The following is a 56390-nucleotide window of genomic DNA, read 5'->3' on the forward strand; positions in this document are numbered from 1 at the left end:
CGATCGGCAGCACGTAGTTGGCGTTGATGTACTGCTTCTTCAGCACGTCTTCGACGTCGGAAGCGTACAGCGCACCTTTGAAGTGCTCGGTGAACTGGTAGCTGCCGCCCAACACGTTGATCGACTTCAGGCCGCCGCTGTCACGGCCTTCGGCGCTCTTGCGCGATTCGGCGGTGAAACGGCCGGCGTTTAGCTCCAGGCCTTTGATCTCCCTGGAGGTGATCAGGGTGCCGGTGTAGCTTTCCGGCAGCAGGCGCGAGTTGTCGTAGTTCAGCACCGGCAGGGCCGGCATCTGGTCACCGTAGGTCAGCACGGTGTTGGACAGACGGAACTTCACCGCCGCGCCGCCCTTGGACAGGTCGTCGGCCGCGTTGCCGCTGTCGCCTTGCTTGAAGAAGTCGATGCCGCCGGCGCCGCTGCGGCCCTTGCCGCCGTCCAGACGCAGCGCGTACAGACCGAAGGCGTCCACACCCACACCGATGGTGCCTTGGGTGAAGCCGGACGAGAACGTGCCGATGGCCGCTTGGCCCCACTCGGCCTTGTCTTTGTTGCCGTCTTTGTAGTCACGGTTGATGTAGGCATTGCGCAGCAGCACTTTGAGGCTGCTGTCTTCAACAAAACCCTTGGACTCGGCCTGGTCGTTAGCCATGGCCGAAGTGGCGCTCAACATCCCCAATGCGATCAGACTGATCCGCTTGTTCAACATTTTGTTTTCCTTATTACGGGTTGAAACGCGCTGTGTCGAACGGCTGAAACGGCGCTATCGCACTCTTTTTTCATCCCGGAACAAAAAGGCCCGCCCACGGCAAAGCCGTAGCGGGCCTTCTTATTGTTCTTGAGTCATGGCGGTTGGCCACAGGCGTTGGGCCGAATCGTAGCCGCGCCCTGAACAATGTGTCAATTTCAAGAATCGTCTGTAAATAGGCAAAAAACGTCTAAAAAACGTAATTTTTGCGATAGCGGCGTGCACGGAAATGACAGCGCTCAGGGATTCCCGCATGCGCTCAAGCGCAGCCGTCGAGCCCGCAGACCGGCAATGACTGTGACGCTGCCGCGCTCGGCAGGGACTCGCCCAGCCATTGGGCGAAGGCCTGCGGCTTGCCCAGCCACGGGCCGATGTCGATCAGGGTGAACTGCCCGTCCTGCTCCAGCGCGAAGGTCGGGAAGCCGTTGCCGTGCAGCGTCGCCAGCAGTGCGCGGCTTTCCTTTATATGGCGCTCGGCATCGGCGGACGCGAAAGCCGCCTGGAAAGCGGCCGGGTCGTAACCCAGCTCAGCCGCCAATTCCATCAGCACGGCTTCATCGGCGATCCGGCGGCCTTCCACGTAATGGGCGGTCTGCAGGCGGCCGAGCAACGTCAGGCCGCGCCCATCCATTTGTTCGGCGGCCATCACGGCGGCGATCGGCGGGGCGGAGTCGAAGACCGCCGTGTGATCGCGCAGCAGACCTTCGAAGTACGCCTCGCCGAACGGCTGACCGGTGTACTCGGCGATGCGCCGGTCGTGGGGCATGACGTAATTGCGCAGCTGCGGCGAAACATTCTGGCGATTGGCGCCGGTCATCATGCCGCCGCCGTGGGCCACCACCGGCAGCACCTGCTGCGCGGCCTGGACCAAGGGTTCGGCGCCGTAGCACCAGCCACAGAGCGGGTCGTAAATGTAGTGAAGAACCATCGGAAACTCCGGCATCAGAAGTGGGAAAAATCGATGGCGGCAGATTAGTGCCAACGCGGTCGCCGAAAAACGCCGGAATCGCGTTCAGTCTGTTGCCTGGATCGGTCGAATGGGCCGGGACGGGTTTGTATCGACGCTGAAATAAATTGAAACAATCAAACCAAGGAACTTATTAACGAATAATTAACAGAAGCAAATGCAAAGCATTACCATTCGCGCGCTCAGATTCCTTCACCCTTTCGGATGCGCTTTTCAATGCCTGCCCCGTTCCGTCTCACGCCCGTCACCCTCGGGCTTTCCGCCGTCCTGTCCTCCGGTTTCGCCTACTCCGCGACCGAACTGCCCGCCACGTCGATCAGCGCCGAATCGCAAGTCGACGACCCGCGCGTGAAAGTCAGCAGCACCGCCACCCGCACCGCTACGCCCGTGCGCTACGTGCCCCAGGCGATCGACTCGGTCAAGACCGCCAACGTCGCCGACTACGGCACCAATGACCTGGGCGACGCCCTGAGCGGCATCCCCAACGTCAGCAACGGCGGCGACACCCGGTTCGACAGCCTGCGCATCCGCGGCTTCGACGCCAGCAACGACTTCTACCTGGACGGCATCCGCGACGACAGCCAGTACAAGCGCGACCTGCACAACATCGAACGCGTCGAAGTGCTCAAGGGCCCGGCCGCCGTGCTCTATGGCCGCGGCAGCCAGGGCGGGATCGTCAACCGGGTGAGCAAGGCGCCGGAAGCCGGCCGCCGCTCGACCATCGAGGCCCAGGGCGGCAGCGAAGACCTGCGCAGCCTGTACGCCGACCTCAGCGCCGACCCGAGCGAAAACATCAGCCTGCGCCTGAACATGGGCAACATGGACGAAAACAGCTTCCGCGACGGCGTCAGCGGCAACCGCCAGCTGTTCGCCCCGTCGATGAGCTGGCAACTGACGCCGGACCTGAACTGGCTGGTGCAGTACGAATACAGCCGCTACAACCGCACGCCGGACCGCGGCATCCCGGGCATCAACGGGCGCCCGGCCGACGTCGGCCGGGACACCACCTACGGCAACGACCACGACTTCATCGACGACAAGACGCAATCTTTGCGCTCGCGCCTGAGCTACGAACTGAGCGACAACTGGCAACTGCGCCATACCCTCGGCGTGTTCAAGCTCGACAGCGACTTCGACAACACCTACCTCACCGGCTTCGACAAGAAGACCAACAAGGTCACCCGCCAGCACTGGCAGCAGGACCTGACCACCCGCAACATCTACAACAACCTTGAGCTGGAAGGCGGCTTCGAGACGTTCGGCCTCGAGCACCGCTTGCTGACCGGACTCGAGACCGGCAGCCAACGCCGCGACCCGACGCTGTACAACGCCGCCACCTCCGGGCGCGGCAGCTCGCCGGTGCCGGGCCTGGATCTGTACAACCCCGACCGCGACCTGCGCCACACCGGGCGCATGCAGGTCTCGAGCAGCAGCCACACCGAAGTCGAGAGCCGCGCGGTGTACGTGCAGGACCAGTTGCGCCTCAACGATCAATGGCAACTGCTGGCCGGCCTGCGCTACGACACCTTCGACATCGAGTCCACCAACAAGCTGCGCAACATTTCCGAAGACCGCGACAGCCACAGCACCAGCCCGCGTTTCGGCGTGGTCTGGACGCCTTTGCAGAACCACTCGTTCTACGCCTCGTGGACCAAGACCTTCTCGCCGGTCGGCGGCGGCCTGATCGGCATCACGCCCGGCGCGTCGGGCAACGGCAACGACCTGAGCCCGGAGCTGACCAAGCAGAAGGAAATCGGGGTCAAGAGCGACTGGCTCGACGATCGCCTGAGCACCACCCTGGCGGTCTACGAACTGGAACTCTACAACCGCCGCACCACCGACCCGAACGACCCGACCCTGACCGTGCTCAGCGGCCTGCAGCGCTCGCGCGGGATCGAGCTGACCGGCACCGGCAAGATCACCGGCAACTGGTACGTGCGCGGCGGCGTCGGCGTGCAGGACGCGACCATCGAAAAAGACAACAACGGCCTGGAAGGCAACCGCGTGAACAACGTGGCCAAGCGCAACGGCAGCCTGTTCCTGACCTGGAAACCGGAGCTGGGCTGGTACGCCGAAACCGGCCTGACCCTGGTCGGCCAGCGCTACGCCGACAACGCCAACACCACGGTGCTGCCGGGCTACGGCCGCTGGGACGCCCTGGCCGGCTACCGCCACAAGGACTGGGACGTGCGCGCCGCGCTGAACAACATCACCGACCGCGAGTACTACTCGTCGGCCACCAGTGCGTTCCAAATCCAGCCGGGCGCGCCGCGCAGCCTGGTGGTCACCGGCACCTACAGCTTCTGAGCATCGGATTGCCGGTGTGCCCTTCGGGGCATGTCCGGCTGACCCGCAGGCAAAAAAAAAGCGCCGCCCTCCCGGCAGCGCTTTCACCTGTCCTTAGTCGTTCTTCTTATCCTTCCATCACATCCCACAACGCTTCCAGTTCCGCCTCGCTGAACAGGCCAGCGGGGTAACGCTCGATCATCATCCGGCGCGGATCAGGTTCCCTGATCTGACGCGTTCCATTGGACTTCAACCAGTTCGCGACAATCTGGAGCGACTCAGTGTTCACAGCCATGGGATGCAACGTCCGCTCGCTGATTACGTTCACTTCGGCGTTCATTTCAGCGCTCTCTCCCCGTTCGTGAGCGGCTAAGTTATCCAAGGTTTATGACAGAACCGTTGAAGTTCTCCCCCCTCCCTAGTGCGCCATGAGCGATACAAGAGCTATGCCAAATTCGGAAAATCGCCGACCGGCGGCCATAAAGAAACCCGCGGTCCTGACGGGCTGCGGGTTTCTCCTGGATCGACCAGGCGGGATCCGGGCCTGAGCGATTCTCCAATCAACTCAAGCTGTTACATCCGCACTCACTCTTTGTGCGGCGCTGGCTGCTGCTGGGTAAGGCAGTGAATGTTACCGCCTCCCAGTAACAGTTCGCGGCCCGGCACCATCACCACTTCGTGCTGCGGGAACAGGTTCTGCAGGATCTCTTTGGCCGGGCCGTCCATCGGATCGTCGAAGCTCGGCGCGATGATGCCGCCATTGACGATCAGGAAGTTCACGTAGGAACCGGCCAGGCGCACGCTCGGGTTGCGCTCCTGGGTGCCGTCCACCGGGTCGACGCCGGCGCATTCCTCTTCGGTCGCGTACAGCGGCCCCGGAATCGGCATCTTGTGCACCGTGAACGGGCGGCCCTTGGCGTCGGTGCTGTTCTGCAGCACGTTCATCGCCGCCTGGCAGCGCGGGTAGTTCGGGTCCTGCGGATCGTCGGTCCACGCCAGCAGCACTTCGCCCGGACGCACGTAGCAGCAGAAGTTGTCCACATGGCCGTCAGTCTCGTCGTTGTACAGGCCGTCCGGCAACCAGATGACCTTGTCCACCGCCAGGTTGGCGCTGAGCACCGCTTCGATCTCTTCGCGGCCCAGGTGCGGGTTGCGGTTACGGTTGAGCAGGCACTCTTCGGTGGTGATCACGGTGCCTTCGCCGTCGACATGGATCGAACCGCCTTCCAGCACGAAGCCTTCGGTGCGGTAGCGCGGGCAGCGCTCGATCTCGAGGATCTTGCCGCCGACCTGGGCATCACGGTTCCACGGCGAGTACAGGCCGCCGTCGAAGCCGCCCCAGGCGTTGAAGTCCCAGTTCACGCCGCGCACTTCGCCGCTGCCGTTGATGACGAAGGTCGGGCCGCTGTCGCGCACCCAGGCGTCATCGCTGGACATCTCGACCAGGCGGATGTTCGGCACGTCGAGGCGGGCGCGGGCGTTCTCGTACTGGCCGGCGGACACCGCCACGGTCACCGGCTCGAAACGGGCGATGGCCCTGGCCACCGCCGCGTGGGCGGCCTGCGCGGGCTTGCCGCCCAGGCGCCAATTGTCCGGACGCTCCGGCCAGATCATCCAGGTCTGGGTTTGCGGCGCCCATTCGGCCGGCATGTGGAAACCGTCGGCGCGGGGTGTGCTTTTCAGTGTGGTCATGGTGGTCTGGACTCCGGGAAACCTTCGGGAGAAAACACGGGCACCGGATCTACGCCGGAGCATTGGCGACTTTATAACCGATAAAAATCGGCATTAAAAGCCAAATGAATGCTATGCACCTTAAAGCCATGAAATTTCATCGATATTAATCGGACTGAAAACCCTGTAGGAGCGAGCCTGCTCGCGATGGCGGCGGATCGATCAACATCGCGCTTGAATGATCGTCCGCTATCGCGAGCAGGCTCGCTCCTACAGGGGGCGGGACTTCACAGCCCCTCGTCGAACACCTTCGACAGCATGTCGACGAAGAAGTCCACGCTCTGGCGCGAGGTGACCATCGGCGGCTTGATCTTGAGGATGTTCAGATCGTCGCCGGTCGGCTGCATGAAGATCCCCAGTTCCCGCAGCCGGTCGCACAGGCGCATGGTTTCCTCGGTCGCCGGCTCCAGGGTCTCGCGGTCGCGCACCAGCTCCAGTCCCAGATAGAAGCCGGAACCGTGCACCGCACCCACCAGCGGATACTTGTCGATCAGCGCCTCCAGCCGGGCCTTGAAATGCCCGCCGACCACCTGGGCGTTTTCCCACAGTCCCTCTTCCTCCAGGACGTCCAGCACCGCCATGCCGATCTGGCAGCTCACCGGGCTGCCGCCGGCGGACGAGAAGAAATAACCTTCGTTCTCCAGCGCTTCCGCAATCTCGCGCCGGGTGATCACCGCGCCCAACGGCTGGCCGTTGCCCATGCCCTTGGCCATGGTGATGATGTCCGGCACCACGCCCTGCTCTTCGAAGCCCCAGAAGAAATGGCCCATGCGCCCGTAGCCGACCTGCACTTCGTCGGCGATGCACACGCCGCCCCGGGCGCGTACCAGCCCATAGACCTTTTCCAGGTAGCCCGGCGGCAACGAGATGCCCCCGGCGTTGCCGTAGACCGGTTCGCAGATGAACCCGGCCAGTTTCCGCCCTTCGATGTTCGCCAGTTGCCGTTCGACGCTGCGTACGTAGTCCGGCGCCGAATCCGGCCCGCGGAACTCGCCGCGGTAGGTGTTCGGCGCCGTCACCGGATGCACCCAGTCCGGGCGGCTTTCGAGGGCGCGCGGGTTGTCGGCGACGGACGTCGAGACCGCGTCCGCACCCACCGTCCAGCCGTGATAGGCCTCCAGCACGCTGATCAGATCGCGACCGCCGCTGTAGGCCCACGCCAGACGGATCGCCAGGTCGTTGGCCTCGCTGCCGCTGTTGACCAGGAACACCCGGTCCATGCCTTCCGGCGCCAGTTTCAGCAGCCGCTCGGAAAACTCGGCGACCGCCGCATAGTTGAACCGCGAGTTGGTGTTGAGCAACGACCACTGCCGGCGGGCGGTCTCTGCCATGCGCGGATGGCCGTGGCCGAGCACGGCGACGTTGTTGAGCATGTCGAGGTAGGAACGGCCCTGCATGTCGATCAGGTGGTTGCGCCAGCCGCGTTCGATGCGCGGCGGGTCGACGTAATAATGCTTCTGGGTGCGGGCGAAACTGGCGTCGCGGCGTTCGAGCAGGGTTTTCGCGTCCAGCTCCGGCTCGGCGTCGCAGGCCAGCCCCAGCAGCGCCGCCGGCGACGGGCACAAGGCCTGCCAGGCCGGCGCCCGCGAAGGCGTGCAGAACAGCGGCGCCTCCGGCTGTGCCTCCCGCAGCAGTTGCACGGTCAAGGCGCCGCCCACCGTTCCCAGCCCCTGGCCTTTGACCAGTGCCGCGCCGCTGTGCAGCGAAGTCGTCGCCCCCCATAGGCGCACGCTCGACTGCGCCCCGTCCAGGCGCAAAGAACCGTCCGCCGCCAAATGGAGCACACCGGCAAACGGTGCTTCCAGCGCCGAGCCTTCCGGCACCCGCAGCTCGACGTGCAGCGGGAAGGTGTCCGGCTCATTGGCGCAATCGGGCCGGGTGCGCGACAAGCGGTATTGCCCGTAACGGCTGGCCGCCAGCCCGTGCACGGCGGCGGCTTCATCCAGCAGGCGCTGATCGATGCCGGCCTGCTCCCAATTGCCGGCCTCGAAATGCGGGCTCAGCACGCCGAGGTCGATCAGCGCGAACTCGCGCCCGACCAGGCCCGGCAGCAGCGGCGCAAAGCCCTCGCTGCCGAGGGGCGGCAACGTCTGCCCGACCGCCGTCAGGATCGCCGCCTCCATCAGGGCGAACGGCACCGAGGTGGCGACCCGGAAAATCTCCCACTCATGGGCCAGGTTGTTGCGGCTGTAGGCGTTGCCGGGGTCGATGCTGACCTGCTGCTCGCCGCTGAGCACCAGCACCGCCGCCCGGGCCACGATCAGCGGCCACAGGGCCTGCAATTCTTCCGGCAGCAGCGGATTGACCGCATGGTACGCCCGCACCGCCGGCAGGATCACCAACGGATCGCCCTCGGCATGGTGCAGCAGCGCCGCGCAGGTCACCGACAGGTCGGTGATGCGCCAGGTGCGCACCAGGTCGCCGAAATCGATGACGCCCTGCAACTGCCAGCGCCGCCCGGCATCCCGCTGCCAGACGACGTTGTCGTCGGTGATGTCCATGTGGATCGCCTGCACCGGCAGCCTCGTCAGCAACGGCCGCAACCGCTGCTGGGCCTGCGCCGCCGCGTCGGCGACCAACGCACGCTGGCGGGCGTCCGCGATCACCGGCAACAAGTGTTCGGTCAGGGCCGCCGCGTGCCGGGCGTCCCATTGCAGCGTGCGTTCAAGGCCCGGATGGTCGAACCCGGCCAGGGCCAGATCCATCTCTCCGCAGAGCCGGCCGAACCCGGCCACCACCTCGTGGCCCAGATGGTCGAGCGCCGTCAGGGACTGGCCTTCGATGTAGTCCAGCAGCCGCACATGCACGGACTCGCCGCCGACGGTCAGCGTCAGCAGGTCTTCACCGTTGCGGGCCGCAATCACCCGCGGCACCGGCACGGCGCAGTGTTCGGCCAGGTATTTGAGGCCAGCGTGCTGGGCCTGCAGCTCCACCAGCGAATAGTCGCCGCGGCAGACCTTGAGCACGAACCGGCCGCGCTCGCTGTCGACGCGGAAGTTGAGGTCCTGCTGACTGCCCAAGGGGTGCAGCGCGCCGCTCAGCCCGTAATGCTCCTTCAGAAGGTGCAGGGCCTGCTCCGCAGAGACCTGCGGGGTGGGTAGGCTGACACGATGAATCAACGTGGCGAACGACATGGAGCGACCCCTATTGTTTTGTCAGGCGCCTATATCGCCACTGCTTCGGACGATCCGCAACCCCCCTGAACCGGTTGCGGGCTGGAGCGAGAACGGCGACGGCCAACCCCATCGAGCGGAACGATGGGATGTCGGCAAGGTCGATTGACCGTTGCATCCGCTTCGACACTCGCGCAGGCCGGCACTTTGCGCAAGAATACCGACCATTCACATTGGCCACCGAAAATCCCCATGAATGTAATCCCCACCGACCTGCCCGGTGTCCTGATCATCGAACCCAAGGTGTTTGGCGACGAGCGCGGCTTCTTTTACGAGAGCTTCAACGGCAAGGCGTTCCTGGAAGCCACCGGCCTCGATGTGCAGTTCGTCCAGGACAACCATTCCCGCTCGCAGAAAGGCGTGCTGCGCGGCTTGCACTACCAGTTGCAGAACACCCAGGGCAAGCTGGTTCGCGTCACGGCCGGCGAAGTGCTGGACATCGCCGTGGACATCCGCCGCAGCTCGCCGCACTTCGGCCAATGGGTCGCGGTGCGCCTGTCCGCCGACAACCACCGCCAGCTCTGGATCCCGGAAGGTTTCGCCCACGGTTTCGTGGTGCTGAGCGAGTTCGCCGAATTCCTCTACAAGACCACCGACTACTACACGCCTGCGGCGGAACGCACCATCCGCTGGGACGACCCGGACCTTGCCATCGACTGGCAGCTGGACGAAGCGCCTCAGTTGTCCGCCAAGGACCGGGCAGGCACCGCCTTCAAGGACGCCGACGTCTTTTCCTGATTCGCCGTGCGAATCTTCAGCGGCGCTGTGCCCCGCCAAGCGGTGCGCAGACTGCCGCCGCAAGGCTAGGCATAATGCGTCTGTCCCCACAGGCGCACGATGCTCATGACCCCGACCCTACCCCGCCGGCCCCGCTGGCGCAGCCTCGCCCTGCTGGCCCTGTGCCTGGCCCCGTTGCTGTGGCCGCTGGAGCATCTGGCCGAGCGCTACTACCGCAGCGAACTGGCCGGCCAGAACCGCCAGACGCTGGATCTGTACGTCGCCAACCTGCTGGGCACCCTGCACCGCTACGAAGTGCTGCCGCAGATCCTCGGCGACCTGCCGGCCCTGCGCGCCATGCTCGCGGCCCCCGACGACGGCGACACCCAGGCCAACGCCAACCGTCTGCTCAAGAACATCGCCGCCCAGACCGGCGCCGAGGTCATGTACCTGATGGACACCTCCGGCAAGACCCTGGCCGCGTCGAACTGGGACAAGCACGACAGTTTCGTCGGGCGCAATTTCTCCTTCCGGCCCTACTTCAGCGAAGCCATGGCCGGGCACCTCGGGCGCTTCTTCGGCCTGGGCACCACCTCGGCCAAGCGCGGCTACTTCTTCGCCGCCGCCGTGCGCGCGGGCGACAAGACCATCGGCGTGCTGGTGATCAAGGTCGACCTGGACCACACCGAAAGCCTGTGGGGCAAGACGCCCGAGCAACTGCTGGTGACCGACCACAACGGCGTGGTCATCCTCACGTCGCGCCCGGAATGGCGCTTCCGCTCGACGCGGCCCTTGAGCGACAGCGAGCGCACGGCGATCACCGCGATCCAGCCCTACCCGACCCGCGATCCGCGCCCGCTGAACCTCAGCCCCACGGCGTGGCTGACCCAGACCCGGGAAATCACCGAAACCGGCTGGAGCGTGAGCATCCTCGCCCCGCGCACCCTGATCGACCGCCCGGTGCGCACCGTGGTGGCGATCGGCGGCGCCACGCTGCTGGTGGTGATGCTGCTGCTCGGGCTGATGATGCAGCGGCGCCGGCACTACCTGGAACGGATCGCTTTCGAAGGCAAGGCCCGGCGTGAGCTGGAAGGCCGGGTCGCCGAGCGCACCAGCGACCTGGAAGGGCTCAACCGCCGGCTGAAGCAGGAAGTGCTGGAGCGCGAGCATGCCCAGCAGGAACTGGTGCGGGCCCAGGACGACCTGGTGCAGGCCGGCAAGCTCTCGGCGCTGGGCACCATGTCGGCGAGCATCAGCCACGAACTCAACCAGCCGCTGGCGGCGATCCGCAGCTACGCCGAGAACGCCGAGGTGCTGCTCGACCATCAGCGCACCGACGACGCCCGCGGCAACCTCAAACTGATCAGCGAGCTGACCGGGCGCATGGCCTCGATCATCGCCCACCTGCGCGCCTTCGCCCGCCGCGACCGCCACGCCCCTGAGAGCGTCGCCCTGCAACCGGCGCTGGACGACGCCCTGGCGCTGCTGGCCAAGCGCCGGCGGAGCATGGACGTCGAACTGATCCGCGACCTGCCCGCCGCCACCTTGTGGGTGGAGGCCGGCGAAACCCGCCTGCGCCAGGTGCTCGGCAACCTGCTGGCCAACGCCCTCGACGCCCTGACCGAGAAAGGCCCGCCGCGCAAACTGTGGCTGAGTGCCGAATCCACCGGCGACGGCGTCAACCTGTACATCCGCGACAACGGCCCCGGCTTCTGCATGGAGGCCCTCGGCCGCGCCAGCGAGCCCTTCTACACCACCAAGACCCGCACCCAGGGCCTTGGCTTGGGGCTGGCGATCTGCGACACCCTGATGCGCGCCTTCGGCGGCGAACTGTCGTTCGCCAACCACAAGCAAGGCGGCGCCCTGATCACCCTGCGGCTGCGCGCCGGAGCGCCCGGCGTCAGCCTGCAACCGTCCGAGGACCGAAGCGCATGACCATCGACAACCGCATCCAGGTGCTGCTGATCGACGACGATCCGCACCTGCGCCAAGCCCTCGGCCAGACCCTGGACCTGGCCGGCCTGAAGGTGCTGTCGCTGTCCCAGGCCAACGGCCTGGCCGGGCAACTGGAGCGCGACTGGCCGGGGGTGGTGGTCAGCGACATCCGCATGCCCGGCATGGACGGCCTGGAGCTTTTGACCGAACTGCACGCCCTCGATCCGGAACTGCCGGTGCTGCTGATCACCGGCCACGGCGACGTGCCGCTGGCGGTGCAGGCCATGCGCGCCGGCGCCTATGACTTTCTGGAAAAGCCCTTCGCCAGCGATGCCCTGCTCGACAGCGTGCGCCGCGCCCTGGCCTTGCGCCGGCTGGTGCTGGACAACCGCAGCCTGCGCCTGGCGCTGAGCGACCGCAACGAGCTGAGCGCCAGGCTGGTCGGGCACTCGGCGCCCATGCTGCGCCTGCGCGAACAGATCGGCGCACTGGCCGCGACCAAGGCCGACGTGCTGATCCTCGGCGAGACCGGCGCCGGCAAGGAAGTCGTCGCCCGCGCCCTGCACGACCTGTCGAGCCGGCGCAACGGCCCGTTCGTGGCGATCAACGCCGGCGCCCTGGCCGAGTCGGTGGTGGAAAGCGAACTGTTCGGCCATGAGCCCGGCGCCTTCACCGGTGCGCAGAAGCGCCGGATCGGCAAGTTCGAGTTCGCCAACGGCGGCACGCTGTTCCTCGACGAAATCGAAAGCATGAGCCTGGACGTGCAGGTCAAGCTGCTGCGCATGCTGCAGGAGCGGGTGGTCGAACGGCTGGGCGGCAATCAATTGATCCCGCTGGACATCCGCGTCATCGCCGCGACCAAAGAGGATCTGCGCCAGGCCGCCGATCAGGGGCGTTTTCGCGCCGACCTCTACTACCGCCTCAACGTCGCTCCGCTGCGCATCCCGCCGCTGCGCGAACGGGGCGAAGACGTGCTGGTGCTGTTCCAGCACTACGCCGACGAGGCCAGCGCCCGCCATGGCCTGCCCTCCCACGAACTGCAACCGGCCCAGCGCGCCCTGCTGCTGCGCCACCCGTGGCCGGGCAATGTGCGCGAACTGCAGAACGCGGCGGAGCGCTTCGCCCTCGGGCTGGAACTGGCGCTGGACAACAGCGAAAGCGGCGGCCAGGGCCAGACGGCCGCAGGCGCCGTGGGCGCCGGCCTCAGCGAGCAAGTGGAAAACTTCGAGAAGTCGCTGATCGCCGCCGAACTGGCGCGCTCCCACAGCTCGGTGCGCAGCCTCGCCGAAGCGCTGGGCATTCCGCGCAAGACCCTCCACGACAAACTGCGCAAGCACGGCCTGAACTTCGCCGACGGCGCCGGCCAGTCCGAGGAAAACGAATGATTCGCCCCTACGCAAACCCGTTGCCCCAAGAGGACCGGACATGAGCCGCGACAGCCTTTACCTGGAATCCGTCCTCCACCACGACATCCCGCTGACCCGGGACATGGGCCTCAAGGTGCTCGACTGGCAAGAACGGCAACTGCGCCTGCACCTGCCGCTGGAGGCCAACGTCAACCACAAGAGCACCATGTTCGGCGGCAGCCTGTATTGCGGCGCGGTGCTGGCCGGCTGGGGCTGGCTGCACCTGCGCCTGAAAGAAGAAGGCATCGCCGACGGCCACATCGTGATCCAGGAGGGGCAGATCCTGTATCCCCTGCCGGTGACCGGCGATGCCGTCGCCGTTTGCCCGGAGCCGAAGGCGGAGGTATGGAAGAAATTCCTGGCGATGTACCGGCGTTACGGGCGGGCGCGGCTGACGCTGCATACGCGGGTCGTCAACGCCGGGAGCGATGAGGACGCGGTGACCTTCACCGGCCAATACGTCCTGCACCGCTGACGGCGTCAGGCACGGGCCAGCTCCAGCAGTTTCGGGCGCCACGCCGCCTTCGCCGGCAACGCCAGGAAGAACCCGTTGAGCAACGACTCCCGCGCCGGGTAGCTGAACGCCTCGCCGTTCAGGTCCAGCACCTCGCCGCCGGCGCCTTCCAGCACGCCTTGCGCCGCCGCCGTGTCCCACTGCGAGGTCGGCGCCAGGCGCGGGTAGCAGTCCGCCGCCCCTTCGGCCAGCAGACAGAACTTCAGCGAACTGCCGATGTTCGCCAGTTGCAGCTCGCCGAGGCTGGCGCTCAAGCCGTTCAACAGCCGCTCCTGCTCAGGGCTGGAATGCCGGCGGCTGGCGACCACGGTGAACGCCTCGCCCGGCCCCGGCACATCACGCACGCGGATCGCCTGCGGCGTGCCGCCCGTGTCGCCGCGCCAGGCACCGAGCCTGGCGCCGCCGACGTAATAGCGCCCGCTGGTCGGCATCGACACCACACCGAACACCACTCGGCCGTTCTCGACCAGGGCGATGTTGACGGTGAACTCCTCGCTGCCGCTGATGAACTCCTTGGTGCCGTCCAGCGGATCCACCAGCCACCAGCGCTGCCACCCGGCACGCACGGCCTGGGGGATGTCGGCGTCCTCTTCGGACAGCACCGGAATGTCCGGCGCCAACGCCGCCAGGCCGGCCGCGATCACATGGTGCGCCGCCAGATCGGCGGCGGTCACCGGCGAATCGTCGGACTTGGCGGTGACTGCCACCCCGGCGCGCCAGAACGGCAGGATCGCCTCGCCTGCGCGCAAGGCCAGTTCAATCACCGGCGCCATCATCGGATGGGGAAAATTCATCGGGCTCTCACTCATGGCTTGAAGAACCCGCGCTGGGTCAGCAGATCACGGGTCAGGTACAGGGCCGCCAGCGCGCGGCCTTCGGAAAAGTTCGGGGTCTGCGCCAAGGCCGCCAGCTCGCGCAGGTTGACCTTGTCAACGCGCATCGGCTCAGGTTCGTCGCCTTCCAGGCGCTCCTCGTACAGATCGGTGGCCAGCACCACCTGAATCTTCTGGCTCATGTAGCCCGGAGACAGCGACAGTTCGGTCAGGTGTTCCAGCTGCCGCGCGCCGTAGCCGGCCTCTTCCTTGAGCTCACGCTCGGCCGCCGCCAGCACATCCTCGCCGGGCTCGATCAGGCCCTTGGGCAGCGACAGCTCGTATTCGTCGGTGCCGCCGCAGTATTCCTCGACCAGCACCGCGTGCTCGGCATCGAGCATCGCCACGATCATCACGGCACCGTACCCGGCCCCCTTGCCGACCAGGCGCTCGTAGGTGCGCTCCGCGCCGTTGGCAAAACGCAGCTTCAGCTCTTCGACGCAGAACAGCCGGCTGGTGGCGACAATCTCGCGGGCGAGGACGGTGGGTTTCTGGCGCATGCGAAGCTCCTTGGGTGAACGCGCTACTATAACGCGGCTTTTCCGATTGTTTGCGTCGGATATCTTTCTACCGCCCGAGACGTTGCCATGCCTTCATTACCGTGGTCCGACATCGATACCGTTCTGCTGGACATGGACGGCACGCTGCTGGATCTGCACTTCGACAACCATTTCTGGCTGGAGCACCTGCCCCGGCGCTACGCCGAACTGCACGGCATGAGCCTGGCCATGGCGCAGCTGGAACTGACGCCGCTGTTCGAACGCAACGCGGGCAAGCTGCAGTGGTACTGCCTGGACTTCTGGAGCGCCGAGCTGAAGCTGTCGGTGCGCGAACTGAAGCTTGAGACCGCCCACCTCATCGCCCTGCGCCCGGACGCCGGCACCTTCCTGGCGGCGATCAGGCAGGCCGGCAAGCGGGTGGTGATGATCACCAACGCACACCGCGATTCGCTGTCGCTGAAACTGGAGCGGGTCGAACTGGCGCCGTATTTCGAGCGGCTCATCAGTTCACATGACTACGGTTTCCCCAAGGAGAGCCCGCAGTTCTGGGACGCGTTGCGGGCGGACCTGCGGTTCGACCCGGCGCGCAGCCTGTTCATCGACGACACCTTGCCGATCCTGCGCAGCGCCCGGGATTTCGGCGTGGCGCATCTGCTGGCGGTGAAGGAGCCGGACAGCCGCAAAGGGCCGAAGGACACGGCGGAGTTTGCGGCGGTGGGGGATTACCGGGATCTGATTGCGGGCCTGTAGGAGGCCCGACTGGCGAGGGAGCACGCTCCCTCGCCACAAGGTCATTCGGGGATGCGCAGCACCTGGCCCGGATAGATCTTGTCCGGATGCGACAGCATCGGCTTGTTGGCCTCGAAGATCTTGTTGTATTTGTTGGCGTCGCCGTACTCGGCCTTGGAGATCGCGCTGAGGGTGTCGCCCTTCTTCACCGTGACGAAACGCGCGGCCGAGGCGACCGGCCCGGTCACGGTGATCTGGTCGTCCACGCTGCCGACCCCGGCGATGTTGCCCAGGGCCAACAGGATCTTTTCCTTCTCCTCCTGGCTCCCCACCTCACCGGTGACGGTGACCTTGTCGCCGTCCACGGTCGCCTGGACGTTCGGGTTGCCCAGGCCGACCTTGCTGATGTGATCCTTCAGCTGATCGCTGGCGTTGGCGTTGCCCGGCGTCAGCAGGTCGATCAGTTTCTCGCCCGCCTCTTTCACAAAACTGAAAATGCTCATCGTGTTCTCTCCATGGAATCAAGGGTCAGTCGACAAAGCCTAGACCACCGCGCGCGGAGCCGGTTCCGGCCCGACCAATGACCCTGCCCCCGCGCAGGCGTTAGAATCGCCCACCCCCAAAGCCGCGCCACGGAGCGAAGATGGACATCAAGCAGCTGAAATTCCTCATCGCCCTCGACGAGACCCGCCACTTCGGCCAGGCTGCGGCCCGTTGCCACGTCACCCAGCCGACGCTGTCGATGCGCCTGCGCAGCCTTGAGGACGAGCTGGACCTGCCGCTGGTCAACCGTGGCCAGCGCTTCGAAGGCTTCACGGCGCCGGGAGAGCGGGTGCTGGCCTGGGCGCGCACGGTGCTGGCGGCCTACGACGGCCTGCAGGCCGAAGCGGCGGCTTGCCGCGGCAACCTGATCGGCACATTGCGGCTGGGGGTCGTGCCGTTGTCGAGTTTCGACGCCGTGCCGTTGATGCGCCGCCTGCACGGGCAGCACCCGAACCTGCGCTTCGAGCTGTCGTCGCTCAGTTCCGAGCAGATCCTCGAACACCTGGCCAACAACCGCATCGACCTAGGCGTGTCCTACCTGGACCGCCTGGACAGCGAGCGCTTCGAGTCCCTCGAACTGAGCGAGACCCGCATGGGCCTGCTCTACGATCAGCGCTTCTTCACCTTCGGCGAGGCGCCGCTGAGCTGGGAGTCGCTGATCGAACTGCCGCTGGGCATGCTCACCAGCGGCATGCATTTTCGCCAGTCCATCGACCACAACTTCCACAGCCGCGGCCTGACCCCGCAGCCCTTGCTGCAGACCGACGCCGTCCATCAATTGCTGCAAGCCGTGCACGGCGGCCTGTGCTGCGCCGTGATGCCGCTGGACGGCGGCCTGGAAAACCTCACCGATCACCTGCGCCTGCAACCGATCGAAAACGCCCGCACCCTCGCGCCGCTAGGCCTGATCATGCGGCGTGGGGCACCCCGTTCGGCGTTGGCCGAGGCCTGTTTCGCGCTGTACCGGAAATCGCCGGCGGCCGCTTGATCGACGGCATCTATCGGAAGATCGACACTAGCGATTAGACGCGACAACTTGACGCGCCTAGGCTTAACGTTGATCAATCCGTCGGTGATGCCATGAACGCCAAGCGCCCTGCCTGCGCGGCGCCTGCTGTCGAAACGGGCGCGCCCGCCGCAAGCCGCACCTACAGCTACTGCGACCTTCCCCTGAGCGAATCGGCCGACACCGCCCTGGCCGAGGAAGTCGCCTTGGCGATCGCCTACAACGGCATCAGCCAGGCCGTGATGCTGGTGAGCCCGACCGACCTGGAAGACTTCATCGTCGGCTTCAGCCTGGGCAGCGGCATCATCGAAGACGCCGCCGACATCTATGACCTGCAACTGACCGGCTCCGGCCAGGCGCAGTACGCGCAGGTGACCATCGCCAACCGCGCCTTCTGGAACCTCAAGCAACAGCGTCGGCAACTGGCCGGCACCAGCGGCTGCGGGTTGTGCGGCGTGGAAGCGGTGGAACAGGCGCTGCCCGAACTCGCCGTGCTGCCCGGCGCGCCCTTGCCGCCGCCGCAATGGCTCGACGGCCTGCGCCAGCGCATCAGCGAGTTCCAGCCGCTGGGCCAGCACTGCGGCGCCGTGCATGCGGCGGTGTTCATGAACGCCAACGGCGAGTTGCTGCTGGGCCGTGAAGACATCGGCCGGCACAACGCCCTCGACAAACTGATCGGCGGCCTGGTGCGGCAAAAGATACCCACAGCCGGCGGCGCGGCGATCGTCACCAGCCGCTGCAGCCTCGAACTGATCCAGAAAGTCCTGCGGGCCGGCATCCAGACCCTCGTCAGCCTGTCGGCGCCCACCGGCCTTGCGGTGCAGTGGGCCCGCCGCCACAACCTCAATCTCATCCACCTGCCGCAGAAGAACGCGCCGCGGGTGTACAGCCCAGAAAGGGAGAAACACCTGTGAGCCAACATCATCAAGCCGACCAGAAACCCGTCCCGCGCTACAAGCCGTACAAAGGCCCGGCCGGCGGATGGGGCGCCCTGATCAGCGTGGCCCAGGCCTGGCTGACCAGCGACAACGCGCTGAAGAACCTGCGCATGATGCTCAAGACCAACCAGAACGGCGGCTTCGACTGCCCCGGCTGCGCCTGGGGCGATTCGCCGGAAAGCGGGATGGTGAAGTTCTGCGAGAACGGCGCCAAGGCCGTGAACTGGGAAGCGACCAAGCGCCGGGTGGACGCGAAGTTCTTCGCCAAGCACAGCGTCACCGCGCTGCTGGAGCAAAGCGACTATTGGCTGGAGTACCAGGGCCGCCTGACCGAGCCTCTGGTCTACGACGCCGAAACCGACCGCTACAAGGCCATCGCCTGGGACGACGCCTTCGCGCTGATCGGCAAGCACCTGCAAGCCCTGTCGAGCCCGGACCAGGCCGAGTTCTACACCTCCGGCCGGGCCAGCAACGAAGCGGCGTACCTCTATCAGCTGTTCGTGCGCGCCTACGGCACCAACAACTTCCCCGACTGCTCGAACATGTGCCACGAGGCCAGCGGCGTGGCGCTGGCGCAGAGTGTCGGCGTCGGCAAGGGCACCGTGACCTTCGATGACTTCGAGCACGCCGACGCGATTTTCGTCTGGGGCCAGAACCCCGGCACCAACCACCCGCGGATGCTCGAACCGCTGCGCGAGGCGGTCAAGCGCGGCGCCCAGGTGGTGTGCATCAACCCGTTGAAGGAACGCGGACTGGAGCGCTTCCAGCACCCGCAGCATCCGCTGGAAATGCTGACCAACGGCGACAAGCCCACCAACACTGCGTATTTCCGTCCGGCCCTGGGCGGGGACATGGCGGTGCTGCGCGGCATGGCCAAGTTCCTTCTGCAATGGGAGCGCGATGCGCAGAAGGCCGGCTCGCCCGCCGTGTTCGACCACGGCTTCCTCAATGAACACAGCGTCAACGTGCTGGACTACCTCGCCGTCGTCGACGACACGCCGTGGGAACAGATCGTTGCGCAATCGGGCCTGACCCTGGTGGAGATCGAACAGGCCGCGCGGATGTACGCCAAGGGCAAGAGCGTGATCATGTGCTGGGCGATGGGCATCACCCAGCACCGCCACTCGGTGCCGACCATCCAGGAAATCGCCAACCTGATGCTGCTGCGCGGCAACATCGGCAGGCCCGGCGCCGGCCTGTGCCCGGTGCGCGGCCACAGCAACGTGCAGGGCGACCGCACCATGGGCATCAACGAGCGTCCGCCGGCGGCGTTCCTCGACGCCCTGGAGCGACGCTTCCAGTTCAAGGTGCCGCGCCACAACGGTCACAACGTGGTCGAGGCGATTCACGCCATGGCCGAAGGGCGCGCCAAGGTGTTCATCGGTCTGGGCGGCAACTTCGCCCAGGCCACCCCGGACAGCCCGCGCACCTTCCAGGCCCTGCGCAACTGCGACCTGACCGTGCAGATCAGCACCAAGCTCAACCGCAGCCACCTGGCCCACGGCAAGGATGCGCTGATCCTGCCGTGCCTGGGCCGCACCGACATCGACCTGCAGGGCGAAGGCCCGCAAGCGGTCACCGTGGAAGACTCTTTCAGCATGGTGCACGCCTCCAACGGCCAGTTGCAGCCGCTGTCGAACCAGATGCGTTCGGAACCGTCGATCATCGCCGGCATCGCCGCCGCGACCCTGGGCAGCAAGCCTGTGGACTGGAACTGGCTGGTGGCCGACTACCGGCGCATCCGCGACCTGATCGCCGACACCATTCCGGCCTTCAAGGACTTCAACGAGAAGGTCAAGAACCCGGGCGGCTTCTACCTCGGCAACACCGCCGGCGCACGCAAGTGGAACACGGCCTCGGGCCGGGCCAACTTCAAGGCCAACGCCCTGCCCAAGGACCTGATCCACGAACGCACCCGCGCCACGGGGCAACTGCCGGACCTGATCCTGCAGTCGATGCGCTCCCACGATCAGTACAACACCACCATCTACGGCCTCGACGACCGCTACCGCGGCGTGAAGGGCCAGCGCGACGTGCTGTTCGCCAACGAAGCCGACATCATCCGCCTGGGCTTCAAGCCGGGCCAGAAGGCCGACATCGTGTCGCTGTGGGAGGATGGCCGCGAGCGTCGGGTGAAGGGCTTCACCCTGTTGGCGTTCGACATTCCCGCCGGGCAGGCGGCAGCCTACTATCCGGAAGTGAACCCGCTGGTGCCCCTGGAAAGCGTCGGCGACGGCAGCCATACGCCGACCTCGAAGTTCATCGCGATCCGCCTGGAGGCCGCGAGCGAAACCGGGCTGATCCTGTCCAAGTCTGCGTGACGGCGGCGAGGGAGCTCGCTTGCGCGGGAGTCCGAAGGGCTCCCGTTTGGGGGCCGCTGCGCGGTCCGGCGGGAGCAGGCTCCCTCGTCACGGCGCATTTTCGAACGCCCACAAAAAAGGCCGCTTCTGCATGAAAGCGGCCTCTTCGAAGTAGCTAAAGACCGGTGAAAATCGGTTAAGTTCCACCCAAAAAACAATAACTTAGCGAATTGTGCACAAGTCGTGCTACTCGTCGGATTTCGATTGTCACGCCTATTCCAGAGCCTCAGGATCGCGCCGTCATCCCTTTGAGGCTCCGCTATGAAGTTCTCCTCGATTCTCTTGTTGTCCCTTGGCCTGGTCAGTGGCATCGCCTCTGCCGGAGGCACCACTGAAGCAGGCGTGGGCGGCGCATTGGGCGGGGTGCTTGGTTCGGTCGTCGGCCAGTCCTTGGGCGGCAGCACCGGCTCCACCATCGGCGCGGCCTTGGGCGGCGCGGGCGGCAGTGCGGTCGGCGCAGACAAACGCAGCCGCGGCGAAGCCGCCATCGGCGGTGCGCTGGGCGCAGCCGGCGGCAACGTGGTCGGCCGCAGCATGGGCGGCACCACCGGCAGCCTGATCGGCGCAGCGGCAGGCGGCGGCGCCGGCGGCGCGCTGGGCAACTACATGGGCAACAAGAGCGATGACGAAGACCGTCGTTACGACCGCCGTCATGATGACCGTCGCTACTACCGCGACCATCACCCTGGCCGTGGCCACGCCTACGGCCACCGCAAGCATCACCGCTACTACCGCGACTGAGGCGTCAGCGCCCCGTTGCCCGGTGAACAGAGAAAACGCAGCCTGAAGGCTGCGTTTTTTTTTGCCTGTCACACCACCAGGAACTCCAGTGCCTGACGGAGCTGCGGCGGAACCGGCACTGGCCGGTTGCTGGCCCGGTCGACGAACACATGGACGAATCGCCCGGCGGCGCAGGCTTCGCTTTCGCCCGCCTTGAACACCGCCAGTTCGTACTGCACCGAACTGTTGCCCAGCTTGCCGACCCGCAGACCGACTTCGATCAGGTCCGGGAACGCGACCGAGGCGAAGTAGTCGCACGACGAACTGACCACGAACCCCACGACCTCCCCTTCATGGATATCCAGCCCGCCCACATGGATCAGATACGTGTTCACCGCCGTGTCGAAGAAGCTGTAGTAGGTGACGTTGTTGATGTGGCCGTAGGTGTCGTTGTCGTTCCAACGGGTGGTGATCGGCTGGAAGTGCGGGTAGTCGCTGCGTTGCGGCATCGGACTGGACATCGGTGTCGCCTCCTGAAGTCGGGTGGTGAGTTTAAGGACAAGTCCGTGTCGCTTCCAATCGCCGGCAGGCTCGCGCCTCAGTCATCGGCGAATCCCTTGCCCTGCGCCGCCAGCTCACCGATCAACCGCGCCGGCTTCCACTGATCCCCCTGCCGGGTCTCCAAGGCCAACAAGCGCTGATGGATGTCCGCCAGCCCTTGGGAATCTGCCCAGGCCATCGGCCCGCCCTTGTCCGCCGGGAAACCGTAGCCGTTCAGGTACACCAGATCGATGTCATGGGCGGAGCCGGCAATGCCTTCCTGAAGAATCTTCGCCCCCTCGTTGACCAGCGCCAGCAGGCACCGCTCCAGAATTTCCTCAGGCCCGATCACGCGACGATGGAAGCCCAGCCGTTCGCTGACCTCCAGCACCAGCGCATCCACCTCGGGATCATGTTCGGCCTGCCGGCTGCCCGGCTCATAACGGTAGTAGCCGCTACCGGATTTCTGGCCGAACCGCCCGAGTTCGCACAAGCGGTTGTCCACTTGGATCTCCGGGGCGTCCTGCCCCTTGCCGGCCAGTTCCCGGGCCCGCCATTCCAGGTCGATGCCGACCACGTCATACATGCGAAACGGCCCCATGGCGAAGCCGAAGCCCTGCAAGGCGGCGTCGACCTGCTGTGGATAAGCGCCCTCCAGCAGCATTTTGCGGGCTTCAAGCACATAAGGGTGCAGCATGCGGTTGCCGATGAAACCGTGGCAATTGCCCGAGACCACGCTCACCTTGCCCATGCGCGTGCCCAGCGCCAGCGCCGCCTCCAGCACCGCAGGCGAGGTCTGCGCGCCGCGCACGATCTCCAGCAGTTTCATGATGTGCGCCGGGCTGAAGAAATGCAGGCCCAGCACCTGGGCCGGCCGCCGCGTCGCGGCGGCGATCGCATCGATGTCCAGCGCCGAGGTGTTGCTGGCCAGCAGCGCCTCGGGCTTGAGCAGGCCGTCGAGCTCGCGGAAGAGCTTCTGCTTGAGCTCCAGGTTTTCGTACACCGCTTCGATCACCAGATCGACATTGCGGATCGCGATGCAGTCCGCCGCCGATGTGATGCGGGCGAGGCGCACGTCGGCCTCGGCCTGCTCGATGCGCCCTTGGCGCACGTTGTGGGCGTAGGTGTCGGCTACGGCGGCCAGCGCCTGCTCCAGCATCTGCGGATTGTTGTCGACCCACTGCACCGTCACGCCGGCATTGGCCAGGCACATGACGATGCCGCGCCCCATGGTGCCGGCGCCGACCACGGCGGCCTGGCGGATTTCGAAGGATGTCTGGCTCATCGTTGTTCTCTTGTTGGCGACCCGAAGACAGGTTTCACCCTAGTCAACCGATGGCCGTTTTAGAAGCCCGTTCCCGTGATGATCGACATTCAGCGGATGGATGCGGCCACGCCACATTCTCGGCTCCCACAGGAATCACGGGCGAATGCAGAACCTGCGATCACCGCAGCGTCGGATCCGCCGGCCAGGTGCCGCTCCACCCAGGCGCGCACCTCGGCATAGGGATAGGCTTCCAGCGTCCCATGGCCGGCAATCGTCCGCGCCTTGAGACGGGTGAACAACGGCGCGCCGATGCCGCAGAGGAACCGGGTCAGCCGTTGCGCCGAAGGTGGGTTGCCCGTGTGCTGTCCGTGCCTGTGGATAAAAGCCTCGCACAATGCCGCGAAGGACTTATCCACAAGCGCCGGCAACTCGGGCGGCGCGGGCAGCCGCGCGACCTCGCCGTCGCATACCGAACAGTGCCCGCACTGCACCGGCGCATCATGGTCGCCGAAGTGTTCGGCCAATCGGCGCCCCAGGCAGCGATCCGAGGCGAACAGGTCGAGCATGGCGTGTATCCGCGCCACCTCGGCACTCTCGTGGCGGGAGAAATGCCCATGCAACTCGCGGCTCAAGGCCTGGCTGTCGAAGCCGCTGTCCAGCACGCCGTAGACCTCGGTCATCTGCTTGCTTTCCAGCTCGATCCAGCACTTTTCCTGAAAGTGGTCCAGCGCCTTCACCACCCGGCCCCGCTCGGCGCCGTACTGTCGGGACAAGGCGTGGAAATCCACCGTGGCCCAGGTGCGCGCGCGGGGCGAGGCCTGGATGAGCGCTGCGACGAAGGCCCGGCGCTCGCCGTCGAAACGCTCCAGCAACGCCTCCGGCTCCAGCAGGTACTTGAAGCGGTACTCGGCGTAATAGGCGTAGCGCGGCGCAATCAGCCCCTTCAGTTCCAATTGCACCAACAGCGTCTTGAGCGGCAGCGCGCGGATGTTGCTCCGGTCCGCCAGCGGGCCTTGCATGAACTCCCACTGGCCTTGCCCGGCCGCCAGCACTTCGTCCAGCACGCAACGGATGCCGTCCTGTTCCGGCGTGTCGCCGTACACGAAGTTCTCCAGCACGTTCAGGCTGTCGCGGTTGGCCAGCACCAGGCACTCCGAGCGTTGCCCGTCACGCCCCGCGCGTCCGATTTCCTGGCTGTAGTTCTCGATGGATTTGGGCAGGTCGAAATGCACCACGTGGCGGATGTCCCGCTTGTCGATGCCCATGCCGAACGCGATGGTGGCGACGATGCAGTTGGTCTGCCCGGCCATGAAGCGCTTCTGCACCGCCTCCCGCCGGTCGCCCGGCAACCCGGCGTGATAGGCCTCGGCGGGAATGCCGTGACGCTCCAGGTGCTCGGCGATCTGCTCGGCGGTCTTTTGCAGGGTGACGTAGACGATGCCCGGCCGGCCCGCACGCTCGCCCAGCCACTCCACCAGCCTGCGGCGCTTGTCCTGGCCCTGCACCGGTTCCACCCGCAGGTCGAGGTTGGGCCGGTAGAAGCCGGTGGTCACCACATCCCCGGCGGCGATGGCGAACCGGGCCTGCATGTCGGCGATGACCTGCGGCGTCGCCGTGGCGGTCAGCAGCAAGGCCTGCGCAATGCCGAACCGGCGCTGGTAGTCCGGCAGCTTGAGGTAGTCGGGACGGAAGTTGTGGCCCCACTCCGAGATGCAATGGGCCTCGTCCACCACCAGCAACGAGATCGGCACCTGCTGGAGGAAATGGCGGAAACGCTCGTTCTTCAGGCGCTCCACGGAGACCATCAGGATCTTCAGTTCGCCGGAGCGGGCACGGGCCATCACGGCATTGGCCTCGTCGCGGCTTTGCGCCGAGTCGATGCTGCCTGCCGCAATGCCGAGGCGCGCAAGGAACGCCAACTGATCCTGCATCAGCGCCAGCAACGGAGAAATCACCAGGGTCAGGTGCGGCAGCAGCAACGCCGGCAACTGGTAGCACAGGGACTTGCCGGAGCCGGTGGGGAAGATCGCCGCCGCCGAGCGCCCGGCCAGCACCGCGCCGACCGTGGCCTCCTGGCCGGGACGAAACTGTGGATAACCGAAGACCCGCTTCAGGGTGTCGTGCATGGGCTGTCGCTCCTTGACCGCTGACGTGACCACAGCCTAGCGGACGACCGCAGCGCGTCGAGGGAAGGTCGGGGGCAAATCGATACGGAATGATACAGCCTCGCAGAGGGCCTCGGCGCGTGCATCAAAAGACACACTTTACCGGTCGCCGACGCGCCGGCCGGAGGCTAGGGTGGCCGTTCATTGACCTGCGTTTACCTGCATCGCGCCATGACGGCGGATGTGCGCACGTCATCCGCAAAGGAATCGCCCATGCTGCACAGACTGACCTTGACCCTCGCCTTGCTCCTCGCACCGCCGCTGCTGACCGGCTGCGTGCCGGTTCCCGAAGACTTCCAGCCCCAGGCCGGGATCGCGCAGCCCGGCACCGCCAGCATGGCGTAGAGCCCGCCGCACTTCAGGGCTGCAGAGAGGCCACCCGCAGTTGCTCGTTCACCGCCTGCTCATGCAGGCCTTGACTGCGGCTGGCCCACAGCGCGTGGGCGGGGCTGATATCGCCGGTGAACGCCGCCGCCAACTGGCGCAGGTCGGCGACGTTGCGCACCCGCGGGCAGAACGCTTGTCCGTCGCAGTTCTGGCTGGCGTTGCGGTAAGTGCCCAACAAACCTTCCCACAGGCCGTCTCGCACCCGGCGGATCGACTCCAGCCGCACCTGCGGCACCTCCAGGCGCCGCCTCAGCCCCTGCTCGTCCAGCGCTTCGCTGGCCAGCAGCGCCTTGGCGAACATCAGCACTTCGGCACGGGAGGCCGTATCGACGCTCGCCTGGCTGGTCAGCGCGTCCGGCCAGCCGCTGCGCTCAAGATTCGTCAGCACCAGCGCATTGCCCGCATCGGAAGCGATGCCCGGGCGGCAAGCGCCCACCCACAACAACAAGATCGAGGCCATTCTTAGCCACTGCATACCCAATTCCCTTCAAGCGTGTATCGGACGCACTGAAACGCCCTACGGATTCTGGCGCGCACCATACAGAGGTTTCACAAGAATCGCCTGAGAATCGGGTAGGAAAATTGACCGCTAAGGGTTTCGCCCTGAAAACACGGCGAAAGCGCGTAGGGCAAATCCCCAATCGCCGGTAAAACCCTTACAAAGCCTGTCCATTGCGGCTGTCTTGTCCCACCTTCACGTGCACTCCTATAGTGACCGGCGCAACTGCAGCGTGACTTCGTACAGGACACCTCCGAGCCATGAACACGTTCAACCCGATGCCCGACCGCTATCGTCCCCTCAAGACCAGTTACAACGACAGCCCGACACTGGTCATCGACACCGAAGCCCGTCACGGCGATCTGCTCGATGCGGCGCAACAGCGCATCCGCGCCGCCAGCGATCTGCTGGAAACCCTTTACTGCATGTGTTTCAAGCAGGCGGATGTCAAAGACATCCCCAACATCGTCAATGCCCTTTATTTGTTGACCCAAGACGGCTGTGAACTTCTTGAAGTCGCGAAACAGCAACTAAGTCACACCGGCTAAATTAATAAACTAAACAAATCCAGCAATAATCCATTGCTTCAGCTGCACAACGACGACAACTAGCCTGTTTGCTCTTACATTATTCAAGAGCAACATCATGACAACTTTGACCATTTTCTTCTGCGGCACCGGCTCGACCAAGTTCGACACGACCCATGCCAACTATTGGGACGGCGAACTGGTGTCTTCCCTCGCCGCCCGACACACCGGCCGCGAGTTCGCCGAGTGGATCGTGGTCGACGGCCCCGGCACCGGCAACCTGCAGGCCGACGAACTGTTTGTGCAGAACAAGGACTACGGGCTCAGCGGCACGCTGTTCGGCAAAGGCTGGGAGGAGAACGTCCAGCATGCGGTCAACATCATCAAGGGCAAATGCACCTGGCAGCGCCTGCGCCTGACAGAGGCCGAGTACACCCGCCTCAAGGCGGCGGGCATTCCTATCGAAGACGTGAAGGCCGAAGGATCCTGGTTCTGGCGAAAGTACAACTACGGCGAACGCAGCATCACCCAACAGGCCCTTCAGGAACAGATCATCAAGACCTTCCGCAAGGACGGCGTCATTCCCACCCAGGTCAATCTCGTGGGCTGGAGCCGGGGAGGCATCAGTTGCCATATGCTGGCCAATGCGATGTACAACGATGCGCAACTTGCCCACATTCCGGTGAACATCTTCGCCATTGATCCGGTGCCGGGGATCGGCAACTTCCAGGAACACCGGGTCAAGCTCAACCGCAACGTGAAAGAGTATGTCGGGTTCTATGCCCGGGACGAACGCTCCAAAGGCTTCAGTTGCGTGATCCCGCAAACCGCCGTCGGCACCCGCACCCATGTCTTTCCGATGCCCGGCCGCCACGCCACCCTGGTCGGCAACGCGTCCGCCGACGGCGTCAGCGGCCCCAAGGCGCTGGCCGAACCCGGCCGCATCGTGCGCCATTTCGTCGAGACCTGCCTGCAACGCTGGGGCACCCCGCTGGCCAAGACGCTCAAGCTGAACGACGCGGACATCAAGACCCATACCGACGCGATGCTGCGTGACGCCGCGAAATACAAGCTCATGGAGAAGTGCTCCTACACCTGGTTCACCGAACTGGACGAAGGCGAGCGCCAGGTCTCGCTCGGCAGCAACGGAGTCAGGTTCTCGGCGGTGAAGGGCGGGATCTATGCGCCGCAAAGCGGGCTGGCGACCAGCCTGCTGGATGTGGGGGCGTATCGGCACATTTATTGAGACCGGAAATGTCGCCGCGACGGTAGCGGTCTGCTGCATTCATACAACGGCACCCGCTCGGCTGGTTTGGCGAGATCCAATGGACGAACCACTCTCAGCCGATGCAGGACATCAGAAAGGACGACACCTTTTTCTGCACCGCAGAGCGGATTCTTCCAGAAGCCGAGAAGATTTTCCTCAGCCTGGAACGCTCGGCATGGCTTACGGGAACAGACAGGCATGAGTTGGTGGTGAAGGTTGATTCGCTCATCGCCTGAGCGACATCCTTCCGGAGCCCTGACGGCGCCCACAAAAAAGCCGCCCCGAGGGGCGGCTTTTTCATGCGCAGGACCTGGCCTTACAGCTTCGGCCCGGCAGCCTTGATCGCGTCGCTCACTTCGAACTTCTTGAAGTTCTCGATGAACAGAGCGGCCAACGCTTTGGCGGCTTCGTCGTAGGCAGCCTTGTCAGCCCAGGTGTTGCGCGGGTTGAGCAGATTGGTTTCGACGCCCGGCACGGCCAGCGGCACGTCCAGGTTGATGGTGTCCAGGTGCTCGGTTTCGGCACCGATCAGCGCGCCGCTCTGGATCGCTGCGATCACCGCGCGGGTGGTCGGGATGTTGAAGCGTTTGCCGACGCCGTAGCCACCGCCGGTCCAGCCGGTGTTGACCAGGTAGACCTTGGAGTTGAAGCCCTTGATGCGCTTGATCAGCAGCTCGGCGTACTCACCGGCCGGGCGCGGGAAGAACGGCGCGCCGAAGCAGGTGGAGAAGGTCGACTTGATGCCGCTGCCCGAACCCATTTCGGTCGAACCCACCAGTGCGGTGTAGCCGGACAGGAAGTGGTAGGCCGCTTGCTCGTTGTTCAGGATCGACACGGGCGGCAGAACGCCGGTCAGGTCGCAGGTCAGGAAGATCACGGCGTTCGGCTCGCCGCCCAGGTTCTTCTCCGAACGCTTGGCGACGTGCTCCAGCGGGTAGGCTGCGCGGCTGTTCTGGGTCAGGCTGACATCGGCGTAGTCGGCGTGCTTGGCGTCGTCGATGACGACGTTCTCCAGCACCGCGCCGTGCTTGATGGCTTTCCAGATCACCGGCTCGTTCTTCTCGGACAGGTCGATGCACTTGGCATAGCAACCGCCTTCGATGTTGAACACCACGCCTTCGCCCCAACCGTGTTCGTCGTCACCGATCAGGTAACGGCTTTCGTCGGCGGACAGGGTGGTCTTGCCGGTGCCGGACAGACCGAAGAACAGGGTCACGTCGCCTTCTTCGCCGATGTTGGCGGCGCAGTGCATCGGCAGCACGTCGGCGGCCGGCAGCAGGAAGTTCTGCACGGAGAACATGGCTTTCTTCATTTCACCGGCGTAACGCATGCCGGCGATCAGCACTTTCTTCTGGGCGAAGTTGATGATCACGCAACCGTCGGAGTTGGTGCCGTCACGCTCCGGCACGCACTCGAAGTTGGCGACGTTGAGCACTTGCCACTCTTCGCGGCCGGCCGGGTTGTACTGCGCAGGGTTGATGAACAGGCAACGGCCGAACAGGTTCTGCCAGGCGGTCTGGGTGGTCATCTTCACGGCCAGGTAGTGCTCGGCCGCCGCGCCTACATGCACGTGGGAAACGAAGTGCTCTTGCGCATTGTTGAAGGCTTCGACCCGGGCCCACAGCGCGTCGAACTTGTCGGCCGGGAACTTGCGGTTGATCGGGCCCCAGGCGATGGCGGCCTGGGTGGAAGGCTCTTCAACGATGAAACGGTCGACTGGCGAGCGGCCGGTGCGGTGACCGGTGCGGACAACCAGGGCGCCGGTATCGGCAAGCTCGCCCTCACCGCGGTTCAGGGCTTCTTTTACCAGATCATCAACACTCAGATCGGTGTACACGGCGTTATTGGCTTGCGTCATGAGTTTCCCCGTCGGCCAGTGGCCGAGTGTGCTCCAAACGTTTTGTAGTAGAAAGTCGTGCACTACTACCGCGAAAAAAGTGCGCCGGATTATGCCAGAAAAGCCCAAAAAGAGTAGGGCCCTCCCGTCGTAACGGCGTTAATCCGTCGCCGGGCAGTGAATTTACCTGCGCTGAACCGTTTTAGTGCCGGGTATCTGACGGTGTCTCGACACCCGCGCCGGCGAACAATTGAGCGATATCCGCTGCGTCGAACAGGTACCGCTCGTTGCAGAACTGGCAATCGATCTCGACCTGGCCGCCGTGTTCGGCCACCAGCTGCTGCGCGTCCTCCAGGCCCAGGCTGACCAACGCATTGCCCGAACGCTCCCGGGAGCAACTGCAGCGGAAACGCAGTTTCTGCACGTCGAACAGGCGCACCTGCTCTTCATGGTAGAGGCGGTGGAGCACGGTTTCGTTGTCCAGGCTCAGCAGTTCGTCGGCGGTCAGGGTGCTGGCCAGCGCGGTGATGTGCTGCCAGCTCGCGGCGCGTTCCTCTTCGTCCTTCAGGCGGTCGGCCGGCAGTTGCTGCAGCAGCAGGCCCCGGGCGCGGCGGCCGTCGGCGTACAGCTTGAAGCGGGTGCCCACCTGCTGGGACATGACGAAGTAGTTGGTGAAGCAGTCGGACAGGGTCTCGCCGTCGAGGTCGACGATGCCCTGGTAGCGCTGGCCGGCGGTCGGGTCGACGGTCAGGGCCAGCACGCCGTTGGGCATCAGGTCGGCCAGGGAGGCGTTCGGCGCGATCTGATCGGCGTGGTAGCGGGCCAGGCCACGGATCTCGCGCTCGCTGGAGCACTCGATCATCAGCAGCGGCACCGGGCCTTCGGAGCGGGCCTGAAGGATCAGCAGACCGTCGAACTTCAGGGTGCCCACCAGCAGCGAGGCGGCCGCCATGAGCTCGCCCAGCAACTGCGCCACCGGCTCCGGATAGGGGTGCTTGGCGAGGACTTCGGCGTAGCTGCGCTCCAGCGCCACCAGTTCGCCGCGGGTGTCGCTGTCATCGAAGATGAAGCGTTGGGTGTAGTCGGTATCCGGGAAATCGGTCATGGGCTCGGTATCTGAATAAGATGACAAAATGGTTACAAGAGATGAAAATTTGCGCTTCTTGGCACCCTTTTTGGTGCGCTCGTTCTGCCACGGGAGGCATTTTATGAACAATCCGGGTTTGTTCCAATCAAGGTGGAACCTCGGCCGGCTGGTTCTGTGCAACGCGGTGCCGTTGGCACTGCTGGCTTTCTGGTTATGGCCTACGGGCCAGATGCTGTGTTCGGTTTTCGACGAGTGGCTGTTCCGCTCACTCAACGCGCCATTGGCCAGCAACCCCATATGGCTCCACATCTGGGCAATTGCAAGTCTGCGCCCTTTCGACATCGTGGTCGGCCTGATCCTTCTGACGCTGCTGATCAAGGGCGACTGGGTCTTCAAGGCCACCGACGTGCGCCGCGCCTTCTTCGGTTTCTTCTCGATCCTGCTGCTGATGGTGGTCATCCGCGCCCTGTTCTCCAAGTTCGCCGACCACATGGGCTGGCAGCACAGCAGCCCGTCGATGGTGCTGGAGGGTGCGGTGCACATCAGCGACTTCTTCCCGCACCTGGAAAAGACCTGGGAGCTGAAGGACCGCTCGAGCCAGAGCTTCCCCGGTGACCACGCTTCGGTGCTGCTGATCTGGGCGCTGTTCATGGGCGTGTTCAGCCGCACCGCCGGCCAGCGTCTGACGGTCTGGGGCCTGGCGCTGCTGTTCATGCTGCCGCGGCTTGTGGCCGGCGCGCATTGGGGCCAGGACGACTACATCGGCGGCCTGCTGCTGGCCGTGTGGGCGTTGGGCTGGGGCTACTGCACACCGTTTGCGCACCACGCCGCGAACTTCTGGCTGAAGGTGACGGCACCGGTCTTCGCCCTGCTGGGCAAGTTGCCCGTGGTGTCGCGGATGAGTGTGGTGCGCGGCGTCTGATACCGCCTCGGTTGCGGGCAGGCTCGCTCCCCCACTGATCGACCGGGCCTGCCCTGAAGCCAACGAAACAGCGGCGTCATTCGCCGCTGCTGCTCCCACGAAACTTGAACAGGTCCCGCCGCTGTTTCTTGCTCGGCTTGCCGTCGGTGCTCACCCCCAGCGCGCCGGCCTTGCGCATCGCCGCTGCCGCTTCGCGCTTGGCGACGCTGGCGTCGGTCTCGGCATACAGCGTCTGCGCCTCGGGCGCGCCGCGGCGCACGATCGACAACGCCTGAACCACCACCGTGCGCTCATCGAAGCCGGTGCGGATCTCGAATTCATCGCCGATGCGTGGCTCTTTGCCAGGCTTGCAACGCTCCCCCCGACAATGCACCTTGCCGCTCTCGATGGCCGCCTTGGCCAACGCACGGGTTTTGTAGAACCGCGCCGCCCACAGCCATTTGTCGAGACGGACCTTGTCGTCCTCTTCGCTTTTTTGTGCCATGGATTTTCCTCATTCTGAAATATTGGTGAACTGTACTACCGTTTCTGTCGTGCCATGAACGGCGCCGTCCCGGATTACAATCCGGCCCGCAGATATCTGTCGCCTTTTAACCCTTATTCTGCGTGAATACCGCCATTGCGGCCCCCGGGCCGGACGGTCTCACCGGCTGAGCATTTTTTTGAAGACATTTGACCATTTGACCGTCGTCGGTCTGCGCGAGTGGGTGGCGCTCCCGGATCTGGGAGTGGCGGGCCTGCGGGCGAAGATCGACACCGGCGCCAGCACCTCCAGCCTCCACGCCACCGACATCGAGCCGTTCGAGCGCGACGGCGAGAAATGGGTGCGATTCACCGCGCACCTGGGCACGGTGGTGCAACTGCGCCACCGGCGCTGCGAAGCGCCGCTGGTCACCCGCAAGACCATCAAGAGCTCCAACGGCCAGGCCCAGGTGCGCTACGTGATCAGCACCACCCTGGCCCTGGGCGACCGGGTCTGGCCGGTCGAGTTCACGCTCGCCTGCCGCAAGTCCATGCGCTATCGCCTGCTGCTCGGTTCCAAAGCCCTGATCGACGGCCAGCTGGTGGTCAGTCCGGGCGTCAAGTATGTACAAGACAAGCCGGTGTTCCCGGTATCTACCTCCTCCACAGGTGTTGCATGAAGATCGCTGTGCTGTCGCGGAACCCGCGTCTGTATTCCACCCGCCGTCTGGTCGAAGCCGGAACCGAGCGCGGGCATGAAATGGTGGTGATCGACACCTTGCGCGCCTACATGAACATCGCCAGCCACAAGCCGCAGATCCACTACCGCGGCAAGCCGCTGGAAGGCTTCGACGCGGTGATCCCGCGGATCGGCGCGTCGGTGACGTTCTACGGCTGCGCGGTGTTGCGCCAGTTCGAGATGATGGGGGTGTTTCCGCTCAACGAATCGGTGGCCATCGCCCGTTCGCGGGACAAGCTGCGTTCGCTGCAACTGCTGTCGCGCCGGGGCATCGGCCTGCCCGTGACCGGCTTCGCCCACTCGCCGGACGACATTCCCGACCTGATCGACATGGTCAACGGCGCCCCGCTGGTGATCAAGGTGCTGGAAGGCACCCAGGGCATCGGCGTGGTGCTGTGCGAAACCGCGACCGCCGCCGAATCCGTGATCGAGGCGTTCATGGGCCTGAAGCAGAACATCATGGTGCAGGAGTACATCAAGGAAGCCGGCGGCGCGGACATCCGCTGCTTCGTGGTCGGCGACAAGGTGATCGCGGCGATGAAGCGCCAGGCCAAGCCGGGGGAATTCCGCTCCAACCTGCACCGCGGCGGCAGCGCCAGCCTGATCAAGATCACCCCCGAGGAACGCATGACCGCCCTGCGGGCCGCCAAGGTGATGGGCCTGACCGTGGCTGGCGTGGACATCCTGCGCTCCAATCACGGGCCGCTGGTGATGGAGGTGAACTCCTCGCCCGGCCTGGAAGGGATCGAGACCACCACCGGCAAGAACGTGGCCGGGATCATCATCGAACACCTCGAGAAGAATGCCGGGCCGAACATGACCCGCACCAAAGGCAAGGGGTGAGGGGCAGCTGCAAGCCGCAAGCCGCAAGCCGCAAGCTGCAAGCTGCAAGCTGCAAGCCGCAAGCCGCAAGCCGCAAGCCGCAAGCCTCAAGCTTGAAGCTTGAAGCTTGAAGCTTGAAGCTTGAAGCTTGAAGCCCCCTAAACCGCATCCCGCGGCAGCATCAACCCCAACGGCAACCGCACCCGCGCCTCCAGCCCGCCGCCGGAGCGGTTGCGCAACTCGACGTTGCCGCCGTGCATCGAAGCGATCCGCTTGACGATCGCCAGGCCCAGCCCTGTGCCCTTGCCGCCCCGTGCGCGGTCGCCACGGGTGAACGGGTTGAAGATCGCCTCCAGCTCCGCCGGGTCGATCCCCGCCCCGCGGTCCATCACGCTCAGCACCACATACGGGGCGCTGGTGTCGCCGGACACGTAGGCCGCCACTTCCACGCCGCTGCCCGCATGGTTCAGCGCGTTGCCGATCAGGTTGTTGAGCAAGCGTTTCATCGACACCCGACGCAGCGGGAACGGCTGGATCGGCTCCAGGCGCAGGCGCACCTTTTCCTCGTTCTGGTTGTACGGCGCCGCCACCTCGCGCACCAGGTCGCTCAGGTCCACCTCCTCCACCGTCTCGTCCCGTCCGTCACGGATGAAGGCCAGGAACTGGTCGAGGATCGCGTCCATGTCTTCGATGTCGCGCACCATGTCGTTGGTCAGGTCGGTGCGGTCGCCCATCAGCTCCAGCGACAGGCGCAGCCGGGTGAGCGGCGTGCGCAGGTCGTGGGAAACCCCGGCCAGCATCAGCTCGCGCTCGCGGCCGGCCTGCTCCACGTCTTCGGCCATCTGGTTGAAGGCGCGGTACACCTCGGTCATCTCGCTGGGGGTGTCGCTGATCGGCAGCCGCACGCTGCGGCCCTGGCCGAGTTGCCGGGCGGCATAGACCAGGCGCTTGAGCGGCTGGTTGAGCTGGCTGACGAAGATCCACGCCGACGCAGTGGACAACAGCCCGATGGCCAGGAACCAGCCGAGCACGTTCCAGATCTTCTGCCCGCGCAACGGGTGCGGGTACAGCGGCACCTTCAGCCAGCCGTCGCCCAGGCTCGGCGCCCGCACCCACAAGGCCGGCGGCGAATGCATGCGCAGGCGCACTTCGGTGTCGGCGCCGAGTTCGGCCTGCATCTGCCGCTGGTAGATCTCGCTGTACGGCCAATGCTGCTCGCCTTCCGGCACCCCGGCGCCCACCACCCGGATCAGGGTCGCGGCATCGGCGATCTTCGCGCGGTTCTCTTCGTCGGCCGCCCAATAGGCGCGCAGCGTCAGGGCGACGCCGTGGCTGTACTGGCGGTCCACCAGCACGTCCTCGTTCATCAGCAGGTACACCAGGGTCAGGGCCTTGGAGAACAGCACGACGATGAGCACCAGCCACAGGGTGCGGGAGAAGAAACTTTGGGGGAACCAGACGGGGGTCTTCATGAATAGCCGCTACACGCTTGCAGGAGCGAGCCATGCTCGCACATTGCGGAGGGCGAGTCTGCCGGCGAACATCCGCCAGACCCGCTACTGCAGATCACCGGTCACTTGGTGGAGTTGCCGTCCGGCACGAACACATAACCCACGCCCCAGACGGTCTGGATGTAGCGCGGTTTGGACGGATCGGGTTCGATCATCCGGCGCAGACGGGAAATCTGCACGTCGATGGAGCGCTCCAGCGCATCCCATTCCCGGCCACGGGCCAGGTTCATCAGCTTGTCGCGGGTCAGCGGCTGGCGGGCGTTCATCACCAGTGCCTTGAGCACCGCGAATTCGCCGGTGGTCAGCATGTGCACTTCGTCACCGCGCTTGAGTTCGCGGGTGGCCAGGGACAGCACGTAATCGCCGAAGGTGACGTTTTCGTCTTCGCTGCCCGGTGCGCCCGGCACGGCCGGGGCCTGACGGCGCAGCACCGCCTTGACGCGGGCCATCAGCTCGTCGGGGTTGAACGGCTTGGCCAGGTAATCGTCGGCGCCCAGTTCCAGGCCCTTGATGCGGCTCAACTCGTCGCCCTTGGCGGTGAGCATGATGATCGGAATCTGATTGTTCGCGGCCCGCAGGCGGCGGCATGCGGTCAGGCCGTCTTCGCCGGGCAGCATCAGGTCGAGGACGACCAGGTTGAACACTTCGCGGGACAGCAGGCGGTCCATCTGCTCGGTGTTCGGTACGGCGCGGGCACGGTAGCCCTTGCTGACGAAGAAGCGTTCCAGCAGGCTGCTCAGCCCCGGATCGTCGTCAACGATGAGAATTTTTTCGCCTTCAGCAGTTTGTGCAGTGCTGCTCATTGGATGCTCCTTTTAGCTCGGCGCGCATTATGGCGTAGCTGCCGTTATACGCACCGTGTGCATTGTTAGCAGATTTTTCCTTCACTGCCAGAAAACCGGGGCTTGTGCCTACAAGGCTCAACGCCCCCGAATGACAGAACGCCGGTTATAATGCGCGGCCTTTTGTGCCAGGCAACGTCTGAATCGTTACCGTTGGTGGCCACTCCCTATTTTTCATGTCCACCGCAGTAATCGTTCGGTTTCACGGGTCAATGGTCTGCTCCCTTGGCCCAGGCAGCGGCAAGCGCCAGGCCGCACAACCAGGTTCCGGGCCTTCATCCTTCGCGCCTGCGGACCTGCTTTCACAATTTGTCAGGTGGTTTTATGGACAGCATCAACAGCCGCATCGCCGAGGAACTCGGCGTACGCCCGCAACAGGTCGAAGCGGCCGTCGCGCTACTCGATGAAGGCTCTACCGTTCCCTTCATCGCCCGTTACCGGAAAGAAGTGACCGGCAGCCTCGATGACACCCAGCTGCGTCATCTGGAAGAGCGCCTGCGCTACCTGCGCGAACTCGACGAACGGCGCATCAGCATCCTCGCCAGCATCCAGGAGCAGGGCAAGCTCACGCCCGCCCTCGAGCGCGACATCAAGCTCGCCGACACCAAGACCCGCCTCGAAGACCTGTACCTGCCGTACAAGCAGAAGCGCCGCACCAAGGGCCAGATCGCCCTGGAAGCCGGCCTCGGCGAGCTGGCCGACGGCCTGTTCAACGACCCGTCGCTGACGCCGGAAGCCGAAGCCGCGCGCTTCATCGACGCCGACAAGGGCGTGGCCGACGCCAAGGCCGCCCTCGAGGGCGCCAAGTACATCCTCATGGAGCGCTTCGCCGAAGACGCCGGCCTGCTGGAGAAACTGCGCACCTTCCTCAAGCAGGAAGCCACGATCAGCGCCCGCGTGATCGCCGGCAAGGAAGAGGAAGGCGCCAAGTTCCGCGACTACTTCGAACACGACGAACCGCTCAAGAGCATGCCGTCGCACCGCGCCCTGGCGATCTTCCGCGGCCGCAACGAAGGCATCCTCAGTTCGGCCCTGAAGGTCGGCGAGGAACTGCCGGGCACCCTGCACCCGTGCGAAGGCATGATCGGCCAGCACGTCGGCATCCAGAACCAGAACCGCCCCGCCGACAAGTGGCTGGGCGAGGTGGTGCGCTGGACCTGGAAGGTCAAGCTCTACACCCACCTGGAGACCGACCTGCTCGGCGAACTGCGCGACGGCGCCGAAACTGAAGCGATCAACGTGTTCGCCCACAACCTGCACGACCTGCTGCTGGCCGCCCCGGCCGGCCCGCGCGCGACCCTGGGCCTGGACCCGGGCCTGCGCACCGGCTGCAAGGTCGCGGTGGTGGACGCCACCGGCAAGCTGCTGGACCACGCCACGGTCTACCCGCACGTGCCGCACAACAAGTGGGACCAGACCCTGGCCATCCTGGCGGCCCTGTGCGCCAAGCATTCGGTCGACCTGATCGCCATCGGCAACGGCACCGCCAGCCGCGAGACCGACAAGCTGGCCATCGAGCTGATCAAGAAATACCCGGCCATGAAAATGACCAAGGTCATGGTGTCCGAGGCCGGCGCGTCGGTGTACTCGGCCTCGGAACTGGCCGCCAAGGAATTCCCGGACCTGGACGTGTCGATCCGCGGCGCGGTGTCCATCGCCCGCCGCCTCCAGGATCCGCTGGCGGAGCTGGTGAAGATCGATCCGAAATCCATCGGCGTCGGCCAGTACCAGCACGACGTGTCGCAGCTGAAGCTGGCGCGCAGCCTGGACGCCGTGGTCGAGGACTGCGTGAACGCCGTGGGCGTGGACGTGAACACCGCGTCCGTGGCCCTGCTGGCGCGCATCTCCGGCCTCAACGCCACCCTGGCGCAGAACATCGTCGCCCACCGTGACGAGCACGGCGCGTTCAAGACCCGCGCCGCGCTGAAGAAAGTCGCGCGCCTGGGCGAGAAGACCTTCGAGCAGGCCGCCGGCTTCCTGCGCGTGATGAACGGCGACAACCCGCTGGACGCTTCGGCCGTGCACCCGGAAGCCTATCCGCTGGTCAAGCGCATCGCCGCCGAGACCGACCGCGACATCCGCTCGCTGATCGGCGACACCGGGTTCCTCAAGCGCCTGGATCCGAAGAAGTTCACCGACGAGACCTTCGGCCTGCCGACCGTCACCGACATCCTCCAGGAACTGGACAAGCCGGGCCGCGACCCGCGTCCGGAATTCAAGACCGCCGAGTTCCAGGAAGGCGTCGAAGACCTCAAGGACCTGCAGCCGGGGATGATCCTCGAAGGCGTGGTGACCAACGTCACGGCGTTCGGTGCGTTCGTCGACATCGGCGTGCACCAGGACGGTCTGGTGCACATCTCGGCGCTGTCGGAGAAGTTCATCAAGGATCCGCGCGAGGCGGTGAAGGCCGGCGACGTGGTGAAGGTCAAGGTCATGGAAGTCGACATCCCGCGCAAACGCGTCGGCCTGTCGATGCGCATGAGCGACACGCCGGGCGAGAAGATCGACGGCGCCCGCGGCTCGCGTCCGGGCTCGGCGCCGCGCCAGGGCTCGAACAACGCGCCGCGCAAGGAAACCGCCACCGCCGCACCGGCCAACAACGCCATGGCGTCCCTGTTCGCCAACGCCAAGCAGTTGAAGAAGAAGTGACGGACATTCCCGTCGGGCTCGTCGAGAGCGCGTTCTTCAAGCTGTTGGGCTGCCGCCTGCACAGCCTGGAGACCGGGGTGGCGCAAGTCGCCCTGGCGCTGGAGCCGCAGCTGCGCAACCGCGGCGGCAAGCTGCACGGCGGCGCGCTGTTCAGCCTGGTCGACATCGCCATGGGGCTGGCCTGCTCCAGCGCCCATGGCTTCGACCAGCAGAGCGCGACCATCGAGTGCAAGATCAACTACATCCGCGCCGTGTCCGACGGCGAGGTGCTGTGCACGGCCCGGGTGATCCACCCGGGCCGGCGCACGCTGGTGGTCGAGGCCGACGTGATGCAGGGCGACAAGCTGGTCGCAAAAGCGCAAGGCACGTTCGCTGTCCTGTAGCTTGCCGTCACCGATTTGGGTTAATTTCGGCGCAACGAAACCTGTGGGAGCGAGCCTGCTCGCGAAGAGGGTGCATCAGTTGGCTGACACACCGCCTTCGCGAGCAGGCTCGCTCCCACAGGGATTGTGCAGTTCTTGACTGACCGGCAAACGGCCTGCCGCTCCAAAACCAGGCGAAAACGCCAGTTTCAACTTCACCCTTGTAGACCGTCCTGCCCACCCCCATATTGGGGCGACTGACGCGTGAAGGAATCCAAATTGAGCGAACTTCTCAACCGCCGCCTGGCCCTGCTCGGCGAGCGCGCCAACCTCTCCCTGCTCGAGCAGTGCCTGCACGGCATCGAACGTGAATGCCTGCGCGTGACCGGCGAGGGCCGCCTGGCGCAGACGCCGCACCCCGAGGCCCTGGGTTCCGCGCTGACCAACGAACAGATCACCACCGACTACTCCGAGTCGCTGCTGGAGTTCATCACGCCTGCCCTGCCCGACCCGTCCGACACCCTGGCCAGCCTGGAGCGCATCCACCGCTTCGCCTACAGCAAGCTCGGCAACGAGTACCTGTGGAGCCCGTCGATGCCGTGCCCGCTGCCGGCCGAGGAAGACATCCCGATCGCGTACTACGGCACCTCCAACATCGGTCGGCTCAAGTACGTCTACCGTCAGGGCCTGGCGCTGCGCTACGGCAAGACCATGCAGTGCATCGCCGGGATCCACTACAACTTCTCCCTGCCGGAAAAGCTCTGGCCGCTGCTCAAGCAGGCCGAGGGCACCGGCGGCAGCGACCGCGACTTCCAGTCCGCGTCCTACATCGCCCTGATCCGCAACTTCCGCCGCTACAGCTGGCTGCTGATGTACCTGTTCGGCGCTTCGCCGGCGCTGGACGCAGGCTTCCTGCGCGGCCGCCCGCACCAGCTCGAACAGCTGGATCCGGACACCCTGTACCTGCCCTACGCCACCAGCCTGCGCATGAGCGACCTGGGTTACCAGAGCAACGCCCAGGCCGGCCTGACGCCGTGCTACAACGACCTGTCCAGCTACACCGACAGCCTGCGCAAGGCCGTCGCCACGCCGTATGCGCCGTACGTCGAGATCGGCACGCACCAGGACGGCGAGTGGGTGCAGTTGAACACCAACATCCTGCAGATCGAAAACGAGTACTACTCCAACATCCGCCCCAAACGCGTGACCTACACCGGCGAACGGCCGATCCAGGCGCTGATGGCCCGCGGCATCCAGTACGTCGAAGTGCGCTGCCTGGACATCAACCCGTTCCTGCCGATGGGCATCGACGTCACCGAGGCGCGTTTCCTCGACGCGTTCCTGCTGTATTGCGCGCTCAACGACAGCCCGCTGCTGACCGGCACCAGTTGCGGCAACGCCACGTCGAACTTCCTCAGCGTGGTCAAGGAAGGCCGCCGTCCCGGCCTGCAGCTGCAGCGTGACGGCCAGCCGGTGGACATGAAGCAATGGGCGGGCGAACTGCTGGAGCACATCGCGCCGCTGGCGGCCCTGCTGGATCGCAGCCAGGGCGGCGATGCCCACGGCAAGGCGCTCGACGCGCAGCGGGCCAAGGTCAGCGACCCGTCGCTGACGCCATCGGCCCAGGTGCTGGCGGCGATGGCCGCGCACAAGGAAAGCTTCGCGCAGTTTTCCCTGCGCCAGAGCCAGGCCCATGCCGATTTCTTCCGCAGCGAGCCCCTGGCCGCCGAGGAGCAAACCCGTTTCGAAGCGCTGGCGCGCTCGTCGCTGGAGCAGCAGGCGGAGCTGGAGCAGAACGAGGTCGGCGATTTCGACGTATTCGTGGGGGCCTACCAGGCGAGCATCCTGGCGATCAGCAACTGACCGCCCCTGGGGCCAGGGGATTGCTCCCGCCGGGTCGCGGAGCGGGCCCAAACTTCCGGCTGCTGCGCAGCCGGGCGGGAGCATGCTCCCTCGCCACAAGGCTTTAGATTTTTCCGCTCATAAGTTAATTCTAAAAAGTTATTTATTTTTAGATTCTTAGATCATTTAGTCTCCTTTCACGCCGACGACCGGTGGCCTGACAAGGAGCTCCCCCATGAAACTGAATGTCCCGCTTCGCCTGCTGGCGGTGGCCACCCTGGCCGCCGCAAGCTTCCTGGCCCAGGCCGCCGACCTCACCGTCGCCTACCAGACCACCGTCGACCCGGCGAAAGTCGCCCAGGCCGACGGCGCCTACGAGAAAGCCACCAAGGCCGACATCAGCTGGCGCAAGTTCGACAACGGCGCCGACATCATCGCCGCCATCGCCTCCGGCGACGTGCAGATCGGCTACCTCGGCTCCAGCCCGCTGACCGCGGCGGTCACCCGCAAGGTGCCGGTGGAGACCTTCCTCATCGCCACCCAGATCGGCGCCGCCGAAGCGCTGGTCGCCCGCGACGGCGCCGGCATCAAGACACCGCAGGATCTGGTCGGCAAGAAAATCGCCGTGCCGTTCGTGTCCACCGGCCACTACAGCCTGCTGGCCGCCCTGAAGCACTGGAACATCGACCCGTCGAAAGTCACCGTGCTCAACCTCGCGCCGCCGGCGATCATCGCCGCGTGGAAACGCGGTGACATCGACGCCACCTACGTCTGGGATCCGGCCCTGGGCGTGGCCAAGGAAAACGGCAAGGTGCTGATCACCTCCGGCGAGCTGGCCAAGTTCGGCGCGCCGACCTTCGATGCGTGGATCGTGCGCAAGGACTTCGCGCAGAAGCATCCGGAGATCGTCACCGCGTTCGCCAAGGTCACCCTCGACGCCTACGCCGACTACCGCAAGGACCCGAAAGCCTGGCTCGCCGAGCCGAGCAACGTCGACAAGCTGGTGAAGCTGTCCGGCGCCAAGGCCAGCGACATTCCGCTGCTGCTGCAAGGCAACGTCTACCCGCTGGCGGCGGACCAGGTCAACGACCTCGGCGCGCCGACCACCAAGGCCATCACCGACACCGCCGTGTTCCTCAAGGAGCAAGGCAAGGTCGAGGCCGTGCTGCCGGACTACGCGCCGTACGTCAGCGCCAAGTACATCACCAACTGATCGGGAGTCGACCGCGATGGCCTTGCTTTCGCTGGAGCGCATCAGCGCACAGTACCCCGGCAGCCCGGAACCGGTGTTGTCGGATGTTTCCCTGACCCTCGGCCCCCGGCAACTGCTGGTGGCCCTCGGCCCGTCCGGCAGCGGCAAGACTTCGCTGTTGAACCTGATCGCCGGTTTCGTCGCCCCCAGCGCCGGGCGCATCACCCTCGACGGCGTGCCGGTCAAAGGGCCTGGCGCCGAACGCGGCGTGGTGTTCCAGGACGACGCCCTGCTGCCCTGGCAGGACGTGCTGGCCAATGTCGCCTTCGGGCTCGAACTGGCCGGCGTGCCCCGGGACAAGCGCGAGCGGCGCGCCCGGGAGATGCTCGCCCTGGTGGACCTGGCCGGTTTCGAGAGCCGCCGCGTCTGGCAGCTCTCCGGCGGCCAGAAGCAGCGTGTCGGCCTGGCCCGTGCCCTGGCCGCCGATCCGCGCGTGCTGCTGATGGACGAACCGTTCGGCGCCCTCGACGCCTTCACCCGCGAACAGATGCAGGAGCTGTTGCTGCAGGTCTGGCAACGCACCGCCAAACCGGTGTTCCTGATCACCCACGACATCGAGGAGGCGGTGTTCCTCGCCACCGACCTGATCCTGCTGGCGCCCAACCCCGGGCAGATCGTCGAACGCCTGCACCTGGGCTTCGGCCAGCGCTACGCCGCCGGCGAACCGGCGCGGTCGATCAAGTCCGACCCGCGCTTCATCGAAACCCGCGAACACGTGCTCGGCAAAGTGTTCTCCCAACGCAACGCCGTCCGGCTCCAGGAGCGCGCATGAGCAGCTACGACGTTTCCGCCGCCACGGTGAAACCTTCCAAACCCTCGACCGCCATTGCGGCGCGGCGCAGCCTGAGCACCCGCTGGATCAGCGTGCTGACCCTGTTCGCCCTGCTGCTGGCCTGGTGGGCGGTGACCGCCACCGGCCTGATCGAACCGCTGTTCCTGCCGCCGCCCGCCGCCGTGCTGCAAAAGGGCTGGTTGCTGGCCACCAGCGGCTACATGGACTCGACCCTGTGGCAGCACCTGGGCGCCAGCTTGAGCCGCATCGGCCTGGGCCTGGGCTTCGCCATCCTGACCGCCGTGCCGGTGGGCATCGCCATCGGCGCCAACCGCATCGCCCGCGGCGTGCTCGATCCGCTGATCGAGTTCTACCGGCCGATCCCGCCGCTCGCCTACCTGCCGCTGATCGTGATCTGGTGCGGCATCGGCGAGGTGTCGAAAGTGCTGCTGATTTACCTGGCGATCTTCGCCCCGATCGCGATCGCCACCGCCACCGGCGTGCGCACGGTCGACCCGGCCAAGCTGCGGGCGGCCCAGTCGCTGGGCGCCACCCGCGGGCAGCTGATCCGCCATGTGATCCTGCCCAGCGCCCTGCCGGACATCCTCACCGGCATCCGCATCGGCCTCGGCGTGGGCTGGTCGACCCTGGTCGCCGCCGAACTGATCGCCGCCACCAGCGGGCTGGGCTTCATGGTGCAGTCGGCGGCGCAGTTTCTGGTGACCGACGTGGTGGTGCTGGGGATCCTGGTCATCGCCCTGATCGCCTTCGCCATGGAAATGGGCCTGCGCGCCCTGCAACGCAGACTGGTGCCGTGGCACGGCCAGGCCCACTGACTGTTCCCCTCGTGGGAGCCCGCCTGCTGGCGATGGCGCCCGCCCAGGCGCCGCAGACAGTCGCTCCCACCGCTTGAACCGCCCCCACCCCGAACATTGATGAGAACCCCATGAGCAGCCTGAACATCGTCCCCTTAAGCCCGGCCCTCGGCGCGCAGATCAGCGGCGTCGACATCAGCCAGCCATTGAGCCAGGAACAGCGCGACGCCATCGGCCAGGCGCTGCTCAAGCACCAGGTGCTGTTCTTCCGCGACCAGCCCGTCGAGCCTGCGCAGCAGGCGCGCTTCGCGGCGTACTTCGGCGACCTGCACATCCATCCGATCTACCCCAACGTGCCGGAACAACCCGAGGTGCTGATCCTCGACACCGCCGTCACCGACGTGCGCGACAACGCGATCTGGCACACCGACGTGACCTTCCTGCCGACCCCGGCGATGGGCGCGGTGCTCAGCGCCAAGCTCTTGCCGGAGTACGGCGGCGACACTCTGTGGGCCAGCGGCATCGCGGCCTATGAAGCGCTGTCGGCGCCGATGAAGGCCCTGCTCGAAGGGCTGACCGCCACCCACGATTTCACCCGCTCGTTTCCGCTGGAGCGCTACGGCAACACGCCCGAAGCGCTGGCGCAGTGGGAAGAGGCGCGGCGCAAGAACCCGCCGCTGTCGCACCCCGTGATCCGCACCCACCCGGTGAGCGGACGCCGCTCGCTGTTCGTCAACGAAGGCTTCACCTCGAAAATCAATGAACTGTCGGAGACCGAGAGCGAGGCGATCCTCAAGTTCCTGTTCGCCCACGCCACCCGGCCGGAGTTCACCATCCGCTGGCGCTGGCAGAAGGATGACATCGCGTTCTGGGACAACCGCGTGACCCAGCATTACGCGGTGGACGACTACCGCCCGGCGCGGCGGGTGATGCAGCGGGCGACGGTGCTGGGGGATGTGCCGTTCTTTCGCTGACGGCTGCATCGCCGGCGACGGCCCTATCGCCAGCAGGCTGGCTCCCACAAGAGGCATGCACTTCCCTGTGGGAGCCGGCTTGCCGGCGATGACTGTGTGACAGGCGCCGCAGGATCCGGCGCCTGACGCTTACTCGGCCGTCGACGGTTTCTCCCACAGATTGATCCCGCCCTCCTGGGCGAACCGGTCGATTTCCGCTAGCTCTTCGGCGCTGAAGCTCAGGTTCTTCAGTGCCCCGACGTTCTCGATGATCTGCTCCGGCCGGCTCGCGCCGATCAGCGCCGAGGTCACCCGCGGATCGCGCAGCGTCCAGGCCAGCGCCAATTGCGCCAGGCTCTGGCCACGACGCCGGGCGATCTCGTTCAAGGCCCGCACATGGGCGATGTTGGCCTCGGACAGGTGCGACGCCTGCAGCGAACCGCCGCCCGGACGGTTGACCCGCGCATCCGCCGGCACGCCGTTGAGGTACTTGTCGGTCAGCAGGCCCTGCGCCAGCGGAGTGAAAGCGATCACCCCAGTGCCGAGTTCGTCGGTGGTGTCGAGCAGGTCCTTCTCCACCCAGCGGTTGAGCAGGTTGTAGGCCGGCTGGTGGATCAGCAGCGGCACTTTCCATTCCTTGAGCAGCGCGGCGATCTCGCGGGTCTTCACCCCGGAGTACGACGAGATGCCGACGTACAGCGCCTTGCCCTGCTGCACGGCGGTGGCGAGGGCGCCGGCGGTCTCCTCCAGCGGGGTGTCCGGGTCGAAGCGGTGGGAATAGAAGATGTCCACGTAGTCCACGCCCAGCCGTTGCAGGCTCTGGTCGAGGCTGGCCAGCACGTACTTGCGCGAACCGCCGCCCTGGCCGTAAGGGCCCGGCCACATGTCCCAGCCGGCCTTGCTGGAGATGATCAGCTCGTCGCGGTAGCCCTTGAAGTCTTCGCGCAGCAGTCGGCCGAAGTTGATCTCGGCGCTGCCGTAGGGCGGGCCGTAGTTGTTGGCCAGGTCGAAGTGGTTGATCCCCAGGTCGAACGCCGTGCGCAGCAAGGCGCGCTGGGTGTCGATCGGCGTACTGTCGCCGAAGTTGTGCCACAGGCCCAGGGACAGCGCCGGCAGCACCAGGCCGCTGCGGCCCACGCGGCGGTAAGGGATGGCGTCGTAGCGGTTTTCGGCAGCGGTGTAGGTCATCGGATCCTCTCTTGCATGGGTTTCAGCCATCGGCGGCCGGACGTTTCCTGTGGCGAGGGCGCTCGCTCCCGCTCGGTTGCGCAGCGACCGTCGGTGCCACGGTGCTTCGACCAACCTGAGCTGCTCAGCATACGCCCAAGCGGGGCCATGCCCACCTCGGATTCGACCTATGGCTGAATCGTTTCACATTGGCAAGGGACAAACCGCCTGCACCCGTCACCACAGATCCTTGCGGGAGCCGGCCTGCTGGCGAGAACGTCGGCCGGAACACCTCAAACCTCGGCCTGACGCGGAACCTGCGCAAAGACCTCGCTCAACCAATCCACAAACACCCGCACCCGTGGCGACAGGTGCCGGTTGTGCGGGTACAGCACCGACACCGGCATCGGTGGCGGCGGCATGTCGGGCAGGACTTCCCGTATCAGGCCTTGGTCGATCTGGCGCTGCATGCGGTAGTGCGGGCACTGGATCAGGCCCAGACCGGCGATGGCCGAGGCCGCGTAGATCTCGGCGCCGGACACCGAGACCGCGCCGTCGATGGCGACCTCCGTGCGTTCGCCGTCGACCATGAACTCGAAGGGAAACACCCGGGTGGCATTGCGCGAGACGTAGTTCACCGCACGGTGGTCTTTCAGCTCGGCCAGGCTGCGGGGCTCGCCGAACCTGCGCAGGTAAGCGGGGCTGGCGCAGGTGATCTGCCGCAGGCTGGCCACGCGCTTGCCGATCAGGGTCGAGTCGCCGAGGGTGCCGGCGCGCAGCACGCAATCGACGCCTTCGGCGATCAGGTCGACGAAGCGGTCGGCCTCGCTGATCGACAGTTCGATGTCCGGGTAGCGCGCCATGAACTGCGGCAACGCCGGGATCACGAAATGCCGCGCCAACGTCCCTTGCAGGTCGACCCGCAGCCGCCCCTTCGGCGCCACACTGCGAAACGCCAGTTCGGCGTCCTCCAGCTCCGCGAGCAGTTGCACGCAACGCCGGTAGTAAGCCTCGCCGTCCAGGGTCGGGCGCACCTTGCGTGTGCTGCGCTCCAGCAGGCGCGTGCCGAGCCAGGCCTCGAACTGGTTGAGGGTGTGGGTCAGCGTGGCCCGGGGCAGGTTCAGGTCGGCGGCGGCCAGGGTGAAGCTGCTGCGTTCGTAGATCCGCACGAACGCCTTCATCGCTTTGACTTGATCCACGGCGGGCTCCCGGCCTTCGATTGTTGGCGGATATTGAACAGTCAAGGCAACTTTGCGGCATTTATCCAGCGCAGGCAAACAGGTGAAATGGCCCCCACTTCCCCCGCACACAGGAACACAGCCATGACCCAGCACACCCCGAAAGTCGCCCTCGTGACCGGCGCCTCCCGCGGCATCGGCGCGGTGATCGCCAAGCAATTGGCCGAGGACGGTTTCGCCGTCGCCGTCAATTACGCCCACAGCGCCGACGAGGCCTCCCGGCTCGTCGTCGAACTGCGCCAGGCCGGCCACCGAGCCATGGCCATCCAGGGCGACGTGGCCGACGCCGCCGACGTGCGGCGCCTGTTCGACGAAACCGAAGCGCACCTGGGCAAGGTCGACGCGCTGGTGAACAACGCCGGCATCCTCAAGGTGCTGCCGCTGGCGCAGCACAGCGACGAGCTGTTCGAGCAGACTTTCAACATCCACGCCCGCGGCACCTTCAACACGATGCGCGAGGCGGCGGCGCGGCTGAACGACGGCGGACGGATCATCAACTTCTCCAGCAGCACCGTCGGCCTCAACCTGCCGGGCTACGCGGTGTACATCGCCAGCAAGGCGGCAGTGGAATCGTTGACCCAGGTGTTCGCCAAGGAAATGCGCGGGCGCAATGTCACGGTCAACGCCGTGGCGCCGGGACCGGTGGCCACCGAGCTGTTCCTGCACGGCAAGAGCGAAGAGCAGATCCAGGCCTACGCGAAGATGCCGCCGCTGGAGCGCCTGGGGCAGCCGGAGGACATTGCCCGGGTGGTGTCGTTCCTGGCGAGCCCGGCGGCGGACTGGGTCAACGGACAGGTCCTGCGGGCCAACGGCGGGCTGGTTTGACTATGCTTTGAACAAGCCCGCAGCGGCCCCGTCGCCGGCAGGCTGACGCCCACAGAAGAACGCGTTGCGATGTGGGGGCCAGCCTGCCGGCGATGGCGCCCGCCCAGGCGAAACGACACCGACAGGCAGCCCCTTCATGCACACCACCATCATCATCACCTTCGGCCTGATCCTGCTGGCGCTGATGCTGTACATCGGCGAACGCATCGGCTTTTCCCGCCAGACCCTGGCCTACGGCTTCGCCGCCCTGTGGCTGGCGCTGACGGTGATCAACGGCGCGGTCGGCATGGTGCACGGCAAGCAGACGCTGAGCACCGAACTGATGGTCGGCAGCGCCGTGTTCGGCGTGCCGGTGGCGGCGATGGTGCTGTTCATGGTGCTGAGCGCCGAGGCCTGAAGCCGCCCCGGCGCCCGCCGGGCTCAACGCACCAGGTGCAGGAACTGCATGTGCCGTTCGTACTGGTCGAGGATGTCGTTGATGATCTGCTCCTTGGTGTAGCCGACCAGATCGTAGTCCTGGCTGCCCTCGCTCAAATGCACTTCGGCGCGGTAGTAGCGGCGGTTGTTGAGCTGCTTGGAGCCCATGCCGCCCCGGGCGAACGACGGCGTGAAATAGCCGCGCATCTGCACCTGGTAGATGAACGGGTGCAGTTCGCCATGGCCGATCTCCAGGCTGACGCTGTCGTGGGCCGGGTCCGGCTGCGTGACCACGTGCAGACCCTTCTCGACGAACACCGCCGTCACCTCTTCGATGGCCGGCTTCACGGTGCTGTCCATGAACCGGTACACCTCGTCCCGGGACGGGAAATGCACCGCCTGGCTCAAGCGCTGCCGCCAGCCGCCCTTGCCGCGCCGCGAGCCGGACACCGGCGCCAGCGAATGCAATTGCGCGATCTGCTTCTGCGACTCCAGGTAGAACGCCTTGTGCAGCCCCCACATCATCAGCAGCAGGATCAGCGAGAACGGCAGCGAGGTCAGCACCACCGCCGACTTCAGCGCATCGATGCTGCCGGAGAACAGCAGCGCGCTGGTGATCAGCGCCGTCATCGCGCCCCAGAACACCCGCAGCCATTTCGGCCCGTCCTCGTCCGGGCCGCCGCCCTTGGCCGACAGGGTCGAGAGCACCACGGTGCCGGAGTCGGCGGAGGTGACGAAGAACACGAAGCTGATGAACACCGTCACCGCGATGACGGTCTTGCTCCACGGGTAGGTCTCCAGCAGCAGGTAGAGGGTCATCGACGGGTCGTCGATGGCCGACAGGCCGAGGGCCGTCATGCCGTGGTTGAGCACCTGGTCGATGGCGCTGTTGCCGAAGATCGACATCCACGCCAGGGTGAAGCCCAGCGGAATCAGCAGCACGCCGAAGACGAATTCGCGGATGGTGCGGCCCCGGGAGATCCGCGCGATGAACAGGCCCACGAACGGCGACCAGGCGATCCACCAGGCCCAGTAGAACACCGTCCAGCCGCCGAGCCAGTCGCTGGGCTTGTCGTAGGCGTAGAGGTCGAAGCTCTTGGTCGGCAACGCGCCGAGGTAATCGCCCAGGTTCTGGATCAGGGTGTTGAGCAGGTGCTGGGTGGGCCCGGCGAACAGCACGAACAGCAGCAGCGCGCAGGCCAGCAGCATGTTGATGTCGGACATCACCCGCACGCCCTTGTCGACCCCGGACACGGCGACGGTGATCGCCGCGCCCATCATCAGGACGATCAGGCCGACCTGGATCCACTGGGTGTGGGCGATGCCGAACAGATAGTCCAGGCCGGAGTTGAGGTGCAGCACGCCGAAGCCCATGTCCGCGCCGAGGCCGAACACCGTGGCGATGATGCCGAAGCCGTCCACCGCGTAGCCGATGGGGCCGTTGATGCGTTTGCCGATCAGCGGATAGAGCGCCGAGCGCAGGGCCAGCGGCAAGTTGTGGCGGTAGGCGCAGTACGCCAATGCCATGCCGACGAAGGCGAACACGCCCCAGCCGTGCAGGCCCCAGTGCAGGAACAGGATCTGCATCGCCTGGCGCGCGGCGTCCGCCGTGCCGGCCTCGCCCTGGGGCGGCTGGAGCATGTGGGTCAGGGGTTCCGACACGCAGAAGAAAAACAGGGTGATGCTGATCCCGGCGGCGAACAGCATGCCGGCCCAGGACAGGTAACTGAATTCGGGCTCGTCGTGGTCGGCACCGAGCTTGATCTTGCCGTAGCCAGACAGCGCGGTGACCACCACGAAGACCAGATACAGGGTCATCGCCAGCATGTAGTACCAGCCGACCGTGTTGGCCGCCCAGTCCTGGGCCTTCAGCAGCCAGGCGCCGGCCGCCTCCGGCAGGGAAATCACGACGAGGCCGAACAGCAGGATGACTGTCGCGGCGAACCAGAACACCGGTGGGTTCATGCGCACCTGGGCGCTGGCGGGGGTGGACGATGCACTCATGGACGGTGCACCTCGAAGGGGTGGAACATGGCTGAAATGATCGGACTCAGCAAAGGCAAGCCTCCTGTTGTGAGCGGGCAGCGGACGGCCGGTTTAACTTGAATGAACGTTCAAGTTAAACATGGATAGCACGCTAAGGACTAATCGCAAGGCCGAGCGGTCGCTTGGCCTTGCGGGCTCAAGGAGGGTTATGACGCAGGTTCGGAGGGATTCGTTCAGTGGAAAGTTGGCCGCGTGCCACTATCCGCACCGGCCTGAATCCATTCGACTGGCGCCGCAGGACCATCAACCGGAGTGCGCCGTCACTTCTGCGTCCCGTCGTCATGCTGCAGGTTGGCCTGGGTCAGGTTGCTGCCCGCCGGCACGCTGCGGGTCAGCCACACGTTGCCGCCGATGGTCGAGCCCTGGCCGATGGTGATGCGCCCCAGGATGGTCGCCCCGGCGTAGATCACCACGTCGTCCTCGACGATCGGGTGTCGCGGGTGGCCCTTCTGCAACTGGCCGTCCTCGTCCGCCGGGAAACGCTTGGCGCCCAGGGTCACCGCCTGGTAGATCCGCACCCGCTCGCCGATGATCGCGGTTTCGCCGATCACCACGCCGGTGCCGTGGTCGATGAAGAAGCTCGGGCCGATCTGCGCGCCGGGGTGGATGTCGATGCCGGTGGCCGAGTGGGCGATCTCCGAGCTGATCCGCGCCAGCAGCGGCAGGCCCGCACGGTACAGGTGATGGGCCAGGCGATGGTGGATCACCGCCAGGATGCCCGGGTAGCACAGCAGCACCTCGTCGACGCTGCGCGCCGCCGGATCGCCGTGGTAGGCCGCCAGCACGTCGGTGTCGAGCAGACTGCGCAGGCCCGGCAGGGCCAGGGCGAAGTCCTGGACGATCCGGATCGCCCGGGACTCGACCTCGGTGTCGGCCTGGGCGCTGTGGCGGGCGACGTAGCGCAGTTCGAGCCGCGCCTGGACGAGCAACGCATTCAGGGCGACGTCGAGGGTATGGCCGACATAGAAGTCCTCGCTTTCCTCACGCAGGTCCACCGGCCCCAGGCGCATCGGAAACAACGCCCCGCACAGGGCCTCGAGGATCTCCGCCATCGCCGCCCGGGATGGCAGTTCGCGCCCGCCCTGTTCGCCGGTGGCCCGGCCGTTCCGGGTACGCCACAGGTCCCGCGCGGTACGCAGTTGGCTGACGATGGTCTGCAGTTGCCAATGGCTGGAACGCTCGCTCACGGTAAAGACTCCTCACCGGCGGCCGGACTGTCGGGCCGCCTCAACGGCGACTACTTTACGGCATGGCCCCGAGCGCGAATTAAGAACCGATAGTGCTGGCCTAAGCACGTTTGGCTATAAGCGATTGGCGGTTGCCCCGGTAAAACGCCATGCCTATAGTCCTGTGATCTTCCTCCGCCAGTACAGGCCCATGATCAAACAACAGCTGGACCGCTTTCATCGTCTCGACCTGCTCGGCCAACCCACTCCCCTGGAAAAACTCGATCGCCTCTCCGCCTGGCTGGGCCGCGACATCTACTTCAAGCGCGACGACCTGACCCCGCTGGCCATGGGCGGCAACAAGCTGCGCAAGCTCGAATACCTCGCCGCCGACGCCCTCGCCCAGGGCGCCGACACCCTGATCACCGCCGGCGCCCTGCAGTCGAACCACGTGCGCCAGACCGCGGCGATCGCCGCCAAACTGGGCCTGGGCTGCGTGGCGCTGCTGGAGAACCCGCTGGGCACCGACGACGGCGACTACACCGGCAACGGCAACCGCCTGCTGCTGGATCTGTTCGACGCCAAGGTGGAGTTGGTCGACAACCTCGACAACGCCGACGAGCAACTGGCGGCCCTCGCGGTGCGCCTGCGCAGCAACGGCAAGAAGCCGTACCTGGTGCCCATCGGCGGCTCCAACGCCCTCGGCGCTTTGGGTTACGTGCGGGCCGGCCTGGAACTGGCCGGACAGATCAAGGACACCGGCCTGGACTTCGCCGCCGTGGTGCTGGCCTCCGGCAGCGCCGGCACCCACAGCGGCCTGGCCCTGGCCCTGAACGAAGCGTTGCCGGCGCTGCCGGTGATCGGTGTGACCGTCTCGCGCAGCGAAGAGGACCAACGCCCGAAAGTGCAGGGCCTGGCCGAACGCACCGCCGACCTGCTGGGCGTGGCGCTGCCGGACAGTTTCAAGGTGCGCCTGTGGGACGAATACTTCGGCCCGCGCTACGGCGAACCGAACGCCGGCACCCTGGCGGCGGTGAAGCTGCTGGCCAGCCAGGAAGGCGTGCTGCTCGACCCGGTCTACACCGGCAAGGCCATGGCCGGCCTGCTCGACGGCATCGGCCGCGGGCGCTTCGACGACGGCCCGGTGATCTTTCTGCACACCGGCGGCGCGCCGGCGCTGTTCGCCTACAAGGACTTCCTGTAGGGCCCGTGGCGAGGGAGCGAGCTCCCTCGCCGCAGGAGGCTGCGCATATATTCAAATTGGAAATAACAAAAATAAAAACCATTATTTTCAATTCTAAGCGAGCAATCATATAGTCTCCCCGCGGGCGAATTTCGCGGGAGACGCATAAGCTGCTTTAGGGCACGATAGCGCAGTCGTCCAATTCCCGGATTCGCCAACTTTCCTTAAGCGTCTTCCATAAGAAAACACAGGGGCATGTCATGAATTTTTCCGCACTACGTCGCAACCTGCTGGTGGGTTCGCTGGGCCTGGCGCTGAGCGCCGGCCTGATCGGCCACGCAGCCGCCGGTGAGCAACTGAAGCAGATCAAGGACAAAGGCGTCATCAACGTCGGCCTGGAAGGCACCTACCCACCGTTCTCCTTCGTCGATCCCGACGGCAAGCTGGCCGGCTTCGAGGTCGAACTCTCCGAAGCCCTGGCGCAGAAGCTGGGCGTGAAGGCCAAGATCCAGCCGACCAAGTGGGACGGCATCCTCGCGGCCCTGGAGTCCAAGCGTCTGGACGTCGTGGTCAACCAGGTGACCATCTCCGACGAGCGCAAGAAGAAATACGACTTCTCCGAGCCCTACACCGTGTCCGGGATCCAGGCGCTGGTGCTGAAGGACAAGGAAGCGGCGCTGAACATCAAGACCGCCGCCGACCTGTCCGGCAAGAAGGTCGGCGTGGGCCTGGGCACCAACTACGAGCAGTGGGTACGGGCCAACGTGCCGGGCGCCGACGTGCGCACCTACGACGACGATCCGACCAAGTTCGCCGACCTGAACAACGGCCGCACCGACGCCATCCTGATCGACCGTCTGGCTGCACTGGAATACGCCAAGAAGGCACCGAAGACCGTGGCCGCCGGCCAGGCGTTCTCCCGTCAGGAATCGGGCATCGCGCTGCGCAAGGGCGAGCCGGAACTGCTGGCGGCGTTGAACAAGGCCCTCGACGACCTGCGCGCCGACGGCACGCTGAAAAAGCTCTCGGAAAAGTACTTCAACGCTGACGTCACCCAATAATGGAAGCAGCTTTCCAACTCGCGCTGGACTCCGCGCCCTTCCTGCTCAAGGGCGCGTACTACACGGTCATCCTTAGCCTCGGCGGCATGTTCTTCGGTCTGCTGCTGGGCTTCGGCCTGGCGCTGATGCGCCTGTCGCGGTTCAAGTCGGTCAGCTGGCTGGCCCGCATCTACGTGTCGTTCTTTCGCGGCACGCCGTTGCTGGTGCAACTGTTCGTGATCTATTACGGCTTGCCGCAACTGGGTGTGGAACTGGATCCGCTGCCGGCGGCCCTGATCGGCTTCTCGCTGAACATGGCCGCCTACGCCTGCGAGATCCTGCGCGCCGCCATCGGCTCGATCGAGCGCGGCCAGTGGGAAGCGGCGGCCAGCATCGGCATGACCCGCGCGCAGACCCTGCGCCGGGCCATCCTGCCGCAGGCGATGCGCACGGCGTTGCCGCCGCTGGGCAACAGCTTCATTTCGCTGGTCAAGGACACCGCGCTGGCCGCCACCATCCAGGTGCCGGAACTGTTCCGCCAGGCGCAGCTGATCACCGCCCGCACCTTCGAAGTGTTCACCATGTATCTTGCCGCCGCGCTGATCTACTGGGTTCTGGCCACGGTGCTGTCGCACCTGCAGAACAAGCTGGAAGAGCGGGTCAATCGGCACGACCAGGAGTCCTGACCCCATGATTGTCGTGGAAAAACTGACAAAGCAGTTCAAGGGCCAGACCGTGCTCAACGGCATCGACCTGGAGGTGAAGGAAGGCGAGGTCGTGGCGATCATCGGTCCCAGCGGCTCGGGCAAGACCACGTTCCTGCGCTGCCTGAACTTCCTTGAGCAACCCACCAGCGGCCGGATCAAGGTCGGCGATATCGAGATCGATACCGGCCGCCCGCTGAACCAGCAGCAAGGCCTGGTGCGCAACCTGCGCCAGCACGTGGGCTTCGTGTTCCAGAACTTCAACCTGTTCCCCCACCGCACCGCCCTGGAGAACGTCATCGAAGGCCCGACCGTGGTCAAGAAGACGCCCCGCGCCGATGCCGTCGCCCTGGGCCGCAAACTGCTGGCCAAGGTCGGCCTGGCGGGCAAGGAAGACGCCTATCCGCGGCGCCTTTCCGGTGGCCAGCAACAGCGCGTGGCGATTGCCCGGGCGCTGGCGATGGAGCCGGAAGTGATCCTGTTCGACGAGCCGACCTCGGCCCTCGACCCGGAACTGGTGGGCGAAGTGCTGGCGACCATCCGCGGCCTCGCCGAGGAGAAGCGCACCATGGTCATCGTCACCCACGAAATGGCGTTCGCCCGTGACGTGGCCAACCGTGTGGTGTTCTTCGACAAGGGCGTGATCGTCGAGCAAGGTGAAGCCAAGGCCCTGTTCGCCGATCCGAAAGAAGAACGCACGCGGCAGTTCCTCAGCAAGTTCAGAAACAACGGCTGACTTCACTTACCTGCATCAACCGCAAACTTCCATGGACGGAAGTTTCGCTCTCCATCTCTCCCCCCTATAGCAATCAACTTGTTCCGGTGCAGCACATATATATGTTCTGCAACAGATATTCCGTGTCCGGCCTCCGCGCCCCCATCGACAGGTACATGGCCAGACATGCGCTGAAACCGCCAAAACAGCTCTGTCCTGTGGCCGAATTCATCCGGCTGGCCAAGCAAATGGCACTGTTTATGTAGGAGCTTTCTGATTAGTCCGCAATTTTTAAAATCACCGCTTGCCTCTATTGACAGCTCTTTCGGTGAACTTTTATCTAGTCGCATGGTTGCCCGTTACTTAATAAAGGCGACATGAACATCTATCGACCTGACACTGTTTCATGACCTGAACATTCCAACCGCCCGAACATTCAGAAACGGACTTCGCTGCAAGGTCTCAAGGAGAGAACCCCATGCCCCTCACTTCGCATATCCCCGAAATGGCCGCGCCGCGCCTGGCGTCGGCCCACAGGAACGGCATCGGTCTGGCCGCCGCCGCCCATTTGCTGGCCGAGGTCGACCCGTATCCCGGCATGGACGCCGGCGACCTGATCGAACTGTTCTGGAACGGCTGCTACGTGGCCTCCCTGGTGCTCACGGACAAGGAGGTGGGCGAGCCTGTGAGGCTGAGGGTTCCGGAAAGCTTCATCGTCAACGGCCCGAGCCGGCTGCATTACCGCATCATGCAGGTGGGGCGGGATCCAGCGCTGTCGGCCAGCGCATCGGCCGAGGTGAAGCTGGACTGCCCCGGCGGCCGGCCGCCGTTGCTGTGCCATGACGAAAACCAGCACCTGGCCCGCGCCGTGCTGCCTGAGACCATCTGCCGGCAAGGCGTGAACCCGGGGCAGGTCAAGCGCGGTGTGCCGCTGACCATCCAGCCCTACCTGAACATGGCCGAGGGCGACGCGATCACGGTGCGCTGGGGCGATGTGCGGATGGACCTGCCGCCGGTCACAGGCGAAGGCGTCGGACGGCCGGTCCACGTGTGGGTACCGCCGTCGGTGATTCTCGAAGCCGGCGAGGACCTGCGCCTGGAAGTGACCTATTGCATCCTCGACCGGGTCGGCAACAACTCGCGCTGGGCGCCGCCGCGCATGCTGAGGATCGGCGGCAGCCTGTTAACCGGACAGGCCATGACCCCTTCTATGCATATTTCTAAAAGT

General features: G+C 65.5%; 52 protein-coding genes (2 of these 52 only partly in view). 30 read left to right on the top strand and 22 right to left on the bottom strand.

The features are described from left to right. Together KVG96_RS23110 and KVG96_RS23115 are read right to left on the bottom strand one after the other, a co-directional pair. On the bottom strand, positions 1–706 hold the 5' portion of the coding sequence (locus KVG96_RS23110; protein WP_217894084.1) for an OprD family porin. It extends 581 nt beyond the left edge of the window; 706 of the gene's 1287 nt are visible here — the first part of the coding sequence; it begins with the start codon at positions 704–706; its stop codon lies beyond the left edge, outside the window. Between the two features lie 298 nt (positions 707–1004). Beyond that, complete coding sequence (locus tag KVG96_RS23115; RefSeq protein ID WP_217894085.1) at positions 1005–1673, bottom strand: DsbA family protein; 669 nt, start codon at positions 1671–1673, stop codon at positions 1005–1007. Positions 1674–1928: 255 nt separating this feature from the next. On the opposite strand from KVG96_RS23115, the gene KVG96_RS23120 reads away from it, so the two are divergent. Beyond that, positions 1929–4019 (top strand): TonB-dependent receptor, encoded by a 2091-nt coding sequence (locus KVG96_RS23120; RefSeq protein ID WP_217894086.1) that lies wholly within the window; start codon positions 1929–1931, stop codon positions 4017–4019. 106 nt (positions 4020–4125) lie between these two features. Here the strand turns inward: KVG96_RS23120 and KVG96_RS23125 are convergent, their stop codons facing one another. The 3 genes from KVG96_RS23125 to KVG96_RS23135 form a co-directional block, all read right to left on the bottom strand. Further along, positions 4126–4338 (bottom strand): hypothetical protein, encoded by a 213-nt coding sequence (locus KVG96_RS23125; protein ID WP_217894087.1) that lies wholly within the window; start codon positions 4336–4338, stop codon positions 4126–4128. A 245-nt stretch (positions 4339–4583) separates the two neighbouring features. Further along, positions 4584–5690, bottom strand: coding sequence for an agmatine deiminase (gene aguA, locus KVG96_RS23130; RefSeq protein WP_217894088.1), 1107 nt, complete (start codon positions 5688–5690; stop codon positions 4584–4586). 266 nt (positions 5691–5956) lie between these two features. After that, positions 5957–8863 (bottom strand): aminotransferase, encoded by a 2907-nt coding sequence (locus KVG96_RS23135; RefSeq protein WP_217894089.1) that lies wholly within the window; start codon positions 8861–8863, stop codon positions 5957–5959. Between the two features lie 231 nt (positions 8864–9094). On the opposite strand from KVG96_RS23135, the gene rfbC reads away from it, so the two are divergent. The 4 genes from rfbC (at position 9095) to KVG96_RS23155 (ending at position 13435) form a co-directional block, all read left to right on the top strand. Next, positions 9095–9640, top strand: a complete 546-nt coding sequence (rfbC, locus tag KVG96_RS23140) for a dTDP-4-dehydrorhamnose 3,5-epimerase (protein WP_217894090.1) — start codon at positions 9095–9097, stop codon at positions 9638–9640. A gap of 105 nt (positions 9641–9745) precedes the next feature. Next, a complete protein-coding gene (locus KVG96_RS23145; protein ID WP_217894091.1) occupies positions 9746–11554 on the top strand; it encodes a sensor histidine kinase in 1809 nt (602 codons plus the stop codon). Continuing rightward, positions 11551–12939, top strand: coding sequence for a sigma-54-dependent transcriptional regulator (locus KVG96_RS23150; RefSeq protein WP_217894092.1), 1389 nt, complete (start codon positions 11551–11553; stop codon positions 12937–12939). Before KVG96_RS23145 ends, KVG96_RS23150 begins: the two co-directional genes overlap by 4 nt. Positions 12940–12979: 40 nt before the next feature. Continuing rightward, complete coding sequence (locus tag KVG96_RS23155) at positions 12980–13435, top strand: YiiD C-terminal domain-containing protein (RefSeq protein WP_217894093.1); 456 nt, start codon at positions 12980–12982, stop codon at positions 13433–13435. 5 nt (positions 13436–13440) lie between these two features. On the opposite strand, the gene cysQ is transcribed toward KVG96_RS23155, so the two are convergent. Both cysQ and nudE read right to left on the bottom strand, forming a co-directional pair. Continuing rightward, the gene (gene cysQ / locus KVG96_RS23160) at positions 13441–14268 is read right to left on the bottom strand and encodes a 3'(2'),5'-bisphosphate nucleotidase CysQ (protein ID WP_217894094.1); all 828 of its coding nucleotides are present in this window, start codon (positions 14266–14268) and stop codon (positions 13441–13443) included. Positions 14269–14279: 11 nt separating this feature from the next. After that, on the bottom strand, positions 14280–14846 hold the full coding sequence (gene nudE, locus KVG96_RS23165; RefSeq protein ID WP_217894095.1) for an ADP compounds hydrolase NudE: 567 nt from the start codon (positions 14844–14846) through the stop codon (positions 14280–14282). An 87-nt stretch (positions 14847–14933) separates the two neighbouring features. On the opposite strand from nudE, the gene yrfG reads away from it, so the two are divergent. Further along, positions 14934–15596, top strand: a complete 663-nt coding sequence (gene yrfG, locus KVG96_RS23170; RefSeq protein ID WP_217894096.1) for a GMP/IMP nucleotidase — start codon at positions 14934–14936, stop codon at positions 15594–15596. A 41-nt stretch (positions 15597–15637) separates the two neighbouring features. On the opposite strand, the gene lysM is transcribed toward yrfG, so the two are convergent. After that, the gene (gene lysM / locus KVG96_RS23175) at positions 15638–16078 is read right to left on the bottom strand and encodes a peptidoglycan-binding protein LysM (protein WP_217894097.1); all 441 of its coding nucleotides are present in this window, start codon (positions 16076–16078) and stop codon (positions 15638–15640) included. Positions 16079–16218: 140 nt separating this feature from the next. On the opposite strand from lysM, the gene KVG96_RS23180 reads away from it, so the two are divergent. The 4 genes from KVG96_RS23180 to KVG96_RS23195 all read left to right on the top strand — a co-directional run bounded on the left by KVG96_RS23180 (position 16219) and on the right by KVG96_RS23195 (position 21163). Continuing rightward, positions 16219–17106 (top strand): LysR family transcriptional regulator, encoded by an 888-nt coding sequence (locus KVG96_RS23180; protein WP_217894098.1) that lies wholly within the window; start codon positions 16219–16221, stop codon positions 17104–17106. Positions 17107–17198: 92 nt separating this feature from the next. Beyond that, the gene (gene fdhD, locus KVG96_RS23185; RefSeq protein ID WP_217894099.1) at positions 17199–18038 is read left to right on the top strand and encodes a formate dehydrogenase accessory sulfurtransferase FdhD; all 840 of its coding nucleotides are present in this window, start codon (positions 17199–17201) and stop codon (positions 18036–18038) included. After that, on the top strand, positions 18035–20383 hold the full coding sequence (locus tag KVG96_RS23190; RefSeq protein WP_217894100.1) for an FdhF/YdeP family oxidoreductase: 2349 nt from the start codon (positions 18035–18037) through the stop codon (positions 20381–20383). Before fdhD ends, KVG96_RS23190 begins: the two co-directional genes overlap by 4 nt. A gap of 300 nt (positions 20384–20683) precedes the next feature. Further along, the gene (locus tag KVG96_RS23195) at positions 20684–21163 is read left to right on the top strand and encodes a glycine zipper domain-containing protein (RefSeq protein WP_217894101.1); all 480 of its coding nucleotides are present in this window, start codon (positions 20684–20686) and stop codon (positions 21161–21163) included. A 68-nt stretch (positions 21164–21231) separates the two neighbouring features. Here the strand turns inward: KVG96_RS23195 and KVG96_RS23200 are convergent, their stop codons facing one another. From KVG96_RS23200 to KVG96_RS23210, 3 genes are all read right to left on the bottom strand, one after another. Next, positions 21232–21663 (bottom strand): acyl-CoA thioesterase, encoded by a 432-nt coding sequence (locus KVG96_RS23200; protein ID WP_217894102.1) that lies wholly within the window; start codon positions 21661–21663, stop codon positions 21232–21234. Between the two features lie 77 nt (positions 21664–21740). Then, positions 21741–22967, bottom strand: a complete 1227-nt coding sequence (locus KVG96_RS23205) for a 3-hydroxyacyl-CoA dehydrogenase (protein WP_217894103.1) — start codon at positions 22965–22967, stop codon at positions 21741–21743. 89 nt (positions 22968–23056) lie between these two features. Beyond that, the gene (locus KVG96_RS23210; protein ID WP_217894104.1) at positions 23057–25075 is read right to left on the bottom strand and encodes a RecQ family ATP-dependent DNA helicase; all 2019 of its coding nucleotides are present in this window, start codon (positions 25073–25075) and stop codon (positions 23057–23059) included. Between the two features lie 252 nt (positions 25076–25327). On the opposite strand from KVG96_RS23210, the gene KVG96_RS27660 reads away from it, so the two are divergent. Then, positions 25328–25459 (top strand): hypothetical protein, encoded by a 132-nt coding sequence (locus KVG96_RS27660; protein WP_264082386.1) that lies wholly within the window; start codon positions 25328–25330, stop codon positions 25457–25459. 13 nt (positions 25460–25472) lie between these two features. On the opposite strand, the gene KVG96_RS23215 is transcribed toward KVG96_RS27660, so the two are convergent. Then, on the bottom strand, positions 25473–25976 hold the full coding sequence (locus tag KVG96_RS23215) for a polysaccharide deacetylase (protein ID WP_217894105.1): 504 nt from the start codon (positions 25974–25976) through the stop codon (positions 25473–25475). 284 nt (positions 25977–26260) lie between these two features. On the opposite strand from KVG96_RS23215, the gene KVG96_RS23220 reads away from it, so the two are divergent. Together KVG96_RS23220 and KVG96_RS23225 are read left to right on the top strand one after the other, a co-directional pair. Beyond that, positions 26261–26548, top strand: coding sequence for a hypothetical protein (locus tag KVG96_RS23220; protein WP_217894106.1), 288 nt, complete (start codon positions 26261–26263; stop codon positions 26546–26548). Between the two features lie 97 nt (positions 26549–26645). Beyond that, positions 26646–27773, top strand: coding sequence for a hypothetical protein (locus tag KVG96_RS23225; RefSeq protein WP_217894107.1), 1128 nt, complete (start codon positions 26646–26648; stop codon positions 27771–27773). A 94-nt stretch (positions 27774–27867) separates the two neighbouring features. Here the strand turns inward: KVG96_RS23225 and KVG96_RS23230 are convergent, their stop codons facing one another. The 3 genes from KVG96_RS23230 to hslO all read right to left on the bottom strand — a co-directional run bounded on the left by KVG96_RS23230 (position 27868) and on the right by hslO (position 30736). Beyond that, a complete protein-coding gene (locus KVG96_RS23230; protein ID WP_217894108.1) occupies positions 27868–28095 on the bottom strand; it encodes a hypothetical protein in 228 nt (75 codons plus the stop codon). Between the two features lie 15 nt (positions 28096–28110). Continuing rightward, entirely contained in the window at positions 28111–29652 is a 1542-nt protein-coding gene (locus tag KVG96_RS23235) for a phosphoenolpyruvate carboxykinase (RefSeq protein ID WP_217894109.1), read from the bottom strand. A 181-nt stretch (positions 29653–29833) separates the two neighbouring features. After that, positions 29834–30736 (bottom strand): Hsp33 family molecular chaperone HslO, encoded by a 903-nt coding sequence (gene hslO / locus KVG96_RS23240; protein ID WP_085581958.1) that lies wholly within the window; start codon positions 30734–30736, stop codon positions 29834–29836. Positions 30737–30839: 103 nt separating this feature from the next. Between hslO and KVG96_RS23245 the strand changes: the two genes are divergently transcribed. Beyond that, complete coding sequence (locus KVG96_RS23245) at positions 30840–31640, top strand: phosphatase PAP2 family protein (RefSeq protein ID WP_217894110.1); 801 nt, start codon at positions 30840–30842, stop codon at positions 31638–31640. Between the two features lie 76 nt (positions 31641–31716). On the opposite strand, the gene KVG96_RS23250 is transcribed toward KVG96_RS23245, so the two are convergent. Next, the gene (locus KVG96_RS23250) at positions 31717–32124 is read right to left on the bottom strand and encodes an RNA-binding S4 domain-containing protein (protein ID WP_085581962.1); all 408 of its coding nucleotides are present in this window, start codon (positions 32122–32124) and stop codon (positions 31717–31719) included. A 178-nt stretch (positions 32125–32302) separates the two neighbouring features. Between KVG96_RS23250 and rimB the strand changes: the two genes are divergently transcribed. Both rimB and rimK read left to right on the top strand, forming a co-directional pair. Continuing rightward, positions 32303–32782 (top strand): retropepsin-like aspartic endopeptidase RimB, encoded by a 480-nt coding sequence (rimB, locus tag KVG96_RS23255; RefSeq protein WP_085581964.1) that lies wholly within the window; start codon positions 32303–32305, stop codon positions 32780–32782. Then, positions 32779–33684: a 30S ribosomal protein S6--L-glutamate ligase gene (rimK, locus tag KVG96_RS23260; RefSeq protein WP_217894111.1), complete on the top strand. Its 906-nt coding sequence runs from the start codon at positions 32779–32781 to the stop codon at positions 33682–33684. Before rimB ends, rimK begins: the two co-directional genes overlap by 4 nt. 137 nt (positions 33685–33821) lie before the next feature. Here the strand turns inward: rimK and KVG96_RS23265 are convergent, their stop codons facing one another. Both KVG96_RS23265 and ompR read right to left on the bottom strand, forming a co-directional pair. Continuing rightward, positions 33822–35135 carry an ATP-binding protein gene (locus KVG96_RS23265; protein WP_085581966.1) on the bottom strand — a complete coding sequence of 438 codons (1314 nt, stop codon included), beginning with the start codon at positions 35133–35135 and terminating at the stop codon, positions 33822–33824. A gap of 101 nt (positions 35136–35236) precedes the next feature. Next, the gene (gene ompR, locus KVG96_RS23270; RefSeq protein ID WP_085581968.1) at positions 35237–35977 is read right to left on the bottom strand and encodes an osmolarity response regulator transcription factor OmpR; all 741 of its coding nucleotides are present in this window, start codon (positions 35975–35977) and stop codon (positions 35237–35239) included. A 363-nt stretch (positions 35978–36340) separates the two neighbouring features. Between ompR and KVG96_RS23275 the strand changes: the two genes are divergently transcribed. The 7 genes from KVG96_RS23275 (at position 36341) to tauD (ending at position 44682) form a co-directional block, all read left to right on the top strand. Beyond that, positions 36341–38665: a Tex family protein gene (locus KVG96_RS23275; RefSeq protein ID WP_217894112.1), complete on the top strand. Its 2325-nt coding sequence runs from the start codon at positions 36341–36343 to the stop codon at positions 38663–38665. Continuing rightward, positions 38662–39048, top strand: coding sequence for a PaaI family thioesterase (locus KVG96_RS23280; protein ID WP_217894113.1), 387 nt, complete (start codon positions 38662–38664; stop codon positions 39046–39048). The genes KVG96_RS23275 and KVG96_RS23280 overlap by 4 nt, the downstream gene beginning before the upstream one ends. Positions 39049–39306: 258 nt before the next feature. Continuing rightward, positions 39307–40890, top strand: coding sequence for a glutamate--cysteine ligase (gene gshA / locus KVG96_RS23285; RefSeq protein ID WP_217894114.1), 1584 nt, complete (start codon positions 39307–39309; stop codon positions 40888–40890). 214 nt (positions 40891–41104) lie between these two features. Further along, entirely contained in the window at positions 41105–42082 is a 978-nt protein-coding gene (gene tauA, locus KVG96_RS23290; RefSeq protein WP_217894115.1) for a taurine ABC transporter substrate-binding protein, read from the top strand. Positions 42083–42098: 16 nt separating this feature from the next. After that, on the top strand, positions 42099–42893 hold the full coding sequence (gene tauB / locus KVG96_RS23295) for a taurine ABC transporter ATP-binding subunit (protein WP_217894116.1): 795 nt from the start codon (positions 42099–42101) through the stop codon (positions 42891–42893). Beyond that, positions 42890–43729 (top strand): taurine ABC transporter permease TauC, encoded by an 840-nt coding sequence (gene tauC, locus KVG96_RS23300; RefSeq protein ID WP_085631895.1) that lies wholly within the window; start codon positions 42890–42892, stop codon positions 43727–43729. The genes tauB and tauC overlap by 4 nt, the downstream gene beginning before the upstream one ends. A gap of 110 nt (positions 43730–43839) precedes the next feature. Next, the gene (gene tauD, locus KVG96_RS23305; protein WP_217894117.1) at positions 43840–44682 is read left to right on the top strand and encodes a taurine dioxygenase; all 843 of its coding nucleotides are present in this window, start codon (positions 43840–43842) and stop codon (positions 44680–44682) included. Between the two features lie 129 nt (positions 44683–44811). Here the strand turns inward: tauD and mgrA are convergent, their stop codons facing one another. Both mgrA and KVG96_RS23315 read right to left on the bottom strand, forming a co-directional pair. Further along, entirely contained in the window at positions 44812–45849 is a 1038-nt protein-coding gene (mgrA, locus tag KVG96_RS23310) for an L-glyceraldehyde 3-phosphate reductase (protein ID WP_217894118.1), read from the bottom strand. A gap of 272 nt (positions 45850–46121) precedes the next feature. Then, on the bottom strand, positions 46122–47027 hold the full coding sequence (locus KVG96_RS23315) for a LysR family transcriptional regulator (RefSeq protein ID WP_217894119.1): 906 nt from the start codon (positions 47025–47027) through the stop codon (positions 46122–46124). A 123-nt stretch (positions 47028–47150) separates the two neighbouring features. Between KVG96_RS23315 and KVG96_RS23320 the strand changes: the two genes are divergently transcribed. Together KVG96_RS23320 and KVG96_RS23325 are read left to right on the top strand one after the other, a co-directional pair. Then, positions 47151–47891, top strand: a complete 741-nt coding sequence (locus KVG96_RS23320) for an SDR family oxidoreductase (protein WP_217894120.1) — start codon at positions 47151–47153, stop codon at positions 47889–47891. A 136-nt stretch (positions 47892–48027) separates the two neighbouring features. After that, a complete protein-coding gene (locus tag KVG96_RS23325; protein WP_085581990.1) occupies positions 48028–48288 on the top strand; it encodes a hypothetical protein in 261 nt (86 codons plus the stop codon). A gap of 23 nt (positions 48289–48311) precedes the next feature. On the opposite strand, the gene betT is transcribed toward KVG96_RS23325, so the two are convergent. Then, a complete protein-coding gene (betT, locus tag KVG96_RS23330) occupies positions 48312–50312 on the bottom strand; it encodes a choline transporter BetT (protein ID WP_264082387.1) in 2001 nt (666 codons plus the stop codon). 302 nt (positions 50313–50614) lie between these two features. Continuing rightward, complete coding sequence (epsC, locus tag KVG96_RS23335) at positions 50615–51541, bottom strand: serine O-acetyltransferase EpsC (protein ID WP_217894121.1); 927 nt, start codon at positions 51539–51541, stop codon at positions 50615–50617. A 190-nt stretch (positions 51542–51731) separates the two neighbouring features. On the opposite strand from epsC, the gene KVG96_RS23340 reads away from it, so the two are divergent. From KVG96_RS23340 to KVG96_RS23360, 5 genes are all read left to right on the top strand, one after another. Beyond that, entirely contained in the window at positions 51732–52724 is a 993-nt protein-coding gene (locus KVG96_RS23340) for a D-cysteine desulfhydrase (RefSeq protein WP_217894122.1), read from the top strand. Positions 52725–52963: 239 nt separating this feature from the next. Continuing rightward, positions 52964–53764, top strand: a complete 801-nt coding sequence (gene tcyJ, locus KVG96_RS23345; RefSeq protein WP_217894123.1) for a cystine ABC transporter substrate-binding protein — start codon at positions 52964–52966, stop codon at positions 53762–53764. Beyond that, positions 53764–54429 (top strand): cystine ABC transporter permease, encoded by a 666-nt coding sequence (tcyL, locus tag KVG96_RS23350; protein ID WP_085582000.1) that lies wholly within the window; start codon positions 53764–53766, stop codon positions 54427–54429. The genes tcyJ and tcyL overlap by 1 nt, the downstream gene beginning before the upstream one ends. Before the next feature lie 4 nt (positions 54430–54433). Continuing rightward, a complete protein-coding gene (gene tcyN / locus KVG96_RS23355) occupies positions 54434–55183 on the top strand; it encodes an L-cystine ABC transporter ATP-binding protein TcyN (protein WP_217894124.1) in 750 nt (249 codons plus the stop codon). A gap of 457 nt (positions 55184–55640) precedes the next feature. After that, positions 55641–56390, top strand: the 5' portion of a protein-coding gene (locus KVG96_RS23360) for a hypothetical protein (protein WP_217894125.1). 3 nt of this gene lie beyond the right edge of the window; 750 of the gene's 753 nt are visible here — the first part of the coding sequence; its start codon is at positions 55641–55643; its stop codon lies off the right edge, out of view.

It is taken from the genome of Pseudomonas ekonensis, assembly GCF_019145435.1.
GTDB lineage: Bacteria > Pseudomonadota > Gammaproteobacteria > Pseudomonadales > Pseudomonadaceae > Aquipseudomonas > Aquipseudomonas ekonensis.

What these genes read in the sequence shown, in the direction of transcription:
- KVG96_RS23120 (WP_217894086.1), top strand. Translation starts at nt 1,929, where the DNA reads ATGCCTGCCCCGTTCCGTCTCACGCCCGTCACCCTCGGGCTTTCCGCC.
- KVG96_RS23220 (WP_217894106.1), top strand. Translation starts at nt 26,261, where the DNA reads ATGAACACGTTCAACCCGATGCCCGACCGCTATCGTCCCCTCAAGACC.
- KVG96_RS23225 (WP_217894107.1), top strand. Translation starts at nt 26,646, where the DNA reads ATGACAACTTTGACCATTTTCTTCTGCGGCACCGGCTCGACCAAGTTC.
- rfbC (WP_217894090.1), top strand. Translation starts at nt 9,095, where the DNA reads ATGAATGTAATCCCCACCGACCTGCCCGGTGTCCTGATCATCGAACCC.
- KVG96_RS23200 (WP_217894102.1), bottom strand. Translation starts at nt 21,663, where the DNA reads ATGTCCAGTCCGATGCCGCAACGCAGCGACTACCCGCACTTCCAGCCG.
- KVG96_RS23325 (WP_085581990.1), top strand. Translation starts at nt 48,028, where the DNA reads ATGCACACCACCATCATCATCACCTTCGGCCTGATCCTGCTGGCGCTG.
- KVG96_RS23235 (WP_217894109.1), bottom strand. Translation starts at nt 29,652, where the DNA reads ATGACGCAAGCCAATAACGCCGTGTACACCGATCTGAGTGTTGATGAT.
- fdhD (WP_217894099.1), top strand. Translation starts at nt 17,199, where the DNA reads ATGAACGCCAAGCGCCCTGCCTGCGCGGCGCCTGCTGTCGAAACGGGC.
- tcyN (WP_217894124.1), top strand. Translation starts at nt 54,434, where the DNA reads ATGATTGTCGTGGAAAAACTGACAAAGCAGTTCAAGGGCCAGACCGTG.
- KVG96_RS23205 (WP_217894103.1), bottom strand. Translation starts at nt 22,967, where the DNA reads ATGAGCCAGACATCCTTCGAAATCCGCCAGGCCGCCGTGGTCGGCGCC.
- KVG96_RS23145 (WP_217894091.1), top strand. Translation starts at nt 9,746, where the DNA reads ATGACCCCGACCCTACCCCGCCGGCCCCGCTGGCGCAGCCTCGCCCTG.
- lysM (WP_217894097.1), bottom strand. Translation starts at nt 16,078, where the DNA reads ATGAGCATTTTCAGTTTTGTGAAAGAGGCGGGCGAGAAACTGATCGAC.
- KVG96_RS23340 (WP_217894122.1), top strand. Translation starts at nt 51,732, where the DNA reads ATGATCAAACAACAGCTGGACCGCTTTCATCGTCTCGACCTGCTCGGC.
- cysQ (WP_217894094.1), bottom strand. Translation starts at nt 14,268, where the DNA reads ATGAATTTTCCCCATCCGATGATGGCGCCGGTGATTGAACTGGCCTTG.
- rimK (WP_217894111.1), top strand. Translation starts at nt 32,779, where the DNA reads ATGAAGATCGCTGTGCTGTCGCGGAACCCGCGTCTGTATTCCACCCGC.
- tcyJ (WP_217894123.1), top strand. Translation starts at nt 52,964, where the DNA reads ATGAATTTTTCCGCACTACGTCGCAACCTGCTGGTGGGTTCGCTGGGC.
- KVG96_RS23250 (WP_085581962.1), bottom strand. Translation starts at nt 32,124, where the DNA reads ATGGCACAAAAAAGCGAAGAGGACGACAAGGTCCGTCTCGACAAATGG.
- mgrA (WP_217894118.1), bottom strand. Translation starts at nt 45,849, where the DNA reads ATGACCTACACCGCTGCCGAAAACCGCTACGACGCCATCCCTTACCGC.
- KVG96_RS23135 (WP_217894089.1), bottom strand. Translation starts at nt 8,863, where the DNA reads ATGTCGTTCGCCACGTTGATTCATCGTGTCAGCCTACCCACCCCGCAG.
- aguA (WP_217894088.1), bottom strand. Translation starts at nt 5,690, where the DNA reads ATGACCACACTGAAAAGCACACCCCGCGCCGACGGTTTCCACATGCCG.
- yrfG (WP_217894096.1), top strand. Translation starts at nt 14,934, where the DNA reads ATGCCTTCATTACCGTGGTCCGACATCGATACCGTTCTGCTGGACATG.
- KVG96_RS27660 (WP_264082386.1), top strand. Translation starts at nt 25,328, where the DNA reads ATGCTGCACAGACTGACCTTGACCCTCGCCTTGCTCCTCGCACCGCCG.
- tauB (WP_217894116.1), top strand. Translation starts at nt 42,099, where the DNA reads ATGGCCTTGCTTTCGCTGGAGCGCATCAGCGCACAGTACCCCGGCAGC.
- nudE (WP_217894095.1), bottom strand. Translation starts at nt 14,846, where the DNA reads ATGCGCCAGAAACCCACCGTCCTCGCCCGCGAGATTGTCGCCACCAGC.
- KVG96_RS23210 (WP_217894104.1), bottom strand. Translation starts at nt 25,075, where the DNA reads ATGCACGACACCCTGAAGCGGGTCTTCGGTTATCCACAGTTTCGTCCC.
- tcyL (WP_085582000.1), top strand. Translation starts at nt 53,764, where the DNA reads ATGGAAGCAGCTTTCCAACTCGCGCTGGACTCCGCGCCCTTCCTGCTC.
- KVG96_RS23265 (WP_085581966.1), bottom strand. Translation starts at nt 35,135, where the DNA reads ATGAAGACCCCCGTCTGGTTCCCCCAAAGTTTCTTCTCCCGCACCCTG.
- betT (WP_264082387.1), bottom strand. Translation starts at nt 50,312, where the DNA reads ATGAGTGCATCGTCCACCCCCGCCAGCGCCCAGGTGCGCATGAACCCA.
- tauA (WP_217894115.1), top strand. Translation starts at nt 41,105, where the DNA reads ATGAAACTGAATGTCCCGCTTCGCCTGCTGGCGGTGGCCACCCTGGCC.
- KVG96_RS23180 (WP_217894098.1), top strand. Translation starts at nt 16,219, where the DNA reads ATGGACATCAAGCAGCTGAAATTCCTCATCGCCCTCGACGAGACCCGC.
- KVG96_RS23195 (WP_217894101.1), top strand. Translation starts at nt 20,684, where the DNA reads ATGAAGTTCTCCTCGATTCTCTTGTTGTCCCTTGGCCTGGTCAGTGGC.
- KVG96_RS23320 (WP_217894120.1), top strand. Translation starts at nt 47,151, where the DNA reads ATGACCCAGCACACCCCGAAAGTCGCCCTCGTGACCGGCGCCTCCCGC.
- KVG96_RS23125 (WP_217894087.1), bottom strand. Translation starts at nt 4,338, where the DNA reads ATGAACGCCGAAGTGAACGTAATCAGCGAGCGGACGTTGCATCCCATG.
- tauD (WP_217894117.1), top strand. Translation starts at nt 43,840, where the DNA reads ATGAGCAGCCTGAACATCGTCCCCTTAAGCCCGGCCCTCGGCGCGCAG.
- KVG96_RS23155 (WP_217894093.1), top strand. Translation starts at nt 12,980, where the DNA reads ATGAGCCGCGACAGCCTTTACCTGGAATCCGTCCTCCACCACGACATC.
- KVG96_RS23245 (WP_217894110.1), top strand. Translation starts at nt 30,840, where the DNA reads ATGAACAATCCGGGTTTGTTCCAATCAAGGTGGAACCTCGGCCGGCTG.
- hslO (WP_085581958.1), bottom strand. Translation starts at nt 30,736, where the DNA reads ATGACCGATTTCCCGGATACCGACTACACCCAACGCTTCATCTTCGAT.
- KVG96_RS23230 (WP_217894108.1), bottom strand. Translation starts at nt 28,095, where the DNA reads ATGAAAAAGCCGCCCCTCGGGGCGGCTTTTTTGTGGGCGCCGTCAGGG.
- ompR (WP_085581968.1), bottom strand. Translation starts at nt 35,977, where the DNA reads ATGAGCAGCACTGCACAAACTGCTGAAGGCGAAAAAATTCTCATCGTT.
- tauC (WP_085631895.1), top strand. Translation starts at nt 42,890, where the DNA reads ATGAGCAGCTACGACGTTTCCGCCGCCACGGTGAAACCTTCCAAACCC.
- KVG96_RS23150 (WP_217894092.1), top strand. Translation starts at nt 11,551, where the DNA reads ATGACCATCGACAACCGCATCCAGGTGCTGCTGATCGACGACGATCCG.
- KVG96_RS23275 (WP_217894112.1), top strand. Translation starts at nt 36,341, where the DNA reads ATGGACAGCATCAACAGCCGCATCGCCGAGGAACTCGGCGTACGCCCG.
- KVG96_RS23215 (WP_217894105.1), bottom strand. Translation starts at nt 25,976, where the DNA reads ATGCAGTGGCTAAGAATGGCCTCGATCTTGTTGTTGTGGGTGGGCGCT.
- KVG96_RS23115 (WP_217894085.1), bottom strand. Translation starts at nt 1,673, where the DNA reads ATGGTTCTTCACTACATTTACGACCCGCTCTGTGGCTGGTGCTACGGC.